Origin of the sequence: Paenibacillus sp. ClWae2A (genome assembly GCF_032452295.1) — a bacterium.
In the GTDB taxonomy this organism is placed as follows: Bacteria; Bacillota; Bacilli; order Paenibacillales; family Paenibacillaceae; genus Paenibacillus.
Genome location: NZ_JAULSQ010000007.1, coordinates 57672 through 114628, shown reverse-complemented (window position 1 = coordinate 114628; position 56957 = coordinate 57672). Strand labels below are relative to the sequence as shown.

General features: G+C 46.9%; 61 protein-coding genes, 1 tRNA gene and 1 riboswitch (2 of these 63 cut by a window edge). Of the genes, 47 read left to right on the top strand and 15 right to left on the bottom strand.

The genetic code is table 11. From position 1 onward, the window contains the following. Positions 1-72: the start of an urease subunit beta gene (locus tag QVE09_RS20315; RefSeq protein WP_315938247.1), read on the bottom strand. The gene continues 318 nt to the left of window position 1, outside the view; the window shows 72 of its 390 coding nt (coding positions 1-72); it begins with the start codon at positions 70-72; its stop codon lies beyond the left edge, outside the window. A 17-nt stretch (positions 73-89) separates the two neighbouring features. Beyond that, the gene (locus QVE09_RS20310) at positions 90-392 is read right to left on the bottom strand and encodes an urease subunit gamma (protein ID WP_253431836.1); all 303 of its coding nucleotides are present in this window, start codon (positions 390-392) and stop codon (positions 90-92) included. A gap of 261 nt (positions 393-653) precedes the next feature. On the opposite strand from QVE09_RS20310, the gene urtA reads away from it, so the two are divergent. The 5 genes from urtA to urtE all read left to right on the top strand — a co-directional run bounded on the left by urtA (position 654) and on the right by urtE (position 5551). Then, a complete protein-coding gene (gene urtA, locus QVE09_RS20305) occupies positions 654-1904 on the top strand; it encodes an urea ABC transporter substrate-binding protein (protein WP_315938246.1) in 1251 nt (416 codons plus the stop codon). 183 nt (positions 1905-2087) lie between these two features. Beyond that, the gene (urtB, locus tag QVE09_RS20300; protein ID WP_036610830.1) at positions 2088-2993 is read left to right on the top strand and encodes an urea ABC transporter permease subunit UrtB; all 906 of its coding nucleotides are present in this window, start codon (positions 2088-2090) and stop codon (positions 2991-2993) included. Positions 2994-3014: 21 nt separating this feature from the next. Further along, on the top strand, positions 3015-4106 hold the full coding sequence (gene urtC, locus QVE09_RS20295) for an urea ABC transporter permease subunit UrtC (RefSeq protein WP_315938245.1): 1092 nt from the start codon (positions 3015-3017) through the stop codon (positions 4104-4106). Next, positions 4069-4878, top strand: a complete 810-nt coding sequence (gene urtD, locus QVE09_RS20290; protein ID WP_315938244.1) for an urea ABC transporter ATP-binding protein UrtD — start codon at positions 4069-4071, stop codon at positions 4876-4878. The genes urtC and urtD overlap by 38 nt, the downstream gene beginning before the upstream one ends. Beyond that, a complete protein-coding gene (gene urtE, locus QVE09_RS20285; RefSeq protein ID WP_315938243.1) occupies positions 4856-5551 on the top strand; it encodes an urea ABC transporter ATP-binding subunit UrtE in 696 nt (231 codons plus the stop codon). Before urtD ends, urtE begins: the two co-directional genes overlap by 23 nt. A gap of 31 nt (positions 5552-5582) precedes the next feature. On the opposite strand, the gene QVE09_RS20280 is transcribed toward urtE, so the two are convergent. From QVE09_RS20280 to QVE09_RS20270, 3 genes are all read right to left on the bottom strand, one after another. Continuing rightward, positions 5583-6218, bottom strand: a complete 636-nt coding sequence (locus tag QVE09_RS20280; RefSeq protein WP_315938242.1) for a nitrogen regulation protein NR(II) — start codon at positions 6216-6218, stop codon at positions 5583-5585. 27 nt (positions 6219-6245) lie between these two features. After that, positions 6246-6449, bottom strand: coding sequence for a hypothetical protein (locus tag QVE09_RS20275; protein WP_017690011.1), 204 nt, complete (start codon positions 6447-6449; stop codon positions 6246-6248). A 266-nt stretch (positions 6450-6715) separates the two neighbouring features. Further along, complete coding sequence (locus tag QVE09_RS20270) at positions 6716-7417, bottom strand: urease accessory protein UreF (protein WP_315938241.1); 702 nt, start codon at positions 7415-7417, stop codon at positions 6716-6718. A 425-nt stretch (positions 7418-7842) separates the two neighbouring features. On the opposite strand from QVE09_RS20270, the gene QVE09_RS20265 reads away from it, so the two are divergent. Then, positions 7843-7925, top strand: a tRNA-Leu gene (locus QVE09_RS20265). Between the two features lie 148 nt (positions 7926-8073). Here the strand turns inward: QVE09_RS20265 and QVE09_RS20260 are convergent. Then, complete coding sequence (locus QVE09_RS20260) at positions 8074-8553, bottom strand: glutathione peroxidase (RefSeq protein WP_315938240.1); 480 nt, start codon at positions 8551-8553, stop codon at positions 8074-8076. 370 nt (positions 8554-8923) lie between these two features. Next, positions 8924-9099, top strand: a riboswitch (cyclic di-AMP (ydaO/yuaA leader). Positions 9100-9214: 115 nt separating this feature from the next. On the opposite strand from QVE09_RS20260, the gene QVE09_RS20255 reads away from it, so the two are divergent. Together QVE09_RS20255 and QVE09_RS20250 are read left to right on the top strand one after the other, a co-directional pair. Further along, positions 9215-9613 carry an HAD family hydrolase gene (locus QVE09_RS20255; protein ID WP_235193755.1) on the top strand — a complete coding sequence of 133 codons (399 nt, stop codon included), beginning with the start codon at positions 9215-9217 and terminating at the stop codon, positions 9611-9613. A 379-nt stretch (positions 9614-9992) separates the two neighbouring features. Next, positions 9993-10676: an HAD family hydrolase gene (locus tag QVE09_RS20250; RefSeq protein WP_315938239.1), complete on the top strand. Its 684-nt coding sequence runs from the start codon at positions 9993-9995 to the stop codon at positions 10674-10676. A gap of 137 nt (positions 10677-10813) precedes the next feature. On the opposite strand, the gene QVE09_RS20245 is transcribed toward QVE09_RS20250, so the two are convergent. After that, positions 10814-12109 carry an Nramp family divalent metal transporter gene (locus tag QVE09_RS20245; protein WP_315938391.1) on the bottom strand — a complete coding sequence of 432 codons (1296 nt, stop codon included), beginning with the start codon at positions 12107-12109 and terminating at the stop codon, positions 10814-10816. Positions 12110-12508: 399 nt separating this feature from the next. Here QVE09_RS20245 and QVE09_RS20240 point away from each other — a divergent pair, with 399 nt between their 5' ends. The 16 genes from QVE09_RS20240 to QVE09_RS20165 all read left to right on the top strand — a co-directional run bounded on the left by QVE09_RS20240 (position 12509) and on the right by QVE09_RS20165 (position 26718). Further along, positions 12509-12928 (top strand): organic hydroperoxide resistance protein, encoded by a 420-nt coding sequence (locus QVE09_RS20240; RefSeq protein ID WP_017690005.1) that lies wholly within the window; start codon positions 12509-12511, stop codon positions 12926-12928. A 211-nt stretch (positions 12929-13139) separates the two neighbouring features. Next, positions 13140-13385 carry a zinc ribbon domain-containing protein gene (locus QVE09_RS20235; protein WP_036610816.1) on the top strand — a complete coding sequence of 82 codons (246 nt, stop codon included), beginning with the start codon at positions 13140-13142 and terminating at the stop codon, positions 13383-13385. A gap of 99 nt (positions 13386-13484) precedes the next feature. Next, positions 13485-13763: a hypothetical protein gene (locus QVE09_RS20230; protein WP_315938238.1), complete on the top strand. Its 279-nt coding sequence runs from the start codon at positions 13485-13487 to the stop codon at positions 13761-13763. Between the two features lie 190 nt (positions 13764-13953). Then, positions 13954-14376, top strand: coding sequence for a thiol-disulfide oxidoreductase DCC family protein (locus QVE09_RS20225; RefSeq protein WP_315938237.1), 423 nt, complete (start codon positions 13954-13956; stop codon positions 14374-14376). A gap of 60 nt (positions 14377-14436) precedes the next feature. Continuing rightward, positions 14437-15300 (top strand): DUF6612 family protein, encoded by an 864-nt coding sequence (locus tag QVE09_RS20220; RefSeq protein WP_315938236.1) that lies wholly within the window; start codon positions 14437-14439, stop codon positions 15298-15300. Between the two features lie 144 nt (positions 15301-15444). Further along, positions 15445-15828 (top strand): VOC family protein, encoded by a 384-nt coding sequence (locus tag QVE09_RS20215; RefSeq protein ID WP_145146477.1) that lies wholly within the window; start codon positions 15445-15447, stop codon positions 15826-15828. Between the two features lie 161 nt (positions 15829-15989). Then, a complete protein-coding gene (locus tag QVE09_RS20210; RefSeq protein WP_315938235.1) occupies positions 15990-17207 on the top strand; it encodes a nucleotide-binding protein in 1218 nt (405 codons plus the stop codon). Beyond that, positions 17207-18508 carry a TadA family conjugal transfer-associated ATPase gene (locus tag QVE09_RS20205; RefSeq protein WP_397387076.1) on the top strand — a complete coding sequence of 434 codons (1302 nt, stop codon included), beginning with the start codon at positions 17207-17209 and terminating at the stop codon, positions 18506-18508. Before QVE09_RS20210 ends, QVE09_RS20205 begins: the two co-directional genes overlap by 1 nt. A gap of 40 nt (positions 18509-18548) precedes the next feature. After that, positions 18549-19292, top strand: a complete 744-nt coding sequence (locus tag QVE09_RS20200; RefSeq protein ID WP_315938390.1) for a type II secretion system F family protein — start codon at positions 18549-18551, stop codon at positions 19290-19292. A 12-nt stretch (positions 19293-19304) separates the two neighbouring features. Continuing rightward, positions 19305-20174, top strand: coding sequence for a type II secretion system F family protein (locus QVE09_RS20195; protein WP_315938233.1), 870 nt, complete (start codon positions 19305-19307; stop codon positions 20172-20174). An 11-nt stretch (positions 20175-20185) separates the two neighbouring features. Next, the gene (locus tag QVE09_RS20190) at positions 20186-20374 is read left to right on the top strand and encodes a Flp1 family type IVb pilin (protein WP_315938232.1); all 189 of its coding nucleotides are present in this window, start codon (positions 20186-20188) and stop codon (positions 20372-20374) included. Continuing rightward, on the top strand, positions 20340-21032 hold the full coding sequence (locus tag QVE09_RS20185) for a TadE/TadG family type IV pilus assembly protein (protein WP_315938231.1): 693 nt from the start codon (positions 20340-20342) through the stop codon (positions 21030-21032). The genes QVE09_RS20190 and QVE09_RS20185 overlap by 35 nt, the downstream gene beginning before the upstream one ends. Positions 21033-21123: 91 nt before the next feature. Beyond that, the gene (locus tag QVE09_RS20180) at positions 21124-23241 is read left to right on the top strand and encodes a hypothetical protein (RefSeq protein ID WP_315938230.1); all 2118 of its coding nucleotides are present in this window, start codon (positions 21124-21126) and stop codon (positions 23239-23241) included. 29 nt (positions 23242-23270) lie between these two features. Beyond that, positions 23271-24302 carry a pilus assembly protein gene (locus tag QVE09_RS20175; protein WP_397387075.1) on the top strand — a complete coding sequence of 344 codons (1032 nt, stop codon included), beginning with the start codon at positions 23271-23273 and terminating at the stop codon, positions 24300-24302. 11 nt (positions 24303-24313) lie between these two features. Continuing rightward, positions 24314-24829, top strand: a complete 516-nt coding sequence (locus tag QVE09_RS20170) for an A24 family peptidase (RefSeq protein WP_315938228.1) — start codon at positions 24314-24316, stop codon at positions 24827-24829. Between the two features lie 116 nt (positions 24830-24945). Then, positions 24946-26718, top strand: coding sequence for a DUF6382 domain-containing protein (locus QVE09_RS20165; RefSeq protein WP_315938227.1), 1773 nt, complete (start codon positions 24946-24948; stop codon positions 26716-26718). Between the two features lie 12 nt (positions 26719-26730). Here the strand turns inward: QVE09_RS20165 and QVE09_RS20160 are convergent, their stop codons facing one another. Together QVE09_RS20160 and QVE09_RS20155 are read right to left on the bottom strand one after the other, a co-directional pair. Then, the gene (locus tag QVE09_RS20160) at positions 26731-27642 is read right to left on the bottom strand and encodes a TIGR01777 family oxidoreductase (RefSeq protein WP_315938226.1); all 912 of its coding nucleotides are present in this window, start codon (positions 27640-27642) and stop codon (positions 26731-26733) included. Between the two features lie 159 nt (positions 27643-27801). Beyond that, positions 27802-28269, bottom strand: a complete 468-nt coding sequence (locus QVE09_RS20155) for a DUF2621 domain-containing protein (RefSeq protein ID WP_315938225.1) — start codon at positions 28267-28269, stop codon at positions 27802-27804. A gap of 169 nt (positions 28270-28438) precedes the next feature. Here QVE09_RS20155 and QVE09_RS20150 point away from each other — a divergent pair, with 169 nt between their 5' ends. Both QVE09_RS20150 and purU read left to right on the top strand, forming a co-directional pair. Further along, complete coding sequence (locus tag QVE09_RS20150) at positions 28439-29545, top strand: deoxyribonuclease IV (protein ID WP_315938224.1); 1107 nt, start codon at positions 28439-28441, stop codon at positions 29543-29545. 42 nt (positions 29546-29587) lie between these two features. Further along, positions 29588-30481: a formyltetrahydrofolate deformylase gene (gene purU / locus QVE09_RS20145; RefSeq protein WP_017689986.1), complete on the top strand. Its 894-nt coding sequence runs from the start codon at positions 29588-29590 to the stop codon at positions 30479-30481. A 74-nt stretch (positions 30482-30555) separates the two neighbouring features. Here purU and QVE09_RS20140 read toward each other — a convergent pair whose 3' ends face one another. Then, positions 30556-31035: a hypothetical protein gene (locus QVE09_RS20140; RefSeq protein WP_315938223.1), complete on the bottom strand. Its 480-nt coding sequence runs from the start codon at positions 31033-31035 to the stop codon at positions 30556-30558. Between the two features lie 434 nt (positions 31036-31469). On the opposite strand from QVE09_RS20140, the gene tkt reads away from it, so the two are divergent. The 5 genes from tkt to QVE09_RS20115 all read left to right on the top strand — a co-directional run bounded on the left by tkt (position 31470) and on the right by QVE09_RS20115 (position 36988). After that, positions 31470-33512: a transketolase gene (gene tkt, locus QVE09_RS20135; RefSeq protein WP_315938222.1), complete on the top strand. Its 2043-nt coding sequence runs from the start codon at positions 31470-31472 to the stop codon at positions 33510-33512. A gap of 149 nt (positions 33513-33661) precedes the next feature. Further along, on the top strand, positions 33662-33979 hold the full coding sequence (gene ppnP / locus QVE09_RS20130) for a pyrimidine/purine nucleoside phosphorylase (RefSeq protein ID WP_017689983.1): 318 nt from the start codon (positions 33662-33664) through the stop codon (positions 33977-33979). Between the two features lie 236 nt (positions 33980-34215). Then, positions 34216-35571: a glucose-6-phosphate isomerase gene (locus QVE09_RS20125; RefSeq protein ID WP_017689982.1), complete on the top strand. Its 1356-nt coding sequence runs from the start codon at positions 34216-34218 to the stop codon at positions 35569-35571. A 176-nt stretch (positions 35572-35747) separates the two neighbouring features. Next, on the top strand, positions 35748-36380 hold the full coding sequence (locus tag QVE09_RS20120) for a YigZ family protein (protein ID WP_036669098.1): 633 nt from the start codon (positions 35748-35750) through the stop codon (positions 36378-36380). 5 nt (positions 36381-36385) lie between these two features. Then, positions 36386-36988 carry a TetR/AcrR family transcriptional regulator gene (locus tag QVE09_RS20115; RefSeq protein WP_017689980.1) on the top strand — a complete coding sequence of 201 codons (603 nt, stop codon included), beginning with the start codon at positions 36386-36388 and terminating at the stop codon, positions 36986-36988. 190 nt (positions 36989-37178) lie between these two features. Here QVE09_RS20115 and QVE09_RS20110 read toward each other — a convergent pair whose 3' ends face one another. Beyond that, entirely contained in the window at positions 37179-37580 is a 402-nt protein-coding gene (locus QVE09_RS20110) for a secondary thiamine-phosphate synthase enzyme YjbQ (protein ID WP_076327247.1), read from the bottom strand. 494 nt (positions 37581-38074) lie between these two features. Between QVE09_RS20110 and cysT the strand changes: the two genes are divergently transcribed. The 11 genes from cysT to QVE09_RS20055 all read left to right on the top strand — a co-directional run bounded on the left by cysT (position 38075) and on the right by QVE09_RS20055 (position 47221). After that, a complete protein-coding gene (gene cysT, locus QVE09_RS20105) occupies positions 38075-38890 on the top strand; it encodes a sulfate ABC transporter permease subunit CysT (RefSeq protein WP_315938221.1) in 816 nt (271 codons plus the stop codon). After that, complete coding sequence (locus tag QVE09_RS20100; protein WP_315938220.1) at positions 38887-39684, top strand: sulfate ABC transporter permease subunit; 798 nt, start codon at positions 38887-38889, stop codon at positions 39682-39684. The genes cysT and QVE09_RS20100 overlap by 4 nt, the downstream gene beginning before the upstream one ends. 1 nt (position 39685) lies before the next feature. Continuing rightward, on the top strand, positions 39686-40750 hold the full coding sequence (locus QVE09_RS20095; RefSeq protein WP_036610770.1) for a sulfate/molybdate ABC transporter ATP-binding protein: 1065 nt from the start codon (positions 39686-39688) through the stop codon (positions 40748-40750). 25 nt (positions 40751-40775) lie between these two features. Further along, positions 40776-41840, top strand: a complete 1065-nt coding sequence (locus QVE09_RS20090) for a sulfate ABC transporter substrate-binding protein (RefSeq protein ID WP_315938219.1) — start codon at positions 40776-40778, stop codon at positions 41838-41840. 157 nt (positions 41841-41997) lie between these two features. Further along, on the top strand, positions 41998-42444 hold the full coding sequence (locus QVE09_RS20085) for a hypothetical protein (protein ID WP_315938218.1): 447 nt from the start codon (positions 41998-42000) through the stop codon (positions 42442-42444). Positions 42445-42726: 282 nt separating this feature from the next. Further along, positions 42727-43536, top strand: coding sequence for an MBL fold metallo-hydrolase (locus QVE09_RS20080; RefSeq protein ID WP_315938217.1), 810 nt, complete (start codon positions 42727-42729; stop codon positions 43534-43536). A 118-nt stretch (positions 43537-43654) separates the two neighbouring features. Next, complete coding sequence (locus QVE09_RS20075) at positions 43655-44527, top strand: RNA polymerase sigma factor (RefSeq protein ID WP_315938216.1); 873 nt, start codon at positions 43655-43657, stop codon at positions 44525-44527. A gap of 18 nt (positions 44528-44545) precedes the next feature. After that, the gene (gene clpP / locus QVE09_RS20070; protein ID WP_017689971.1) at positions 44546-45127 is read left to right on the top strand and encodes an ATP-dependent Clp endopeptidase proteolytic subunit ClpP; all 582 of its coding nucleotides are present in this window, start codon (positions 44546-44548) and stop codon (positions 45125-45127) included. A 228-nt stretch (positions 45128-45355) separates the two neighbouring features. After that, a complete protein-coding gene (locus QVE09_RS20065; RefSeq protein WP_315938389.1) occupies positions 45356-45730 on the top strand; it encodes a GntR family transcriptional regulator in 375 nt (124 codons plus the stop codon). 5 nt (positions 45731-45735) lie between these two features. After that, positions 45736-46602, top strand: a complete 867-nt coding sequence (locus QVE09_RS20060; protein WP_315938215.1) for an ABC transporter ATP-binding protein — start codon at positions 45736-45738, stop codon at positions 46600-46602. Then, complete coding sequence (locus QVE09_RS20055) at positions 46595-47221, top strand: ABC-2 transporter permease (RefSeq protein WP_315938214.1); 627 nt, start codon at positions 46595-46597, stop codon at positions 47219-47221. Before QVE09_RS20060 ends, QVE09_RS20055 begins: the two co-directional genes overlap by 8 nt. Before the next feature lie 134 nt (positions 47222-47355). Here QVE09_RS20055 and QVE09_RS20050 read toward each other — a convergent pair whose 3' ends face one another. Then, positions 47356-48777 (bottom strand): aminotransferase-like domain-containing protein, encoded by a 1422-nt coding sequence (locus tag QVE09_RS20050; RefSeq protein WP_315938213.1) that lies wholly within the window; start codon positions 48775-48777, stop codon positions 47356-47358. 120 nt (positions 48778-48897) lie between these two features. Between QVE09_RS20050 and QVE09_RS20045 the strand changes: the two genes are divergently transcribed. Next, positions 48898-49836, top strand: a complete 939-nt coding sequence (locus QVE09_RS20045; RefSeq protein WP_315938212.1) for a DMT family transporter — start codon at positions 48898-48900, stop codon at positions 49834-49836. Between the two features lie 64 nt (positions 49837-49900). Here the strand turns inward: QVE09_RS20045 and QVE09_RS20040 are convergent, their stop codons facing one another. After that, on the bottom strand, positions 49901-50470 hold the full coding sequence (locus QVE09_RS20040) for a TetR/AcrR family transcriptional regulator (RefSeq protein WP_315938211.1): 570 nt from the start codon (positions 50468-50470) through the stop codon (positions 49901-49903). Between the two features lie 156 nt (positions 50471-50626). Here QVE09_RS20040 and QVE09_RS20035 point away from each other — a divergent pair, with 156 nt between their 5' ends. Further along, entirely contained in the window at positions 50627-52153 is a 1527-nt protein-coding gene (locus QVE09_RS20035; RefSeq protein ID WP_315938210.1) for an NAD(P)/FAD-dependent oxidoreductase, read from the top strand. 328 nt (positions 52154-52481) lie between these two features. Here the strand turns inward: QVE09_RS20035 and QVE09_RS20030 are convergent, their stop codons facing one another. Further along, positions 52482-53285, bottom strand: coding sequence for a Cof-type HAD-IIB family hydrolase (locus QVE09_RS20030; protein WP_062833159.1), 804 nt, complete (start codon positions 53283-53285; stop codon positions 52482-52484). Between the two features lie 277 nt (positions 53286-53562). Continuing rightward, positions 53563-54567: a lipoate--protein ligase gene (lplA, locus tag QVE09_RS20025; protein ID WP_133386795.1), complete on the bottom strand. Its 1005-nt coding sequence runs from the start codon at positions 54565-54567 to the stop codon at positions 53563-53565. A 189-nt stretch (positions 54568-54756) separates the two neighbouring features. On the opposite strand from lplA, the gene cobD reads away from it, so the two are divergent. The 3 genes in view from cobD to cbiB are tightly spaced (at most 44 nt apart) and all read left to right on the top strand, a layout consistent with a single transcriptional unit that may run on beyond the window. Beyond that, positions 54757-55947: a threonine-phosphate decarboxylase CobD gene (cobD, locus tag QVE09_RS20020; RefSeq protein WP_315938209.1), complete on the top strand. Its 1191-nt coding sequence runs from the start codon at positions 54757-54759 to the stop codon at positions 55945-55947. Continuing rightward, positions 55944-56774, top strand: a complete 831-nt coding sequence (locus QVE09_RS20015) for an adenosylcobinamide amidohydrolase (protein ID WP_315938208.1) — start codon at positions 55944-55946, stop codon at positions 56772-56774. Before cobD ends, QVE09_RS20015 begins: the two co-directional genes overlap by 4 nt. A 44-nt stretch (positions 56775-56818) precedes the next feature. Continuing rightward, positions 56819-56957: the start of an adenosylcobinamide-phosphate synthase CbiB gene (gene cbiB, locus QVE09_RS20010; RefSeq protein ID WP_315938388.1), read on the top strand. Its footprint extends 842 nt past the window's final position; the window shows 139 of its 981 coding nt (coding positions 1-139); it begins with the start codon at positions 56819-56821; its stop codon lies beyond the right edge, outside the window.

Genomic DNA, 56957 nt, shown 5'->3' with positions numbered 1-56957 from the left:
GCGTACGGTTGAACGATCCGGATGACAGATGATGTCGTCATCTGGCTTCAAGCGATATTCACCAGGAATCATAGCTTCTCCTGCCTTTCTCAGCGTATAGGTTCATGTACGGTAACCAGTTTGGTACCGTCAGGAAATGTGGCTTCTACCTGTACTTCAGGGATCATATCGGGAACGCCATCCATACAGTCTTCGCGTGTCAGGATGGTGCCTCCGTGTCTCATTAAATCGGCAACACTCATTCCATCCCGGGCCCGTTCCATAAGTTCGGAGGTCAACAAAGCTATGGCTTCGGGAACATTCAACTTGAGTCCGCGTGCTCTTCGTTCACGGGCGAGATTAGCGGCCACGGTAATCAGGAGTTTTTCTTTTTCCTGTTCAGTCCAGTGCAAGGCAATCCGACCTTTCGCTTATAGTGTCTGATATGTTCATGAATCAAGTTATATGTTAAATATACTCACACAGGGTGATTTCTTTGTCAATAAGCTTCAAGGCTTATTAGCAGTATGCATGAAACAGGTAGGCATGAAATAAAATTATGTAAGCTATATTGACATGAAGAGTGTAACGCTCCATAATTTGGATCAACGAACATTTCGGGTGTAAATGACCTTAATGTTCGGCAATAGACTAAAAAAAGGGAGTGTAGGCTATTGAAGAAGAGGTCGGTCAAGTTATGGAGTATTTTGCTCGGTGCGGTCATTGTGATGACAGGATGTGTGGAGGGCACTGCGCCACCTGAAGCTTCAGGTTCTAGTGGTACAGGAGAGTCGGCTGCATCCGGGGAACCAATTAAAGTTGGCATTCTTCACTCCCTTAGCGGAACGATGGCGATCAGTGAGGTATCTGTTAAAGATGCCGAGATGCTTGCTATTGAAGAGATTAACGCCGCGGGCGGAGTTTTGGGTAAACAGATCGAGCCTGTAATTGAGGATGGCGCTTCGGATTGGCCTACTTTTGCGGAGAAGGCTGGGAAGTTACTGCAACAGGATAAGGTAGCTGCTGTATTTGGTGGATGGACCTCTGCGAGTCGGAAGGCTATGCTCCCGGTGTTTGAACAGAACAAAGGTCTGTTATTTTACCCGGTACAATATGAAGGATTGGAATCATCGCCAAATATTTTTTATACAGGAGCAACAACCAATCAGCAGATCGTTCCATCCGTAACCTGGTTACTGGAGAACAGGGGTAAGACGTTTTATCTGCTCGGTTCAGATTATGTATTTCCGAAAACGGCCAATCAGGTCATTAAGGCACAACTCGCAGCAGAGGGCGGCGAAGTGGTGGGTGAAGAATACACACCGCTGGGCCATACCGATTACAGTACCATCATAAGCAAAATCAAGGCTGCGAAGCCGGATATTGTATACAATACGCTGAACGGAGATAGCAATGTGGCCTTCTTCAAACAATTGAAGGATGCCGGAATCTCCTCGGATCAGATGACGACCCTGTCAGTAAGTGTGGCGGAGGAAGAAATCCGTGGTATTGGCGCAGACGTATTGAAGGGGCATCTGGCTTCGTGGAATTATTATCAGACAACGGATACACCTGAGAATGCAACATTTGTTGCCAAGTATAAAGAAAAATACGGTGCTGATCGAGTGACAGCTGATCCGATTGAAGCGGGATATGTGGCGGTTTATCTCTGGAAGGCGGCGGTGGAAAAAGCAGGATCAACCGACGTGGAGAAGGTGAAGGCAGCTGCCAAGGGTCTGGAGTTTGATGCCCCGGAAGGTAAGGTAACCGTGGATGGAGAGAATCAGCATATCTACAAAACCGTACGGATCGGTGAGGTGCAGGAAGATGGGCAGTTCAAGGAATTGTGGAATTCTGGTGCACCTGTCAAACCGGACCCTTATCTGAAAACGTATGAATGGGGAGCTTCCCTTAGTTCCAAATAACATAGAAACCTCGCAATAAACACAGGCAAATCGCTACAAAGCAGCCGAAACAGAAACGAGGGTGTGACAACACATCCTCTTACCGTATTGCGGTAAAGCGTTACTGTGATGTGAAATGTAGGGCTGGTGCTAATTGAAGTCATGTGAAATATCGAGAGTCACGGTATGGAGGAGGGGAACGCGATGGATATGTTTATCCTGCAGATGTTCAATGGTCTGAGTATCAGTTCAATTCTGTTGTTGATTGCATTGGGGCTTGCGGTAACGTTTGGGCTGATGAATGTCATCAATATGGCTCACGGTGAACTGATCATGATTGGTGCATATGCAACGTATGTAACACAAAATCTGTTTATGTCCTATGCTCCAGCGGCATGGTTTGGTGCCTACTTTGTTGTAGCTTTGCCGATTGCGTTCATAGTAGCTGCTCTGATTGGCTGGTTGCTTGAAGTGGTGCTGATCAGGCATCTATATGGCAGGCCGCTGGACAGTCTGCTTGCGACATGGGGTGTAGGCATGATGCTGCAACAACTTGCCCGTACGATATTTGGAGCGCCGAATGTGGGGGTTTCCAGTCCGGCTTGGCTCAATGGGGGATTGGCGATCTCGGATGGCATTGTATTTCCGTACAAGCGAATTTTCATTATTGCATTGGTTGCGGTTGTGCTGCTGTGCATGTATCTCTATATCTATCGAACCTCCTCCGGACGACGAATGAGGGCTGTGATGCAGAATCGGAGTATGGCAGGGTGCCTTGGAATTTCGACCCGGCGGGTGGATGGCATGACCTTTGCCATTGGTTCGGGCATTGCCGGAATTGCTGGCTGTGCATTAACGCTCATTGGCCCGATAGGTCCTTCACTTGGTACGTATTATATTGTGGATGCCTTCATGGTCGTTGTTCTGGGTGGGGTAGGGAAATTGGTCGGAACCGTGTGCGGTGCCCTGGGGATTGGTATGTTCAACACGCTGTTCGAAACCTATACCTCGGCCTCCATTGGCAAGGTGCTTGTGTTTGTATGTATCGTTGCTTTCCTGCAATGGAAACCACGCGGCTTGGTCGCGATGCGCACACGAAGTCTCGATTAACGTGAAAAAGGGGGTTAGTTTATGTCGGCATTACTCAAGACTGGCAGTCTGAAAATGAGGATTATCTGGGCGGTTGTACTCATCATGATGTGTCTTGCTCCACTGATCTCCACGGAGTTTCGTCTGAGTCTGTTAGCCAAGTTTTTGGCGCTGGCAATCCTGGCTATCGGTCTCGATCTGATCTGGGGATATGGAGGTGTGCTGAGTCTTGGGCATGGGGTGTTCTTTGGTCTGGGTGGGTACGCGATGGCGATGTATCTGAAGCTTCAGGCCAGTGGAGCAACGCTTCCTGACTTCATGGGATGGAGTGGTCTCAGTGGTCTGCCATGGTTCTGGGAACCGTTTCGCTCTTTCCCGGTGGCGCTGTTATTGGGGATAGCCCTTCCGGCATTGCTTGCCTTTGCCCTGGGGTGGTTTACGTTCCGTAACCGGATCACCGGTGTTTATTTTACCATCCTGACTCAAGCCTTGGTTCTCATCACGGTGACGTTATTTGTTGGTAAACAGGAATGGACGGGTGGAACAAATGGCATTACCGGATATAATTCAATCTTTGGTTTTACACTTCATTCCGCTGGAACAACAATTGTTCTCTACTATATAACGCTTGCTGTTCTGGTGATCGCGTATATGCTCTGTCGTCGAATGGTGAACAGTCGGTTCGGTCAAGTGCTCGAAGCTGCGCGTGATGGAGAGAATCGGGTGCGATTCCTCGGATATGATCCGGCAGGATATAAAACGCTGGCTTTTGCTTTTTCCGGTGCGCTTGCAGGTATCGCTGGCATGTTGTTTGTCCTTCAGGTCGGTATTATCTCGCCATCGATGATGGGGATTGTGCCTTCCATTGAGATGGTCTTGTGGGTTGCATTGGGTGGTCGCGGTACGCTTATTGGAGCGGTCATCGGAGCGGTGGTGCTGAATGCAGCTAAAACAGGCATAAGTGAGGCTTATCCCGAAGGGTGGCTGTTTGTCATTGGTGGGCTCTTTGTAACGGTAGTTTTGTTCATGCCAAACGGTATTGTAGGTGTATATCGTCATGTCGTTCGCTTGCTGAAGCGGAGAGGAGAGAGTGCGCATGTCCAAGTCACTCGGGAAAAACCTAAAGTCTACTGAGGAATCAGCGGTGTTGGTCGCAGAGGATATTACAGTGGCCTTTGGTGGGTTCGTTGCTGTTAAAGGCATGAATCTGAAGCTGCATGAACATGACTTGCATTTTCTGATCGGACCGAATGGTGCAGGGAAAACAACGATGCTGGATGTGATATGTGGTAAAACCAAACCCATGTCCGGCTCGGTGAAGATAGCGGATGGCACGGACTTGACGCGATTGAGGGAACATCAGATTGTTCGCAAAGGTGTGGGACGCAAATTCCAGGCGCCATCGATCTTTGCAGGTCTGACGGTGCAGGAGAATCTGACGCTGGCGGCGGAGACTCGTCGTTCCCCTTTGCAAGCCATTGGCATTCGGAGATATGGGAAAATGAGTGCTGCCATGGAGCGTGTTACCCTCCAGATTGGTCTGCAAGACCGCGTTGATGCTCGTGCAGGAGCGTTATCGCATGGGGAGAAGCAGTGGCTGGAGATCGGCATGTTGCTTCTGCAGGAGCCGCGTGTGTTGTTGTTGGACGAACCAGCTGCAGGCATGACGGATGAAGAAACACACAAGACCGGGCGACTTCTGCAAGAGATTGCGCGTGAACGCTCGGTTGTGGTGGTGGAGCATGATATGGAGTTTGTGAGAGAGTTCGCAGCCAAGGTAACGGTGATGCATGAAGGGAAACTGCTGAAGGAAGGTACGATGGCGGAGGTACAGGCAGACCTGAAAGTGGCAGAAGTGTATCTGGGCAAAAGGAGGGATGACCATGCTGTCGCTGCATCGAATTGAATCCGGCTACGGGGAAAGCAATGTGCTTCGTGGTGTGAACCTGGATGTACAGCCTGGACAGGTGGTGTGTCTGATGGGCCGTAACGGTGTAGGTAAAACAACGTTGATGAAAACATTAATGGGGCTGCTCAAAACACGCAAGGGCAGTATTCAGTGGCAAAACCAGGAGATATCCACCTTGGATACAGCCAAGCGGGCAAGGGCAGGGATTGGTTATGTACCGCAGGGGCGGGAAATTTTCCCGCAGCTGACGGTGAAAGAAAATTTATTGCTCGGTCTGGAGACAAGTGGCCCGGGAGTAAAAACGTTCCCGGAGGATGTACTGGCGATGTTTCCAGTGCTTGCTACGATGTATGGACGGCAGGGCGGGGATCTGAGTGGTGGACAGCAGCAACAGTTGGCATTCGCCCGGGCATTGGCTTCGCGTCCGGGGTTGTTGCTCCTTGATGAGCCGACAGAAGGCATCCAGCCTTCTATCGTGGAGGACATTCGGCAGGTTATTTTGCAGCTCAAGGCAAAGGGGAACCTCTCGGTTCTGCTGGTAGAGCAGAATATTGATTTTGTACGAAGTGCCGCAGATTACATCTACATCATGGACAAAGGAACCATAACCCTGCATGGGACACCGCAAGAACTGGATATGTCGCAGTTTGAACATCATCTCTCCGTGTAGTTGCAGTTAATGTGTCGTGTAGAGAAAGGTTTCAGGAACGCTTGTCCAGGATATTCGAGTATTTCGGATATAACCGCCGGATGCATTCCGGACAGATGTCATGGGTGAATTCGGCGTGGGTATGCTTCTCTAGATAACTCTCAACGGAGTTCCAGTGTTCCTCTTCGTCCTTGATTTGTTTGCAGACCGCGCAAATAGGCAGCAGTCCACGCAATGTACGCACTTCAGACAATGCTTTCTTTAATTGGTGTTCTGTCTTTTTCTGTTCGGTAATATCCATGTGTGCAATCAAAGCGAGATCGGTATCCAGCATTGAATTTGCATAAGATAGAGGAGTGAGTTCCACACGAAACCACCTCTCTTCGTTGTATACAGTATACACGCAGATGTCATATGTATGATTTCGATTAAAGGGTATTCCGCGTTCTTTCAAATTCTGTGCGACAAGTGCCATGTGTGCGTTCTTGCCACGTTTTGCCCAAGCTTCCGTCAGGTGCAGGTAATGTCTATGACTACTGTGTGTATCCGGGTTTGGTGAGCATTGACCGAGTCCCTGCTGCCAGGCACGGTTACAACTTTGGATAATCCAATTGTGATCAACGATGATGAGCTGGTGAAGTATGGACTGGAACGACAGCCTCTCCAGATCGGATGTAACATGTCTCATGGATGGGACCCTCCTTTGGCAGAAATCTTATCTCAGTTCATCTGGAATATCCAAAATATCAGCGACCAGGTGCCTGAATCGGGTTGCTTTGCGTGTGCCGTGAATAAGATTGGATAAACGATAGGGTGGGATGCCGTGCTGTTCACAAAAAGTCTTCTGGTCCACTTGAAGTTCGGTTAGCCGTCGTTTGATGGCCCATCCGAACGGAGTCACTGGTTTTTTCTTGTTCAAAAGGGTTCACCCCTGATTAGAATGTAGTATTCAGCCGCCCTTTCTTCATGTAAAATATATAGAAATGCGAGCTGTATGTTTCATTATATACGTAAATTCGTCATCTAACAATTAAAAAAGACGGAAAAAAGTGTATTTTGTGATGATAAATGGCGTAAATACGTAAATAAAACAAATAAAATGACAAAAAACACGTCGGCAATGAGGTTGCCGCGTGTTTTTTAGTTTGTCTGAATAAAGGGGAGCAGGTATGAGGAGGAAGAGGATTAGGCCCTGTAGGCATGAAGTCCAGCTCCAAGCATATGGAAACTGGGGAAAAATGATTTCATGGACATCGAGGTTGGCTGTGCCAGTCCATCCGCAGCCGAGGCGCTGACGGTCTTCCATTCATTCTCCAGATCTGTGGCCAGGCGGACCATCAGATCCTTGGTTGTATCGTTGTTCAGGGGAATGACTTTGGAGGCTTCGGTTATGCAGGCATTCATGGCTGAATGCAGGTAACCAAGGACCGCCTCCTCGACCGGGATGTCGAGGTGGTGGTTAATCCAGGCGTGAACAGTGGAGAGGCAGCCAACCGAATCGTATTTGGCAAAGATCTGTTCGAGCTGGCTGAATTCAATCCAGGGGTGCAGAGCGCGTGCAAGTCTGATCAATCGTTTACCCATGGCGGCAGCTTGTTCTCTGAGATCTCCAGGGGTTCGCTGAACATGGACGAGCTTGTCGATCAGAGCTATCCGCCATGTATCCTTGTGATCTGCTGCGGTATAGATGCCTTTGATGGCCATGCCTTCAAGACGAACGATGCTGGGATGCAACTGACAACGCATGAATGATTCGAGATCTTCAGCATTACGAATGGTACCCTCCTTCATATGGATATCCATGCCGAAGGAATGGGTGAACCCTCCAACCTGAATAGAGGAATCAAGCAGTTTAACATAATCGAGTAGCTTATTCCCACGGTTCACAATCATTCGCCTCCTGTGTTCGCTAAATGTCACTTTAAGTAACATTTATATTCCTTTTTGTTTGCTTTATGTTTGTAAATCCGAATTATATGATAGTTATCATCCCATAAATGTCCGCTTTTTGTCAATAGTGTGATTGAAATTCAATGGATTAAATCTGAAATTCAATATTTGTGTTATTTTATATAACTTGTTGCGTTATTTATGTGGAGAAGTGCAGGGAGGACTATATATAAATGAATCAACAAGATCGCTATAGCCGAAAAGAGGGGATCAAATCTAATGATATGCAGTTCATGGATAAACATGACGAGAATATGCGTTTTTTGAGGAAAATGCCTAGCTGAAAAAGAAGCATGAAAAAATACTTTACTTTTAGTTCTGAACCCGGTATAATCAATTCTGTTGCCGATTATTTACGACATGCGGTCGTGGTGGAATGGCAGACACGCTATCTTGAGGGGGTAGTGGGCGTATGCCCGTGGAGGTTCGAGTCCTCTCGACCGCATCATATGAACGATTAAGAAGAAGCTTTCCATTAATGGAAAGCTTCTTTTTTTGTCTTTTTGAACAGTCTGACATTAAGGTTTGAGAAAAAAGGCCATCCATTACCGGGGCAATGCTGCTCTACCTTCCGGCTGCGGGTGGCCAATGTATTATTTTTGCAGCAAATTCTTGATATCTTCTTCAATCTTGTCCGGTGTTGTTTTGGGAGCATAACGTTTAATGACCTGTCCGTTCTGATCCACAAGGAATTTGGTGAAATTCCATTTGATTGCTTTGGATCCGAGCAGGCCGGGTGCTTCTTTGCTAAGGTGCTGGAAGAGAGGGTGAGCGCTTGAGCCGTTCACATCAATTTTCTCAAACATGGGGAAGCTCACGCCATAATTCATCTGACAGAACTCGGCAATATCGTCGGAAGATCCTTTTTCCTGTGCAAACTGGTTACTTGGAAAACCAAGGACTTCAAAGGGTGCATCCTGGAACTTGTCTTGCAATTCTTGCAGACCTTTGAATTGAGGTGTAAGTCCGCATGAGCTTGCCGTATTCACAATCAGTAACACTTTGTCACGGTAGTCGGACATTTCAACTTCTTGACCGCGAAGGGTATTCACTTTGTAATCGTAGACTGTCATCTAAATCGCCTCCATGGTATCATCTGATATCTCTTATTATATTGGTTGCAATTAAATAATGCAAAACTAATATGGTGTTAAAAGAATCAAAACAGGCAAGTTGTGCAGAATACGTGAATGAATTGCGAAGGGAATTTCGTCAGAGTGAGAATTAGATAGATTTAAAGAGATGGATAGAGTATGACCTTATTGTAAGCGTTATTATATGTGAGTATTGCCGAAAATCTGTCGATTCGGTGATCTGTGCGGACTTTACACCGTCATGGCACGGGTGTATGATTCATAACGTAATTTCAATTTAAACTAAATTGTACCTGAAAAACGAAACAAACGATAATATCGCTCGATCTTATTTTAAGATATACGAACGATGTTTTAATCGCTGAGTTTCCATTCATTCATGAGTGGGAAACGGGGGAACCAACAGAATGCGCTGTCCAGGACAGTAGGCATTCATGGGGTGAATTTTCCGGTGACAGCCGGAAATAGGGCGACTCTCGCGCCCGAATCCGTCAGCTAACCTCGTAAGCGTTAAAGGGAGAGGCAACAAGCCGTACGCTGGTTCATGGCGTTTTCGCCATGGGTTCTTTAAGAAGCGTTCGGGAGGCCTTGGTCCCCCACGCTTCTTTTTTGTTGTCTTTTCACGCCAAGGGAGGAACGAATGATGGATACTGAGATGATCTTAGTGACTGCTCCAAATGAAGCAGGACGCAAATTTATCAAATTGCTGATGTACAAAAAAATGCCGTTTGCCGTTCTAACCAACAGTGCAGGGGAAGAGCGCAGACTCCGTAGAATCGGAGTAGAGCATGTCATTCGCATGAATACGGCTGCAGCTCAAAAATGGTTTTTGCCGCAGGGCAGCGTAGGCAACGTGTTTATTTTCGAGAACAGCCTGAATCTGACCTGTCGTTATTTACAGATCTGCCGTTCATGGACATCGAAATCCCTGTGCGTCATTACGGAGCAGAGTCATCCAAAGGGCATCTATCGGGGCATGGGCGCAGACCGGATTGTATATTCGCTCAATGGGGAAGTTGGCTTTCTCCTCAATGGTTAATGCCATAGCTTGTGATTGCTCAGGTGTGAGGTGCCTGTTATAATTGAATGTATCGATAAACGGAAGTTTGAGGAGACTCATGCAAGATGGTGAGTCTTCTTTTTTATGGTTTTAAAGGTAGTTCAAAAAGTCTGCTTTTGATTACGAAGGATGCCTAGCGGCATCATCAGCATCGAATATGAAATTCAGCCGAATAAGAATATGCTTACGAAGTATGTTTCCTTCGGAAACATTGTAGTTGCTCACGTAGTTTTCCCTACGCTCCGCTACTCCATTTCTAGCTTCATTCCATCTTCTCGGTACTGAAGACCAGACTTTTTGAACACGAACTTTTAGATTAGGATCAGGAATCACCTGTGGCTTACAAGGAGGAATTGGCGTGCCGGATGTAGGTGGATTGAAATGGTTGTTTTTTGATGTTGGAGATACACTGGTGGATGAATGGGAGCCGGTTGATGATATTATCGGACAGTTCGTCCGCGAAGCCTGTACTTTGGGGTATCCGGTGAAGATTGAGGCGGTACGTGAACTGTTCGCGAACTGTTACCAGAAATATGAGCAATGGCCTATGAGAGTGGCGATTCGCACATTCATTGAAGATGAGGGACACCAGAAACAGATTCAGGACAAGCTGAAGTTTCAAAAAGATCTTGAGCGTCCTTTTCCTTCAGCGGATTCTGTTCTTCAGCAGTTGTCACGGTATTATCGTATTGGTATTATTGCCAATCAGAGTCCTGGAACGGAAGAAAGACTGGAAAGCTACGGACTGCGGAAGTATGTTGATGTTCTGGCCTGCTCGGCTGAAGAAGGGGTGTCCAAGCCAGATCCCGAGTTATACGCTGTGGCCCTGAAACAGGCAGGCTGTGCGCCAGAGGAAGCCGTCATGGTCGGGGATCGGATCGATAATGACATTATTCCTGCTCGGAAGCTGGGCATGCGTACGATTCGAATTATGCAGGGTTACGGAAGATTCCAGCCAGAACTATCGGATGACCAACGTGCGGATTGGACTGTTGATTCATTGGATCAACTTCTGCCGTTACTGATACCAAATCAGGATTAGATGATTGTTTATTGGAGTTTAGAGTTTCACTATAAAAGGAAAAACGTTGCTGTACTGCAACAATAAAGGCTGATCAACTTGGGTATTAATTACCGGAGTTGATCAGCCTTTTTAGTATTTGGTCGATAAGAACGAGATTAGAATAACCGGATCGTCTGAATGATCAGATATACATTCAGCACAACAATAATCGCGGTAATGACCCATGAGATGATTTTGAGCCACAATTTGTTGGCGAATGCACCCATGCTTTTTTTATCACTCGTGAACATCACCAGGGGAATTACAGCAAAGGGTAATTGAAGCGACAGCACGACCTGGCTCAAAATGAGCAGTTCTTCTGTGCCGTGTTCTCCTGCAATCACTGTGACAATTACCGCCGGGATGATGGCGATCAGACGTGTGACCAGTCTGCGCAGCCATGCCGGAATTCGAATGTTCAGGAAACCTTCCATAACGATCTGCCCAGCGAGTGTACCTGTAAGGGTAGAGTTCTGACCTGAGGCTAACAGCGCCACACCGAACAGGATACTTGCAACGGTTGTACCCAATAGAGGTGTCAGCAGATGGTAGGCATCAGCGATCTCGGCAACCTGCGTCATGCCAGCACTGTGGAATACAGCAGCAGATACAATCAGGATAGCCGCATTGATGAACAGGGCCAGTGTCAACGCGATTGTAGAATCCATGGTCGAGTACCGAATGGCTTCTTTTTTGCCCTGTGGTGTCTGTTCGATCTGACGGGTCTGCACAATGGAAGAATGCAGGTACAGATTATGCGGCATCACGGTTGCTCCGATAATACCAATGGCGATATAGAGCATAGCAGGGTTTTGCAGAATCTCAACATTTGGTACAAAACCATGGAGAACACCACCCATATCCGGTTTTGCCAGGAACAGGTCAATCCCGAAGCAGAGGGCAATGGTCGCCATCAGCACAATGACGAGTGTTTCCAAGGCGCGGAAACCTTTGTTTTGCAGGACAAGAATCAGTAGCACATCAACTGCGGTGATGATAACGCCGTATAACATGGGGATGTTAAATAACAGCTTTAACGCGATGGCAGAACCTATGACCTCAGCCAGATCGGTAGCCGCAATGGCAAGCTCACACAGAATCCATAACATCATGACAACAGGCATGCTGAAGCGTTCGCGACAGGCTTGTGCAAGATCCCGTCCAGTGACGATGCCAAGTTTTCCAGCCAATGATTGCAATACAACGGCCATCAGGTTTGAGAGCAGGATAACGGATAACAAGGTATACCCGAACTGCGAGCCGCCTGCGATATCTGTTGCCCAGTTCCCGGGGTCCATGTAACCTACGGCAACGAGGTATCCTGGGCCTACAAAGGCGAGGAATTTCTTCCACCATGCAGCATTCTGTGGAACTTTCATGGAACTATGTGCTTCTCCAAGGGAAGGGGCCATGCCCGCAGTAGACAATGTTTCTCTTGAAGGAGCGTTGAACGGATTTTTTTTACTCATACGATAATCACCTGACTTTGAATTATTGATTTGGAAATATTGTTGCGGAACAAACCGCTCATGATATATCTAAATTTTTATGTTTATTGTTACATTGTACTCCTTCAATAATTTTTGTCTAGTGCAACTTTTATGTATTAACACAAAAAAATCGGTTCTAATTTGAAGATGCCCCTTCGTATGTTACCCAACCTTAGGGAAAATACAGCCGTGGCGTTGAAATGAATGAAAATAATAAAGTTGTAAAAGCTGATAAAGAAATAAAATGCGTTTCAAAATGAGCCAGAGGTTTAAATTGAAAGGAAGGCAGTAAAAACTATATGGATAAAGGAGAGATTCTTAATGGAAGCTTTATATACAGCAGTAGCGACAGTTAAAGGTGGACGTACAGGTTCGGTGACTTCTTCGGATGGCGTGCTCAAACATGATCTGAAAATGCCCAAAGAGCTTGGAGGTTCCGGTGGTGAAGGTACCAACCCTGAGCAGCTTTTTGCCGCTGGATATGGAGCATGTTATGAAAGTGCCCTTGCCAATGTAGCACGTAAAGCAGGTGTGAAATTGGAGAATGTGGTCGTTACAAGTAACGTATCCATTGGTAAAGACCCTGCGGATGACGGGTTCCAGCTGTCTGTTCGTCTGGACGTGAGTATGCCTGGTGTGGATCACAGTCAAGCAGAAGATCTGGCCCGCAAGGCACATGATTTCTGTCCATATTCCAAAGCAACACGTGGCAACATTGATGTTGTATTAAACGTAGTCTAAGATTTTACTCCCGGCAAGTAAAGGGAACAATATAGAGCAGGGTATCCCGGATACCTGATGTTCGACTACAAGGCCCTGCTGGCAATCGGCAGGGTTTTGTGTTGATCATAATATAATGACAGGATGCAGGAGATTAGATGCCAGATCGCGTACTATTTTACATAATTGCACTCCCACTTCATGCTACACATTCCATAAAGGGGGAACGAAGATGAGTATTGAAGAGATGATCGAGCGCCGATTTGTATGTACGAAATGCAGGGGGACGGATTGTAACATTAAGGAAGTTTCCATGTCAGGAGCAGGCCTGAGCAAGATGTTCGATATCCAACATAACCACTACTTGTTTGTGGCTTGTGCTTCCTGCGGCTATGTTGAAGTATTTGATCCGGATGTTTTGAAAGGTAAAAAACAAGGGCAGGTAGGGACGATTCTGGATATTCTGTTTGGCGGGTAGACATGCGCGAGTTGACATTGAACTGAATTTTCTTTAATATAACTTAGTACTGAGTAGTGTCATTGCATGAACCAAATTTGAATTAAACAGGTGATATCCATGTCTTATAGACCGCGTATTGCAGATTTAGAATTAGCTTATGGTAACAAGGAAGACGGATTGTACGAATTCAAAATGAATTTGGAAGACGGTACAAAATGCCGTGTATTCTACTCCCGTTCCCCGGAATGGAAGATGACCAATATCAGTCGTCTGCAGAAAACGCCTTGTCCAGTATGTCGCAAAGATTTCATTTGCAAATGTATGGACCAGTGGGCAAGTGACCTGCATCAACAAATGATCGATGACCAATGGATGGAAAAGGCAATTGCTGAGTAATTGCTGGACAGATACGAGCGTGGGCACAATGCCTGCGCTCTTTTTCTTTTATTTCCCATTAATGCGTGTTCAAAAAGAGCGGTTTGGGGACTTTTTGAACTACCTCTAGAAGAAGTGAATTTAGAATTAGTGAACAAGAAGGCCCAGATTGGGTAAGTTACTCTAACCGCAACAATAGGAGGCAGCGAATATGACAGCAAATCAAACGGATGTGCATCAGGGACATCCCATCGTACTGGTGGATGGCGTCTGTCACTTCTGCCAGGGCTTAACCAAATGGATTATCAAGCGTGACCCGGAAGGGAAATATCATTTTGCTTCGCTCCAATCAGATGTAGCCAAGGAATTGCTGGAGAAGGGCAATCTGTCGACAGACAGTATGGATACCTTTGTTCTGATTGAAAATGGAAAATACTATACACGTTCAACCGCCGCACTGCGATTGGCTAAAGGTCTGAAGTTTCCTTATCCGTTGTTATATGTGTTCATTATTGTGCCAAAATTTATTCGTAATGCAGTCTATAACTGGGTTGCCCGGAACCGTTATCGCTGGTTTGGTAAGGATGAAGCGTGCATGTTGCCTACACCGGAGATCAAAGATCGATTTTTATGATTAATAACGGAAATAATTGGGTAATGACTAAAATCATATCTATTTTGGGAGGACAAAGACTTGAAGAAGTGGACTACATTATTTATCGGGGCATTATTAGCAGTGAGCTTGGCAGCATGCAGTAACGATACAGATAATACGGCAACGCCGCCAGCGACTAACAACGAAACATCTAACGAGGGTAATACACCTGCGGAGCAGGAAACAAAGATCCCTACCTTGGACGAATTGATTACCAAAACCAATGCAGCAACCAAAGAAATGAAAAGCTTCACAACTGAAGCAAACATTGATCAGAATCTGAAACTGGATGCTGGTGAACAGTCCCAGGATCAACAGGTTAAAACATCGCTCAAGATGGATATTATCAAAGATCCAATGATGATCTATCAAGAGATGAAAATGGAAATGTCGGGACAGGAAGCTCAGAATGTAAAGCAGTATATCACGTCGGATAAAATCTACTCTCAAGTTGGGGATCAATGGGTTGCGATTCCTGAAGCTCAAACCAAGGAACTGATTGAGCAGATGAAAGCAAGCATGAATCCCGAAGGTGAATTGGAGCAATTCAAAAAGATTGAAGAAGATACTGAAGTGACCGAAGAAGGCGACAATTATGTGATTAACGCTGACGTATCCGGTGATAATGTGAAGGAACTGGCCAAAGCCGTGATGGAGCAGAACGGATCGGATGCCCAGATGCAAGCTATGCTTGATCAGATGAATATCACCAGCATGAAGATGAAATACATGATCAACAAAGAAACCTATTTGCCTGCAAGTACAGACGTAACCATGGTCATGGAGATGGAACAGAATGGACAGAAAATGACGATGGACATGAAGATGACCAGTACGTTCTCCAACCAGGATCAAGTGGAAGAGATCGAGATTCCACAAGAAGCATTGGATAGCGCAAAATAAAACAGGCACCTCTGAACTAGATCTGTGTGAGCCGAGAGGTTTACCGGATTAGAATCAGGGGTGTTTTTCTGTTTAGCGGAGATTATGGTCAGGGTTCAAGGTGTTATAGTATAGTCATATTGAAGTAGAGAGGGGAGATAAAAGATGATCGAATATGCACATATCCACCATGTTAGTCTGGCTGTACGTGATCTGGAAATCGCGAAAAAATTCTATTCGGGATTACTGGGAATGCAAGAGATTGAACGTCCGGCTTTTCGCTCCACAGGTACATGGTATGCCATCGGTAGCCAGCAGCTTCATCTATTACAGCACCCGGAGGGTCACACGTTACGTGAGGCTGGGATTGATACAACAGACGGCCACTTTGCGATCTGGGTGACCAGTTATTCAGGGACTATAGCTTGGTTGGAGCAGCAGGGAATTGAGTACGAAGCGAGACCTGATAGTGTGGCTGGATTCGCACAGATTTTTGTACTCGATCCTGACCGTAACATTATTGAGTTTGATTCACCATATCAATCTTGAGTATGAAGGGTTAGAATAAATCCCTTGCTCCCCCAGAAATTGTATGCTATATTATCCATACATTCATAGCACGTGACGGAAGCACCGTCCATATACTGCATATTCATGCGGTTATTGGACGGTGCTTTTTTTGTGCTTTTTGACAGGGAGGGAAGGAAAAATTGATTGTACTGAAAGTAGTTCTGGTTTCAAAAGATAGAGATTACATTAGCGCCTGGCTTGATTATGTACAGGGAAATTCGTCGGGTCTCCATGTGCGTTTCACGGCATTCTCCCAAAGGGATTCGTTCAGGGATCATATGAATGAGCAAGAAGGTCGGGAATTGCCAGATCTGGTTATTGCGGAACCAGACTTTCTGAATGACTGGCTGAATAACGGGGGAGAAGGATCAGGTGTACCTTGGCTAATGCTTAGTGAAGGGATGGAAGAGGTGGATGAGGCCAAGCGGCTGATGAAATACCAACCCTTACCCGCTTTACTGGAAGCTGTGATGCATGCTTGCCGGCAGCCACGCCGTAAGAAGATGCACCATCCGGGGCAAGAGACTCTCTCCATCGGTGTAGTATCCGCTTCGGGTGGAAGTGGCAAAACGGCAGTAGCCCTGCATATGGCGAAGCAACTGGGACTTGCAGGTTATGCTGTTCTCTATCTGAATCTGGAGACGCTGGACAGTACGCTCCCGTTTCTGGAAAAGGGACTAACTAGAAGTGGGCAGCGCCAACCAGATGCGGAGACGGGATTGTCGCGCCTGTTATACGATCTGAAGGTAGGCAGAAAGGAATCAGGCAAGCAGTTACAGATGCAATCGAAGGGCGTAGATGGATATGTGGTCCGGCATGAAGCGCTGAAATCCGATGTGTTCTGGCCATTATCAAATCGGAAAGAACTGTTGCAAATGAGTCGTGAGGATACGTCGAATCTGCTTCGTTACTTAACGGATTGCGGACAATATGACGTGCTGATTCTGGATGGGGATTCCGGTTGGGATGGGCGCAGTGAAGGGGTACTGGATGCGGCAGATGCATTTGTCTGGCTGGTTGAGGATGATATATCTGCCATGCATCGATGGGGACAATGGTTGCAGCATGCTGAGCGTACGAAGCCAGAGTTGTATGAAAGTATGCTGGACCGTTCACGCTTTGTAGTTAACAAATATCGGGACAATGTCGTCAATGTGCTCCCACGCCCTGATCTGCATCTGGATGCAGTGTTACCCTATATCCCTTCTTGGAAGCAACTCAGTCAGGAGGAAGTCATGCTTAGTTCTCCGATTTTCCAACGTGAAGTGAAGAGATTGTGTGCCATGCTGGTACAAGATGGCGAAGAAGAATTGAAGCAGACAGGACGAATTGAGAAGCAGGATCGGTGGGCACTATGATGGATTCAGCCAATCGAATACTGGATCGTGAAGAACAGTTTCAGATGATGCGCAGGGAGGTCAGGGCTGGACTCGATTTAACCTCTTCAGCAGGAGATGATGAACTGTGGCAGGGGATAGAACGCAAAGTTCTCACTGATCCAAAGCTGGATGATCTGACCTCAGGAGAGCGTCATACGCTGGTGCAGCGATTGTTTGACTCTTTTCGTGGATTGGATATTTTGCAGCCACTCGTGGATCATCCCGATATTACGGAGATTATGATCAATAGTCACAAGGAGATTTTTGTGGAGCAGGAAGGTGAGGTCAGCCAGATCACCCTTGAATTTGAGTCCAGGGAACGGCTTGAGGATATTATCCAGATGATCGTGTCCGGGGTAAACCGGATTGTGAATGAGTCTTCTCCAATCGTAGATGCCCGTTTAAAGGATGGTTCACGGGTCAACATCGTGTTGCCTCCTATTGCCTTGAAAGGCCCCACGATGACGATTCGTAAATTCCCCAGTGAACCGATGAAGATGGCCGATCTGATTGCAAAGGGAGCCCTGCATGAAGAAGCGGCAGAATTACTGCAGCAGTTGGTACGGAGCAAATACAACATCTTCATTGGAGGTGGGACCGGATCGGGAAAAACGACCTTTCTGAACGCATTATCCCAGTTTATCCCTGCCGATGAACGGATCATTACCATTGAGGATTCGGCTGAGCTACAGATTGTTACGGTACCGAATCTGGTATCACTGGAAACGCGGAATGCTAACACCGAAGGCAGGGGGCAAATATCTATTCGGGATCTGATCAAATCTTCCTTACGGATGCGTCCGAACCGGATTGTGATTGGTGAGGTAAGGGGCGCAGAAGCGCTGGATATGTTGCAGGCCATGAATACTGGCCATGATGGAAGCTTGTCAACTGGGCACGCAAACACGATCTCCGACATGATTAGCAGACTCGAAACGATGGTGCTGAGTGGTGCGGATCTTCCTATTGCGGTTGTAAGGCAGCAGATTAGTTCAGCAATCGATATTTTTGTACATCTATCCCGGCTGCGAGACCGCTCACGGCGGGTGACAGAGATCAGTGAAGTGATTGGCATGCAGGACGGTGAGGTTATGCTGAATCCACTGTTTCGTTTCCAGGAACAAGAAGAGCGTGAAGGCAAAATTATTGGCGGGTTAGTACAGGTTGGAAAGTTGAATCAGGTGGATAAAATTCAGATGGCTGGGCTTGGGGAATGGCTGGATGGATACATAGAACAATATAGTGTTGAAACAAATTCATCAGATAACAACGTGAATTAAAGTTATTGGAAGGTGATTACTGTTGGGTGAAGCCAGACAGATGTTGACGGATTACACCGTATATACGCTTTCTCGGAGACAACGAATGGTCTGTATGTTGATTAGTGGTCTGCTGTTTTTTGGCATCGGAATTCTGTTCTACCATCACTGGTTGGCTGGAGCAATCTTGGCTGCGGGTTGCATATGGGTACCAAAACATTGGAATAAAGTGCTGTTGGAACGAAAAAGAATGACACTCAGTTTACATTTTAAGCAAGCGTTATATGCATTATCTTCGGCACTGGCCGCAGGAAAATCGGTGGAAAATGGATTCAAGGAATCGGTAGAGGATCTGCGGATGTTGAACCCGGAAGCCGATACCGATCTGATTCGTGAGTTCACGATATTGCGTACACGGATGGAGTATGGACAACCAATTGAAGAGGCACTACAGGATTTTTCGGATCGGGCGCAGATTGAGGATATTACGAATTTTGCAGATGTGTTCATTACGTGCAAACGAACTGGCGGGGATCTGGTTGAGGTTGTGCGTCGTACCTCTGCGGTGATTGGTGAGAAGCTGGATATTCAGCAGGATATTATGGTCGCAGTATCGCAGAAAAAGTTTGAATCAAAGGTGATGTTTGCCGCTCCATTTATTTTTCTGATATTTCTCAATCTGACCGCCAAGGACTTTATGGAGCCGTTATATAGCGGGATGGGGTATCTCATCTCTAGTGGTGCCTTGGCAGTACTCGCCTGCTGTTATCTGTGGATTAATCGCATTATGGATATCAAAGTATAAGGAGCTGAAACGATGCTGCTTCCCGTTATAGTCGCAGGGATGCTCGGAGCGGGATGGCTGGTGCTGGATCGAACCCGGGGGCAGACCTACCGGCATCTGCGCAAGCTGGATATGGAAGGATTACGACTGAAAAAATTGCATGGCCCCTTCCTGTTTATATTGGACAAGTTCGAGATTGGACGCAGATTGCCAGTTCTCATGTTTCGAATGCAACATGCCATTCAGAAAATGTATGGCATACAGCACAGTGGAGAGAAAACGATGCTTTATTGCGCTGAGATGTTGACCTATACGTGGCTCATGCTGCTGGTGGGCTGCCTGTTATCACTTGTTGGAGATATGGGCATCGGAGGTATGGTAGGTGGACTCGCGTTAGGAATAGCTTTACCTTTTGCACTCTATAAAGACCTCAATACCAAGGTCCAGCGTAGAGATCAGGACATCCTTATGGAGCTGCCCGAGCTGCTGAACCGAATTGTTCTATTAGTGGGCGCAGGGGAGACCGTGCAACGTGCCATCGTTCACTGTGTGACAAGCCAGGGGGAACGGAATCATCCGTTGTACAACGAACTCAGAAAGACGGTGGGAGATTGGAATAATGGTTACTCGTTTCAACAATCATTTGAACAGTTCAGTCGCCGCTGCGGTGTACAGGAAGTGACGATTTTTACGACAACGGTGCTGCTGAATTTCCGGCGTGGGGGAGGTGACTTTGTATTGGCGCTGCGAGATCTGTCACATGTGTTGTGGGAGAAACGCAAGGCTGTCAGTCGGGCGAAGGGAGAACAGGCTTCTTCCAAACTGGTGTTTCCGATGGTACTGATCTTTTTTACGATTGTGGTCATGATCGGGGCACCTGCTTTTATGATGATGAATATGTAGGAGGAATTGGGATGATGGAAGTATTGAAGAACAAGGTAAGCGGATTCTGGGAGGAAGAGGACGGACTCGGCACGTTGGAGCTGATTCTGATTATCGGGGTTATTATCATTATTGCTTTGATTTTTAAAAACCAAATTAAGACGTTGGTAGAGAGACTGTTGAAGAATGTTAGCGATAAAAGTAATGAATTTTTCGAATAACAAGTTCAAAAAGGAAGAAGGGAGCTTCACCGTTGAAGCCTCCCTGATCTTCCCTGTCGTGCTGTTTATTCTTGTGTTATTGCTCTTTTTCACCATGTACATGTATCAAAAGACATTCTTGAATCAACATGCTTATGCAGCTTCGGAACGTGCAGCCTATAGCTGGGACAACAGCCACAAACAGGCGATGACGGGTGAATTTGTCGCTGGGGAACATGACAATCTGTACTGGAGACTGACGGATGATCGTATGCTAGGCGCGCTGTTTGGCTGGGCGGGAGCGGACAATCAGGTTAGCGTTGCTATACCTGCTGGTGAAGGTGGAAGTCTCTCGGAACAGAAGCTAGCACAAGCGGTGCAACAGATGCCCTCAGCCATGAAAGGAACGATTGAGTATCAGAATTCTTTGATTCAGCGGAAGATAACGACCAAGCTGGAGCAGGTAATTTCATTGCCTCTTCCTTCTTTTTTGTTCGATTCAGGTAACCGTGTCCTCACTCAAGGATCGTCCGCAGTTGTTGAACCGGTTGAATTCATTCGAACGGTAGATTTGGTCCGTTATTACGCAGCCAAGTTTAAAGGCAAGGGTGGTGCGGCGACCAGTACAGCGGCAGAGGCCGGACAGGTTGTGCAGCATTTTGGCAAAAGCAAAAAGTGAGAAAAGGAGGAGGGCGAAGCTGTTTAGAAAAAAAGACGGTGAGTCGGGAGCCGTAACCCTTTTTTTAATATTAATATTGGCCGGAGTTTATATGTTTGTCGCAATATTTATTGATTACGCTCGTATAGCGGCATTCAAGGTGCAGACCGAACGCATGACTCATGCTGCGATGAGATCGGTCATGTCAGCCTATGACACCTCACTACGGGAGTATGGTTTATTCGGGTATGGCGACAGCGGTGGCGATGCAATTATGGCTAAAGTGCTGAATGATAGCGTGAAGCCTTCAGCTGTAAAAGATGGATTCCCCATTCTGGATATCCAGTGGGATACTACTTCGATGAGTATGGAGCGTGAACTGGGCAGATACGAAATATTTAATCGCCAGATTCAGGAAGATATGAAGTATCGGGCTCCGGTTGATTTTACCCTTGAAGTGATCAATCGGTTCAAACCGATATCGGATGAGATGAAGGAAGCCGCGCACACGGTAGACTTGCTGAAAAAATTACAGAAGTTATATGACAAACGTGAAGAACTACTGGACGATGCCGTTGCCAACCAGACGGAATCCGCGGAGAAACTGAAGAACCTTCCTAAGTTAATCATGGACCCGCCTTCACAAGCCATCTATGAAGAAATGTTGGAAGAAACACCGGAGACAGCTGCCGAGGCAGCAGCACGTTATGCAGATTATCTTAACAAGAAACAGGCGGATGAGGGATTGCCGTTCAGAGAGCAACGATACATATTGGAACTGGCTCGTTATCGGACCGGTGTTAGTAATGTGGTGACAGGCATCAGCATGATCATGCAGCCCGCGTTACAGGCCCATCAAACGAAGTTGGAGGAAGCACAGTCCAAAATCGAAGAAGCACGCAAGATCAATGAGGAAATGAAACGTGTGATCGCGGAGGGGGAGAACCGTTCGCAGAATGCCAGCTATGACAACGTGGGCAACTCGAATCTGCCTGGAACGAGTCCTGCGTCTACAGGATCAGGCACTGAAGCCAAAAGTACACGTTCTCTTGCTTCGGAGCTTGTGAGGGCAGATAGCCTATTTGATCAATTGAAGGCACGGGTTGTTTCCCAGAATTCTGACTTCTCTAACGTCAGAAGAGACAACATGGAATTGAATACACAGCTTCGCAGTGTCACGGCCATGAGCGGTGTTCCGATTAAACCGGCGGTCAGACAGGCAAGTCAGGTTACGGAACGATATATGGACACCTATGTACGTAGCGGTCCTGCCAATCTCATCCTGCAAAGTAAGCAGCAGCTGGAGAGTGGTCGTGGGTCGGATGCTGAGCGCAAAGCAAATGATAAGGAATCCAAAGGGAAATTAAAGGAAGTCAAACGAATCTTGTCGCAGATTCAGAATGGAAGTTCGGGGTCCATGGACGCTTTCAAACAGTTGGAGGAATATTACAACGCTAATATTTCTTTTAACAAGGCTAGTCGTGAGGAAGCCAAAAAGGCAGAGATTGCTGGAGATCCCTATGACTCTGGTGGCGATGCCATGAAGGGAATGGACAGTTTGTTTGGCGGGATGTCCGGTCTGCTGGACAGTCTTGGCGACGAATTATTTCAGAATGAATATGCTTTAGCCTATTTCAACTCCATGGATTTTGGTCAGTTATTTACCTGGACTGAAGGTGGTGGAGATGCTGGTGATGTCTTCAAACTGGAGAATCAGGAACTGGAGTATATCGTCTACGGGTTTCATAATCCATCGGGTAACATCGCTGCGGCATATGCGGAGATATTTGGGATGCGGCTGGCTATTCGAACCGCAGAAGGGTTAATTGAGCACAGCAAGCTGGGGAATCCACTTTTGGTATTATCGGCAGCCATCTTATACGGAATTACAAACGCCATTGCCGATATGGTGAAACTCGCGAAAGAGGGCAGTGTGGAATTGTCCAAGTATGTCAAAGTCAAACTGACGTACAGGGACCATCTTCGATTGTTCCTCTTGATGCACAGTAACAATCAACGCAAAATGTCCAGAATGCTGGCGCTAATTCGATTGAATACGGGTGTGAACCCAGATGAGAAACAGACGTATGCTTCGGGTAACATGCGCAGCAGTATCAAGCTGTGGTTTTTACCAGGGGTGGTTAGAAGCATAGGTGCAGTTATGGGTAGTGCGGACCAGGTTGAAGATGGGCGATTTTTCATTGAGCGGAAGGCGGATTATTCCTATTGAATGATCAGGATCGTTTCGGTGGAGGGATTATGGACAAGCAGCAACAATATGAAAAAGAACGCGCACAATTGCAGATTCGTTTAACAAGAATAATCAGATTGCAACGTTTGAAGTCTTTAAATAAACAGATATGTTCTCCGAAAAAGGATCAGGGCAGCATGGTTCTGGAAGCTTCACTGGTTTTGCCTGTTTTTCTATTCTTTATTATGTTTCTCATCTTCATAGTGCAAATGACTCTAATCTCCACAGCGTTACAGAGCACAGCAGGGGAAGCGGTGAAGCAGTTATCAACGAAAATATATCCGGTTTCCCTTGCATTCACACCTTCTGATTCTGCAGGTGGTGAAGGTTCTGGAGGGGGGTGGAAGATACCGGAATTGTCTCTGACGGAATGGGCAGAAGGTTATGCTTCTTCTTTACCCGAGCCATTAAGTGATTGGGTACGTTCAGCTGCGGCCAGTGGTGAACAGCCACTACAGGAGATCAAAACATCCGTCTTGGAAACCGTACTTGATCCCACAGTAAAACCGCTGCTTCAACCATTTATCGAGCCAACTCTGCTGAATATGGAACGTGTTCATGTGAATGGTATTTCGATACCTGATCTCAAAAACAAAACCAATCCATATTTCCGACTTGAATTGAGTTATGAATTGCCGGTAAAAGTTCCCTTTCTCAGTAAACCGCTTCGGATTCAGGCTGCTGCGGCAGAACGGGTATGGATTGGAGATACCGGAGAAGGGTCAGATGGCAGTGCAGGAGACGGGGATTCTGCGGGTTCAGCAACGGTACTGTCGAAGCCTGACCCGGCTTACATAGGCAACAATGCAACGATTAAGGTGAAGGTAGAACCAGGAGCGACAGCCAACTTAACGATATTTTACAAGTCAGGTGAAAGTGTTGCGAAGCACATCGGTTGGGCCACCGCAGATGAGAATGGAATTATTGAATGGAACTGGTTTGTTGGTACTCGGACAACAGAAGGAACATGGAGTTTTGTTGTCGAGACAGGGGACGGTGCCAAGACGGAGACTACGTTTACGGTGGCCTCCAGAAAATAAGGAAGGGGATGATGGAGGTGGAGTGGCTCTACATTGCTTGTTGCATATACGTAATTGCAGCTTTTATTACAGATATTCGTTCCATGAAAATTCCAAATCGATTGACTTTACCCGTGACTGTTGCAGGTGTTCTGACCCATATCATATGGGGAGGTTGGGATGGTTTCTTGTTCTCAGTCGCTGGATTTGCAGCAGGTTTTGGTATTTTGTTTCTGATGTATGCTATTGGCGCAGTAGGGGCAGGAGATGTGAAATTGTTTGGTGGGATTGGCGCATGGACGGGACTTGCTTTTGGCATTCATGTCATTATTTACTCCGTTTTGTACGCGGGAGCCATTGGTTTAGTGATACTTCTATTCCGAAAGGACTCAGCGAAACGGATTCGGGGCATGGCAGGCAATCTTGCCGGATTCTTCATGCTCGGTTCCCTCAAGCTGTTTAACACAGAGAAGACATTGAAGTTTCCGTTTATGCTGGCAGTGTTACCTGGGTTTATCACGGTGCTTGTCTCAGGATTTTTCCCTTGAAAAAAGGAATCAAGAAATCTGGGGATAACAGCGATCGGAAGGTTGTTCCGTCATCGAAGTGCCCAGTGTAACATTCTTTAGTTGAACCTATATAGCAATGGAAAGAGAGGATTGGCATGTATGGATTAACGAGAGATTTTATTCGTAACGGCGGAGCGTTCATGGTTTTGGAGAAAGAAGACGGGTTACGAATCGAGGAATTGAGCCGGGTACAGATGGGGATGTTGTCCTCCAATCAGATTCCGCGACTTCTTCCTGTTCATATTCGGGAAGTCGATCGAAATGTAACTTTGCAGTACGACATATCAGGGTACAAGATGTTATCTCAGATGTTAAAGTCAAGCAAAATCAAATTGCGTGTTCTGTATGGTCTGTTGTTTCAACTAGCAGATGCCTTCACGGAATGCCGACAGTATATGTTGGAGCCACGTAAATTATTGATCCAGGAAGAGTACTTGTTCATCAACGGTTCATTCGAACAGGGTGAACTTGGGATGGTATATGTACCAATCATGGATACGGTTGAAGTTGATCCCACACCTCAGCAATTCCGTGAGCTGGTGATCGGATTGATGGCACATGTACAGGAACTGCAGGGAGAAGGGATTCAGCGTGTTCTGCAGTTATGTGACAACGAACGCTGGGATATCAGACAGTTACGAGAGCTTTTGCTGGAATTATATGCTGACGAGCAAGAGAATGGAGGAGGCGCAGCATTTCTCTCGTCAAGAAAGTCGGAAACACTCAATGATCCAAGAGGTGATCTTCATTCGTCGATTTCTGAGCGAGATAGCAGGCTAGCCACTGGTACTTCTCAGCCATATCAACCCGGTGCTCCCGTTCAAAATGCTCCTGTGGGGCCGCAACTAAATTTCCGTCAGCCGCAGAAAACAAGTGAATTCGAGGTTGAAGACATTCCGGTGAGATCTCGAACCTTTCCAGGCAGGCGCTCACCTGAGCAAGTTCCATTAGAGAGTTCAAACGGTATGGATAAGAAAGGAAGTAACTCGTATGATTCGCTAGAGCGTGTTGATATGGAAGTGGAGGAAAAGCCCGGATCTTCCAAAGTAACTTATATCATATTGGGCTGTATGGTTGCCATGGCATTGGTATGGAGATTTATTTACATGGAGCAACCGGGACAGACGCAGATGATCCTGTGCATGGTACTGAGCCTTGGCTTGTTTGGTGTAGCAGGATGGACGTGGAAGCGCAAGGAAAACCCTCAGAATAACGCAGAGAATAAGCGTTCTTTATCATTCAATTTAGGTAAGAACAAAGGCAAGCGAACGGAAGATGATGAGGAACAATTTCAGGAAAGTTGGCGCTGGAATACAGCTGAAAGGCCAGTGGAACGCATAAACCAAACGGTTGCATCCGCCTCAGAAGGTGGTAGCGAGCATTCCCGTTATCAAAGTCTGCATATGACACCTGAACACTCCGAACCACCCCTCGTTCAACGCCATGTGGAAACGGTAGCTTCAACTTCAGAGCTAATTCGACATGATGCAGTTGCGGAGGCAACCGTGAATTTGCAGAATCTGGCTAAAGGTAACTTTACAGGGGAAGGCCCAGTGATGGCGTCTTATTATCTTGAACGAAAATCTGGCACCGGAGACCAACATGAACGGATGGATGTGCAAGGAGCATCTTTTGTCATCGGAAGATCAGCAGACATGGTTCAGTGGGTGGACACAGCGACCGGCGTGTCCCGTGCTCATGTGGAATTGAGCCGGAACAAATCGGGCTATGTGATTAAGGATCTGGGTTCCGTCAATGGAACCATTCTTCAGGGCAATATTCTTGCTCCGTATAAGGAGTATCCATTGGCAGATGGAGACACATTTACACTTGCGGAATCAGTCTACACTTATCGGTCGGTTGGATAAGGCATAGTTCAATCAGTCAGATAAGCCGCGGTGCTTCAGATCTTCCAGTGCCTGGGTTAAGGTTGGGAAGGTGAACTGGAATCCGTGGTCGAGAGCTTTTTGCGGAATGACTCTCTGCCCTTGAAGCACGACAACGGATAGTTCTCCGACCAAGGTTTTAATCAGGAAGCTGGGTACGGGGAACCAGTGAGGGCGATGATACACTTTACCGACCGTACGACCGAATTCATCATTGGTAACAGGGTTCGGTGAGGAAGCATTGACCGGACCTGACACTTGTTTATTTTGAATGCTAAAATCAATAAGTCTTACGATATCCATAATGTGAATCCAGCTAGTCCATTGCTTGCCACTGCCGATCTTGCCACCAACACCCAGCATATAAGGGAGTTTCATCAATGGAAAAGCTCCTCTTTTATGTCCAAGCACCAGACTCACCCTGATTTTAACGAGTCTTACATTTTTGATTGCATCTGCAGCAACTTCCCATTGTTCCGAGACCCGGGAAGGGAAATTCATGGATTTTTGCGGACTGCTCTCGTCGAAGGTTTCATTAGGGGAGGTTCCATAGATGGCCATCGCAGAAGCCTGAACGACGACTTCCGGCTTTTGTTCCAGGGATTCCACCAATCGGGCTACCCGCGCTACGGTCGTGACTCTGGATTCAACAATCTCCAGCTTCGCCTTGGTTGTCCAGCGTTGATTCAGCGTTTCTCCGGCAAGGTTAACAAGAGCGTCCATACCTTCCAGCAAGTGAGGTTGTTCTTCGACTTGATCCCACGATATATATGAAAGATTTTTACTTGGATTATGCAAGTCAGGCAGTTTTCGTGTAATAACTTTCACATGGTGCCCGGCTTGCAGCCAGTAATCTACAAGTGCTCCCCCCACAAATCCGGTACCTCCACAAATGGCAATTTTCATATCAAACATCCTCTCTGTATTTTCACTGCGCTGATATATACCGTTGGATCGACAAACAGCCCCGTGCGGTAAGCAATGCCTGTTGGGAACGACTTACCTGACGGAGCATATCTGCATCTAATTAACCCAATCCATATGCCACTTAACTCATCTTTTATTTTATTTAATCAAATGTTGATAAGGGGAATAATCGATTTTGTTTTTCTCCAAAAATTTTACCAAAAACTTATTATCCCGCTTCGGTGTGGCAATAATGTATCCTTTGATGCAATGATCTCTCGATACTTCCGTGGCGTTGTCTTCGACTGCAATTTTACCAATCTCTGCAGCAATGGAATGTTTGGCGATGTCACGAAATGGCCCAGGTACAGGCTCCACGAGTTGATCCAAAAAAGCTTTGGCTTCATCAGTCCACAAGTGACGGCTGGCTTCAACCCAATAATTCTGCCAATCCAGTTTGGACTTTCCGTCTGCTTTTGGTAGCACTTTCAAAAACTTGCGCATCATGAAAAATCCACCGATACACATGCTGCCAAGCAATAAAAAAGTCCAGAATGCGATTGTATTCATAAACCAATTGCTGGGGGAACTGCTAGTCAGTATCATCGCGTAGGAGCCGAAAATCATTGCGGAGTCACCTCGGTTCATTGATTTTCACGGAAAGACGGATTCGCCTACCCATGTTCCACATAGTAGCTGTTAAAAATAGCCTCTATCCCGAATTATAGCGCATTTCTAGATTTATTTCGATAATCGCGTTAGAATAAGGGATAATTCAGATTAAGGGGGATCAATAATGCTGAAAATCGGCTCCCACGTGTCCTTTTCGGACAAGGGATTATTGAGTGCAACGAAGGAAGCGTCTTCGTACGGTTCCAGTTCGTTTATGATATATACGGGTGCACCACAGAATACACGTCGTAAGCCAATTGAATCCATGTATATTGAAGAAGGCAAACTTGCCATGCAAGAGGGTGGAATGGAAGATATCGTTGTCCATGCACCATACATTATTAATCTTGGCTCATACAAAGACAACACGTATAGACTTGCTGTAGATTTCCTTCAGGAAGAGATCCGTCGTACACATGCCATTGGTGTCAAAAACATCGTATTACATCCCGGCGCTTTTACAGATAAAGATGCCCACTATGGGATCGGACGGATCGCAGAAGGGTTGAATGAAGTGCTGGAGGGTGTGAAAGAGACGGATGTGAACATCGCTCTGGAGACCATGGCTGGCAAAGGTACGGAGATGGGGCGCAGTTTCGAAGAGATCGCCCAGATCATCGAGAAAGTAACGTATAACGAGCGCCTGACTGTGTGTATGGATACATGCCACATTCATGATGCCGGATACGATATTGTTAATGATATTGACGGTGTACTGGAACAATTCGATCGTACAGTAGGACTTGACCGTATTGCCGTAATGCATATTAATGATAGTAAGAATGCTGTGGGTGCGCACAAGGACCGTCATACACCAATTGGCTCTGGCTGGATCGGGTTTGAAGCGATTAACCGCATCGTTAACCATGAAAAGCTTCAAGGACGTCCGTTTATTCTGGAGACACCTTGGATTGGTAAAGAGGCCAAGACACAGCGTCCAATGTATGAGGTGGAGATTGCCCTGCTTCGTGGGGATGTTGCCGGTCGATTCGGCCAGGATTTCCTGACAGAAGTAGAACAGTTGCAACACTTTTTCAAAGGTAAAGAGATTGAGTCTCGTTCGTATATTCTGGATGTGTGGACGTTGCTCAAAAATGATGCCAAAGCCAAAAAGGCAGATCCGCGCGAACCGCTGGAACGCCTCTATGACATGGTGACTGAAGCTGCATTATTCCCGCATTTGAATGAAGAACAACTGAATCATCGCTTGATTGCATGGCTTGCGGGTTAATCCCGCAGGTCATGGCTTAATTGAAGGAGGAAGAATAACCCGATGGAGATCCACGCTAAACAAGTACGCCCTGATTCTAAAAACCGCGCCGATCGTGCGCGCATGCTCATTTCCTGTCCGGATGGTCCAGGAATTGTTGCTGCCGTATCTCACTTCTTGCACCAGCATGGTGCAAACATTGTGCAGTCGGACCAATACACAATGGACCCTGCTGGGGGCATGTTCTTTATGCGGATTGAGTTTGATCTTCCGCAATTGTTGGTCAATTTGCCGAAACTCGAAGCTGATTTTGCAGAAGTAGCAAGTCGTTTCCAGATGGAGTGGACGTTATCTGCGGTTAGCCGCAAGAAGAAACTGGCTATCTTTGTATCCAAAGAAGATCACTGTCTGGTTGAATTGTTGTGGCAATGGCAGGCAGGTGACCTGGATGCCGATATTGCTCTTGTGGTCAGCAACCATCTGGACATGAAGGACTATGTAGAATCATTTGGCATTCCATATCATCATATTCCGGTAACAGCAGATACGAAGAAAGAAGCGGAACAGCGCCAACTGGACGTCATCGGCAACGATGTGGATGTGATCATTTTGGCTCGTTACATGCAAATCATCTCCCCCATGTTCATTGAGCACTACCGTAATCGAATCATTAATATTCACCATTCGTTCCTGCCAGCCTTTGTGGGTGGTAAACCGTATGCGCAAGCGTACAACCGTGGTGTCAAAATTATCGGTGCGACAGCGCACTATGTTACGGAAGAATTGGATGGCGGCCCGATTATTGAACAGGATGTGCAGCGTGTAAGCCACGGGGACGATGTAACCGAGCTGAAGCGTATTGGACGTACCATTGAGCGTGTTGTGCTCGCACGTGCCGTGAAATGGCATGTCGAAGACCGTGTTCTTGTTCATGAAAATAAAACCGTTGTATTTTAAGCTCATGCTTTAATACTGTGCAAGGTTGATTCGGAACCACATAATAGACTAACAAAAAGGCGACCCCAATTCGTTTACGAAGCGGGAGTCGCTTTTTTTGCATTCATAATATACTTTCCGCACAAGCCAAGCATAATACCAAACAGCAGATGTCCTACAATCCAGTAGAGGATGGCGGACACATCGTACAGGTCTGGCACACGTGATGATAATTGAGAGAGTGGGATATAGAGCAGGGACGAAACTGCACCGAGCATAATTCCTTTGAACATAGGGCGGCCTGAATGCCTTACCCACCACAGATAGAAGATACCGATGACAACGGACACGATGAGATGCAGAGAAAATTCAATGATTTCGGGTAAGGTTGGAGGAAGACCAGGCACAAAATCAATATTCAGCAGCAGGGTATATACTTGTTCACCTGTGTAGGTCTGAATCATTTTAAGGAAAAACCCCAGGACAACCCCCGAGAGAATCCCCGTTAAAATACCGGATATCCAGGGTAATGAGTGTTTTACCGATGTTGATGAGTGAGCAGCAGGTTCTGACATGATCGAGACCTCCTATGATTGACGCGTGTACATCTGAAAAGTAAACCACAGCCCGACTTTCGAATCCATATTCAGGAACATTATATGTGAATTGAGGATGAATATCTAAAAAATGCATGTTTTTCAGGTAAAAGGTTATACTTCATGCGATGGATTTGCGAGGCTCCTTAAGTCTGCTTTTGGAATTTAGTACCTTGTACAGTACGATTTTTGCTTGATAGGCCAAGGAATATTCATCACAAACAACCGATTTTTCACGAACTTCTAAAAGAAGGTTATGGAAAAGCTTCACGCCAAGTGATACAATACAAAAGTGAATAAGTCAAAATGAAACACTCAAGCGGATTCACTTATTGTGAAATTCGGTTTGCTTGTATGATGAGAGGGATTCGCTTGCGCACCCGACTTATCTAAAGACATGAGGAGGACAAACCATGACTGACAAGAACGAAGCGATTCAAAAGGACGAGAACACTACAATCGACAACCTGTCGATTACTACCGTACGTACTTTGGCGATTGATGCAATTGAGAAGGCAAATTCCGGACACCCGGGTATGCCTATGGGCTCCGCTCCAATGGGGTACCAACTTTTTGCAAAAACGATGACTCATAACCCGGACCACCCAACTTGGGTTAACCGGGACCGTTTTGTCCTGTCTGCAGGACATGGCTCCATGTTGTTGTACAGCTTGCTGCACCTGAGCGGATATGATCTTCCAATGGAAGAACTGAAACAGTTCCGTCAATGGGGAAGCAAAACTCCGGGTCACCCGGAATTCGGACATACTGCAGGTGTTGATGCAACAACCGGCCCACTGGGTCAAGGTATTGCAATGGCTGTAGGTATGGCGATGGCTGAAGCTCAACTGGGCGCAACATACAATAAAGACAAATTCAACGTAGTTGACCACTACACTTACGCAATCTGTGGTGATGGTGACTTGATGGAAGGCGTATCTCATGAATCAGCTTCCCTGGCTGGACGTTTGCACTTGGGAAAACTGATCATGTTGTTCGACTCCAATGACATCACGTTGGATGGTAAATTGGATCTGTCTTCTTCCGAAAGCATCGCGAAGCGTTTTGAAGCTTATGGCTGGCAAGTGCTGCGCGTTGAAGATGGTAACGATCTGCCTGCAATCGAAAAAGCAATTCAGGAAGGTCAAGCAGATACACTGCGTCCTACACTGATCGAAGTTAAAACGGTTATCGGTTATGGTAGCCCGAACAAACAAGGTAAAGGCGGCCACGGCGGTACTCACGGATCTCCACTGGGTGCAGACGAAGCCAAATTGACTAAAGAGTATTACAAATGGGTTTACGAAGAAAACTTCCACGTACCAGCTGAAGTTCGCGATCACTTTGCACAAGTGAAAGATCGTGGTATCTCTGCTAACAAAGCTTGGGACGAGAAATTTGCCGAGTACAAAAAAGCTTTCCCTGAGCTGGCAGCTCAATTCGAAACAGCGATTAACGGTGACCTTCCACAAGGTTGGGACCGTGATCTTCCTAAATATGCAGCAACAGACAAAGCTCTTTCCACTCGTGTAGCATCCGGTAACGCTCTGAATGGTCTGGCGCACAACGTGCCACAACTGACAGGTGGATCTGCTGACTTGGAAAGCTCCACAATGACTCACTTGAACAACCTGGAGAACTTCACACCTGAAGATTACTCCGGCCGTAACATCTACTTCGGTATCCGTGAATTCGGTATGGCTGGAGCAATGAACGGTATGGCACTGCACAGCGGTGTGAAAGTATTCGGAGGTACGTTCTTCGTATTTACCGATTACCTGCGTCCGGCTGTTCGTCTGGCTGCCCTGATGGGATTGCCTGTAACGTATGTTCTGACTCACGACAGTATCGCTGTTGGTGAAGACGGTCCTACGCACGAACCGATCGAGCAATTGGCATCCCTGCGTATCATTCCTAACCTGACGGTTATTCGTCCAGCTGACGGTAATGAAACTTCGGCTGCTTGGGCTTATGCGCTTGAGAACAAGAGCAACCCGGTTGCACTCGTACTCACTCGTCAAAACCTGCCGATCCTGGAAGGTACGGTTGAAGGTTCACGTGAGAACGTGAAACGTGGTGCTTATGTTGTCTCTGATGCAAAAGATGGCAAAGCGGTAGCACAAATCATCGCTACAGGTTCTGAAGTGCAATTGGCTGTTAAAGCTCAAGCAGCACTTGCAGAACAAGGCATCCAAGTTCGCGTAATCAGCATGCCAAGTTGGGATCTGTTCGAGAAACAAGACAAAGCTTATAAAGAGTCCGTTCTTCTTCCGGATGTTAAAGCTCGTCTTGCAATTGAAATGGCTTATCCAATGGGCTGGGAGAAATATGTTGGAGATCAAGGTGACATTCTCGGAATTAGCACATTCGGTGCTTCCGCGCCTGGCGACCGAGTTATCCAAGAGTATGGCTTTACAGTGGATAACGTGGTTAGCCGCGTAAAAGCATTGCTGTAATAGCTTCATAAACGCTGCTATGGTTGGGAGAGCATCATGCTGTCCTGATCCATGGCAGTAAGTTATTTCCGCAGAGATGGGCGGTGACTCATGATCGCCCTGATCTGTTTTGCCTTTTGTTTTCATTAACTTCAGGGGAGCGGGTACGCATGTCACAATTCGATCAAGTCAGTGTAGTGAAAGAGGCCAACATTTATTATGATGGTCAGGTAACCAGCAGAACGGTTATTTTGGGGGATGGCAGCAAAGTGACTCTGGGCATCATGCTTCCAGGCAGTTATGAGTTCGGTACGGATTCTCGTGAAATTATGGAGATTCTGTCCGGAGATCTGAAAGTATTGCTTCCCGGAGAAGAAGAGTGGCAAGAGATTCAAGGTCAAGCTACGTTCCACGTGCCTGCCGAATCCAAATTTAAACTGGAGATACGCAGCGTTACTGACTACGTCTGCTCGTACCCGGCGGAATAACATAAGAAGGGTAAGCAGAACCGCAACCTGCGGATTCGGTTTACCCTTTTTGCTTCTTGAATTCTAACGACAAAGTTCGAGCTGCAAGCTTGTCAGCCCCGTGGATTTGAAGTATCCTTAAGGCAAGTTGTTTAGAATGGAATACGGACATAATATAAGAGGTTGTTCAAGAAGTCCGCTTTTGATTACAAAGTTTGAACACGCACTATAATCGAAATCAGGAGGTTTTTGAGATCATGGCTAAAAAAGTGACATTTGACTATAGCACGGCATTGCAATTTGTAAATCAGCACGAAGTGGACTATTTCGCAGAACCGATTCGTTTGGCTCACGAGCAGCTTCACAACGGAACAGGAACAGGCTCCGACTATCTGGGCTGGATTGACCTGCCAACAGCTTATGACAAAGAAGAGTTCGCACGCATTCAAAAAGCAGCTGCCAAAATCCAAAGCGACTCCGAAGTACTGATCGTTATCGGTATCGGTGGATCATACCTGGGTGCACGTGCAGCGATTGAAATGCTGACTCACTCTTTCTATAACAATCTGCCAAAAGACAAACGCAAAACGCCTGAAATCTATTTTGCAGGAAACAATATCAGTTCCACATATGTAACACATTTGCTGGATCTGGTTGAAGGCAAAGATTTCTCCGTTAACGTCATCTCCAAATCGGGTACAACAACAGAGCCGGCCATTGCTTTCCGTATCTTCCGTGCAGCACTGGAAGAGAAATATGGTAAGGAAGAAGCTCGCAAACGCATCTATGCTACAACAGACAAAGCACGTGGTGCATTGAAAGAACTGGCAAATGCAGAAGGATACGAATCTTTCATTATCCCGGATGATGTAGGTGGACGTTACTCCGTTCTGACGGCTGTAGGTTTGCTGCCAATCGCAGCAGCGGGTATCAGCATCGAAGAAATGATGCAAGGTGCGGCTGATGCATCCAAGGAATACAGCAACCCGAACGTAGCTGAGAATGAGGCATATCAATATGCTGCTGTTCGTAACGCATTGTATCGCAAAGGTAAAGGAACTGAGATTCTTGTAAACTATGAGCCATCCCTGCACTTCGTATCCGAGTGGTGGAAACAGTTATTCGGAGAGAGTGAAGGTAAAGACTACAAAGGGATCTATCCTGCGTCTGTTGATTTCTCTACAGACTTGCACTCCATGGGTCAATTCATTCAGGAAGGTAGCCGAAATATCTTCGAAACTGTTATTCAGGTTACTGAAGTTGCAGAGCATATCTCAATCAAATCCGATCCGGATGATCTGGATGGCCTGAACTTCCTTGAAGGTAAAACTATGGACTTTGTTAACAAAAAAGCGTTCCAGGGAACACTGCTTGCACATACAGATGGTCAAGTACCAAACCTGATTGTGAACATTCCAGATATGACTCCATATTCTTTCGGATATCTGGTATACTTCTTTGAAAAAGCATGCGGTATCAGTGGCTACCTGCTGGGCGTCAATCCATTTGACCAACCAGGCGTGGAAGCTTACAAGAAAAATATGTTCGCATTGCTGGGCAAACCAGGCTTTGAAGAAGAGAAAGCAGCGCTCGAAGCGAGACTTTCCGAATAATTCATCGGTCTGCTCATATAGTTGAATAAGGTAATGTAAATCTAACCGGGAATCACTGTTCAAGTAAGATGCAGGGGTTCCGGGTGTAGATAACCAGGGCAGTTCGTCCGCGTTCGCGCGGTGAACTGCTTTCTTGTAAAATGGACTCAGGAAAAGATCAGAAAGTTGGATTTGGGATGATTGAACGTTATCGCACGGTTCGAGGACCGGGCAATCTGGAAATTGTAATCAAGAAGTCGCGATTTATCGGTCATATTATGCCGGTCACGACAGAGGAAGAGGCTGTTGCTTTTATTGATGAGATCAAGAAAAAACATTGGAACGCGACTCATAATTGCTCTGCATACATGATTGGGGAGCGGGATGAGATCCAGAAGCAATCCGATGACGGGGAACCCAGCGGAACAGCAGGGAAACCCATTCTTGAAGTGATCAAAAATCAGAAATTAAAAAATGTGGCAATTGTGGTTACGCGATACTTCGGGGGAATTATGCTTGGAGCCGGTGGGTTAATTCGTGCTTATACGGATGGAGCTGTAGCAGCCATTGAAGCCGGAGAAGCCATTACCAACGTGCTGCATCGTGAAGTGTTTGTTGAACTGGATTATACGTGGCTGGGTAAAGTGGAAAATGAGTTAAGAAGCCGGGAAGTCCGTACAGGTGAAACTGGATTCACCGATAAGGTTACGTTGACTTGTCTTCCGCCGGATAGTGAAACCGAGGCATTTATAGCCTGGATCACGGATTTGACGCAAGGGCAATCCCGGATCACGGAGGGACAGCGGCTTTATTTTATTGAAGGGGAATAAAATATATGGCTAGAAGAGCAGTCGAACAGGAGTTGTCGAGGGAGCGGATACTGGAGGCGGCGAGGCACCTTTTTATTACCAAAGGATACCGCGCCATTTCGATGCGAAGCATCGGGCAGCATCTGGGCTATAGTCATGGGTCGCTGTATTATCACTTTAAGGAAAAGGCAGAGCTGTTCTATGCCATCGTGGTTGAAGATTTTAATCATCTGGGGCATTTGCTGCTGCAAGCCATGGTCAGGCCGGTTCGTGATGATGTGAGCAAGGTAGAGCACATTATGATGGAGTTTATTCGCTTTGGTCTGGAGAACCCATACCAATACGAAATCATGTTTATGATCAGGGACGAAGAACTGTTGTCTTATTGTCGTACCGAACAGGGACGCTGCTTCGAATTATTTGCATCGATTATAAGGCAGTATATGAATGAAGAGAACTGTACGGAAGAGGATATTCAAAGGGTACCGCGTACGCTATTTTTGGCTATGCACGGATTCATTTCTTATTACATTCAGGACCGTTTAACGTTTGTGGAGATTGAATCGTCTGCGCTGTCTCATGTCAAAGTGCTGTGCCGCAATCTGGGGCAGCAGCCTGGCGTCCAATAATGGCGCTATTGTTGCACCCCTACACTTCAGGGCGGTGATTTGTCATAACTTTAATTCTGTATAACGTTATCTCGCGAAAGTTAATATGCGCAGCAGACCAAGTCAGGCGGCTCCGACCCGAAATGAGGGTGGACCGCCTGTTTGTGTTTGCAAAAATGAATAAGTTGGTGGTAGGCCTGTTGCGCCGAATCTAACCTTCCATGATTTTGAGAAAATACTCCCGCTCACGTGGTCCATCGAATTCACAAAAGTAAATGCCTTGCCAGCGGCCAAGCAGCAGCCTGCCTTCGTGAATAATCACTGTCTGTGAGGGCCCTGTTGTAATGGATTTGAGGTGAGAGGCTGTATTGCCTTCGGCATGTCGATACTCGGGATGCTCCCAAGGGTACACTTCGTCCAGGCGCAACAAGACATCATGTTTTACATCCGGGTCTGCATTTTCGTTGATGGCAATACCTGCCGTCGTATGTGGACAGTAGATGAGCACCGTCCCATTCTGCACCCCGCTACTCTGGACAACCTGCTTCACGTCCCATGTGATATCTTTCATTTCATCTCGTGTGGAAGTGGATATATTCTTCGTATATAACATGTTAAATCACTCCTTAGGATCTCATTTCTTACCCTCGATTGTACCTTAACCACTACATACCAAACAAACCACATATGAAGACGGATATGTAAATCGCACAATAACGGAGAGGTCAGAAATAACCTGAAGAAGCGGAAGCTCTAAGCTTTCTGTAAGAAAGCTGCTTCGGAAGCATAAGCTTCGCCTTTATCACCGGATTTCCCCTTAAAAAAGGGGATCAAAGAAATCTGGGGATAACAGTGATCGGAAGGTTGTTCTGGCCGCGCAGTGTACAGTGCGATTTTTATTAATCGTTCTCATATGAGGCCCAATTATATTCAATAAAAGCATTGACGATTAGCACTGCAAACTGGTAAAGTATCAGAAAAGCAAAACCAAGTAGACTAATGGGAATAATATTAAAGTAATATCATCCAACTTAGGAAAAATGTCGTATTGAAGCCAGGAAGACTGCCGACCGGAGTTAAAGCCGGAGGCTGGGAGGGAACGCAGCAATGAATACCGTTCTTCGTCATAAGGGATGGACTTGGGGATTTCGCAGTACCGTATTGTTATATTTTATCGTACTTATTGTACTTCCAATCATCGGTGTGTACGTCAATTCCTTCTCCGAAGGATGGAGCAACTTTGTTCAGAGCATTATGGACCCCATCGCGTGGAAAGCCGTACTGCTCACCATTCGGCTGGCCGTCATTGCCACGCTGATTAATGTGGTTTTGGGCACGATGATCGCCTGGGTGTTAACAAGGTATCGCTTTGTGGGCCGATCGTTTCTTAACAGTCTGGTTGATCTCCCGTTTGCACTGCCAACAGCGGTGGGTGGCTTGATGATTATGCTGCTTTTGGGTCCGGTCAGTGCCATCGGGAAACTGGCAGAAACCATGGGATTTGAGATTGTGTTTCATCAGCCCGCCATTGTTATAGCGATGACCTTTGTCACGTTTCCGTTTGTTATCCGTGCAGTGCAGCCTTTGCTGGAAGAAATTGATCCTTCCGAGGAAGAGGCCTCGTACACGATGGGGGCATCCAAGGCTCGCACGTTCATGCAGGTTATTCTGCCGTCCATGGCACCTGGCATGATCAGTGGAGGGATGCTCGCTTTCTCCAGAGGACTGGCTGAATTCGGGGCTGTTGTGCTGGTGGCTGGTAACATTCCGGGCAGAACACTGACCGCTTCCGTATTTATTTACGGTGAGATTGAAAGTGATAATCCAACGGGAGCTGCTGCTGTATCCGTGTTGCTCCTGACGCTCTCCTTCCTGATCCTCTGGCTGATCAATCTGGTGCAGATGCGGGGGAGAAGACGATGAGACGACTGTTAATCGGACTGACGTTTGCGGTATTTATTGTACTGTTGATCATCCCGCTTGGACGCATTTTTATTGGCGCATTTGAAGACGGGGCAAGTGGATTCCTGAAAGGGCTGATGCGCCCTGAGGCGTTACACGCTTTGATGATGACCGGACTGGTTGTCCTGGTGGTCACCCTGTTAAATACATTGTTTGGCATCATGATGGCTCTGTATCTGGTTCGTGCCGGATGGCTGAGTGAACGGATAAAAGGGCTGCTGAACAGCATTGTAGACCTGCCTTATGCCGTATCTCCTGTCATTGGCGGTTTGATGATTGTGTTGATGTTGGGACCTAACAGCATTATGGGCGCTTTTTTTGAAGGGATTGGATTCAATGTGGTCTATGCCTTCCCGGGTATGGTGATCGCAACGTTATTTGTAACCTTTCCACTGATGGTCAGAGAGGTTATGCCTGTCCTGCAGGAACTCGGTTCCCAGCAAGAGGAGGCCGCATCTACACTTGGCGCCTACGGCTGGAGAACGTTCTGGAGTGTGACATGGCCTTCGATCCGCTGGGCAGTAGTGTATGGTCTAGTCTTGACGGTTGCGCGCTCGCTCGGGGAATTCGGTGCAGTGCTGGTCGTATCCGGTAATATTATGAATAAAACGCAGACCGCAACAACCCTGGTGTACCAGGATGTTGAGAATTTTAATGTGGCTGCCGCAAATGGTGTGGCATTGGTGCTGGTCACCTTCTCCGTCGGGCTGCTGCTCATGATGGAATGGGCCAAGAAGCGAAAGGAAGTGCATTGATATGCATGTAGAAGTCCGTGATCTGAACAAACATTTCGGTGATTTTCATGCGGTAAAAGATGTCTCATTCGATATTGCCAAAGGCCATCTGATCGGTCTGCTTGGACCCAGCGGAGGCGGGAAAACGTCCATTCTGCGGATGCTAGCGGGTCTGGAGAATCCGGGTTCCGGTGAGATTCGCTTTCACGGAAAAGTCGTGAACCATCTGCCTCCACAGGAGCGGGGCATCGGATTTGTATTCCAGAACTATGCCTTGTTCAAACATATGACGGTATTTGAGAATATCGCCTTTGGACTCAAGGTCAAGAAGACACCAAAAGCCCAGATCCGTGATCGGGTGATGGAACTTGTTGAACTGACCGGGTTAAAAGGTTTTGAACAGCGCTATCCGCATCAGTTATCTGGTGGGCAGCGTCAGCGTGTTGCTTTTGCCAGAGCACTCGCCCCGGAGCCACAGCTGTTATTGCTGGACGAACCGTTCGCGGCCATTGATGCGAAGATCCGTCAGGAACTGCGTTCATGGTTACGTGAGTTGATTGAACGGGTAGGGATTACTTCGATCTTTGTAACGCATGACCAGGATGAAGCGATTGAAGTGGCGGACGAAATTATGATTATCAGTCAGGGGCGTCTGGAACAGAAGGGCACACCTTGGGATATCTACAAAAACCCGCAGACACCATTTGTCGCTACATTTATCGGGGAGTCTACGGTTGTGGAGGATGCTTCCCAGCTGAAAGGATTCGAACATGCCGTCGAGGGTGAACATACCAAAGCGCTTATTCGACCGGAGTATATTGAGATCGGCTTGAAAAACGAGTTCACCATGCTGTCTGCAACGGAAAAAGGTACAGTCAAACATCTTCATTTCCGCGGCAGTGAATGGATGGTAGAGGTGGACGTACAGGGGCACAAGTTAATCACCTATCGTTCCCTGGAGAAAACGACATTGGAGATTGGTCAACAAATTCGAGTCCTTGTGCACCGTGCATACCTGTTCAATGACTCCAACAGTTGGGTGGTTGAGAACCGACTGAAGGAAGATCCGATGCCAGTGATGATTTAAATCAAGTGGAAGAAGGGGGCTGCCCATGCAGACGAGGAAGAAGAAAGTCATACTTTTATATGTTGCCCTCATGCTTCTGCTCGTCTGCATGACCGCTGGATGCAGCAAGCAGGAGGAGTCAAGCGAACAGAATGAGCCCGCTGGTAACGATTCATCCAATACGCTGGTGATTGGTGCTTATAGTGTAGCTAAAGATGCTGTAGGCGAATTGCTGCCCAAGTTCCAGGAGGAGTGGAAGGTAAAGACCGGACAGACGATTAACTTCCAGGAGTCCTACGAAGCTTCGGGTACACAGGCAAGAGCCATCGTTGGGGGATTCGAGGCTGATGTAGCCTTGCTCGCGATGGAGAGTGATATCGACAAGCTGGTCAAAGCCGATCTGGTTAGCTCCGATTGGAAACAGACCCCTAATGAGGGCATGATCACCCGTTCGATTGTTGTTCTGGGCACAAGAGCAGGCAACCCGCTCGGCATTCATGATTTTCAGGATTTAACCAAGCCGGGAGTGAAGGTACTCTACCCTAATCCAAAGACATCCGGGGGCGCACAATGGGATATTAATGCCATCTACGGTGCCGGATTGAAACTGTCGGAGGAGCAAGAGGGGAAGAAAGATCCTGCCGCAGCCAAGGCTTTTCTTGAACAGGTACATCGTAACGTTGAATCATTGGACAAGAGTGGGCGTTCTTCGATGGCGGCCTTCGAATATGGTGTCGGTGATGTAATCGTCACGTATGAAAATGAATTGCTTGCCCGGATCGCCAAAGGTGTAGATTATGACATCGTCATTCCGAAAAATACGATCCTAATTGAGAACCCGGCAGTTGTGGTGAATAAATATGCCGATAAACATGGGAACCGTGAACTGGCAGAAGCTTTTGTCGCCTATCTGCGTACACCAGAAGCACAGCGCATTTTTGCGAAGCATGGTTTTCGTTCAGTAGATCCGGATGTATTTGCACAGACGGAGTCGACATTCCCAACGCCTGAAGGATTATTTGATATCAACTATCTGGGTGGATGGGACGAGGTACGCAGTACGTTGTACTCCAAACGCGGCGTGTGGTATCAGGTGCTCGCTGGATTATGAGTATTGCTGATGTAATCGAATAGGTAACCGTACATGTGGATACTAAACCTTCATTTCAATGGAAGTAGAGATGGAGGTTTTTTACTGCCAAAAGGTTATAATAGAGGTATACTGAATCATGATTGTTACATAGTATCTGCAGGAAGGTGTGAGTTGAATGAGTTCAGAGATCAAATTATCCCAAAGTACAGCGATTCGACTGGAGCAGGCCCGCGGTAAGGGGATGCCTGAGGAAGAACTTTTGAAAGCTATTCAAGCGAAAGACGTTTCCGCTTTTGACGCCGTGTCTGAAGAGGAATACCGATATAATGAATTTTTCTCGTATGCGGACGAGCATGGTGAAAATCTGGAGGCAGCAGTGAAAGATGGGTACCGGATTACCTTTAACACGCGTGGTGGACTCGGAATCTGGTTGGAAAAGGCCTTTAAGGTGCAGCCGGAGAAAGACTTCACGGTGGGTGAAGGGATCGTCACTGGATTGCAGTTGAAACCAGAGCAGGCAGAGGTGCTGGCGAAACGGCTTGCATCGAACTGGGTCATTACAGAATCAAAGGATGTACCTGCGGGTCAGGAACTGACCTTGAAGCTACGGGCACTGGTTTAATTCTAGCGTTGGGTTAATGTGACTCGAATCAGTAGGTCATGGCCTGTGAAAAAGGTAAGGCCTGCTCTTCATGCGGGCGACCCGCTTATAAGGTTGCATCACATGCTGACGAACCATAAGCTCCCGAATGGAACGAAGCATGGAATTGAATTCTGACGGTGAACGGTCAGACCACAGACTATCCCAATTGCAGTGGAGAACTGCAGCGGGATGGTCTTTTTTTTGCAAAAACAGAGGTGGACGATTACAATCTACATATCATTAATTCAGGGGGAATGCGGATTGAATCAGCTAACATTTCTGGGCACTGGCGATGCGATGGGCGTTCCACGTGTGTATTGTGATTGCGACGTATGTACAGAGGCGAGGCTTACGGGAGAGAATAAACGGAAACGCTCTTCTGTTCTGATTGACGGTGGTGATGGGGATGGTACGAGTGAACAGTTCATGATTGACTGCGGACCAGACTGGAGATCACAGATGGAGGATCAGGGATTGCGTATGGTGCATACGCTGCTCATCACTCATGCCCATTTTGACCATATTGGCGGATTGCCCGAATGGGCGGATGCGTGTCGCTGGCTGGGCGTGAAAGGACGTTTATATGCACCGCGTGAAGTGATTGCCACCATTCAGGGACAGTTTCCCTGGTTGGGGCGTCATATGGACTTTCTCGAAACGGATGAAGGTATCGAACTCGGCGGCTGGAAGGTGCATTCCTGGAAAGTGTGCCATGGACATAACGGATATTCGTACGCATATCGGCTGGATCAAGGCGGGTATAGCTGGGCGTACTGTTCAGATGCCATTGACCTGAAGACATCCGAAAAAGAGCCGTTGCACGGACTGGATCTGCTGGTGCTTGGAACAAGCTTTGTGCATGAACTTGCGGAATTCTCAACACGTTCCGTGTACGATATGCGTGAGGCGCAGGAGCTGCTGCGGGAACTGAAGCCAGGTCATACCTATTTTACACATATGTCTCATGACGTTGATGTACGGCAGAATTATAATCTGGATCAAGGTATTACGATTGCCCTTACCGGGATGAAGTTGCCGCTTGGAACATTAAAGCTGGAAACGAATGCGTAACCCAATTTAACTAGCGTAATAAAAATAAATTCAGAAGAGCGTATCCTTTACAAGGGGTTCTTCGTTTACATAGTGTAAGTCAAAATCAATCAGGAACCAGCAAAGGGGGGCCCCCAAGATGGCCTTTGTGAAGTCCGTGGATTGCAGAATCAACAGACCACATGATGATGGTAAACAAGATAAATCCAATATTGAATCCGGTGGTAACGCTGGAACAAACCAATTGAACCGAAGCATTCATGCCGTATTACCCGATCTGATGGGTTCGTTGTATGCGTATTGTTTATCTCTGACGAAATCAGTTCCAGAGACGGAAGATCTGGTTCAGGAGACCTGTCTCAAAGTATTGTCGTCGAGTGTGGTTGGATCTTCCGGGATGAATAAAAATATAAACTGGGAAGCTTATCTGATCCGTATTGCACGCAACAGCTGGATTGATATCTTACGTCAGCGGGAGAGATTAGCATATAAACTGGATAGCTTGAAGCCGCTCCTGCACGAAATAGAGGAAGAAAGGCGATTCGAGGAATTGGAGTCTGCCGTTCAACTTCTTGTAGATAAGCTACCACCGTGGCAGAGAGTGATATATGTATTACGTGAATTAATGGGTTATAAGGCGGCAGAGACTGCGGAATTGTTGGATACGACAGAAGGCGCTGTGAAAGCAGCGTTAAGTCGTGCACGCTCTGCCATAGCTGAAGTGAGGCACAGGTTGGAACAATCGGACACAGAATTGCAGTATGAGAAAGGCGCAGTGGAGGACAATCGGGAGGAACTGCGCAGCTATCTGCTGGCATTTCGTAATGGGGATACAGCCCGAATTATTGATCTGTGCCTGAACCGGACCGATGATCCGATGGCTGTGGCGGGGACGATTTTGCAGCAGACTTTGCCGTCTCCATCCATGCAGCCAATGATGTACGGGTACTCTACTTCTGGTATGAACTCGATGTCATATGGAGGAGGGTACACGGTCAACATGGTTGCCTAAACCGAGGAGGCGACACACATGAATGTAGTGCCGTATGTAGTGGAACAAACAGCCCGTGGAGAGCGGAGTTATGATATTTATTCCCGTTTGCTCAAAGACCGGATCATTATGGTGTCCGGAGAGATTGAGGATCAGATGGCAAATGCCATTGTGGCCCAGTTATTGTTTTTGACTGCAGAGGACCCGGAGAAAGACATCCAGATGTACATCAACAGCCCTGGTGGGTCGGTGACTGCGGGATTTTCGATCTATGACACGATGCAATTCGTGAAGCCGGATATCTCCACGATCTGTACAGGTATGGCGGCGAGCTTTGGCACGATATTGCTGGTGGGTGGAACAAAAGGCAAGCGTATGGCGCTGCCGAACAGTGAGATCATGATCCATCAGCCACATGGCGGTACGCGGGGGCAGGCGTCGGATATGCTGATTCATGCTAACCGCATCATTCAGCATCGTCAGCGCCTTAACAAGCTGTTAGCCGACCATACAGGACAGTCGATTGAGCGGATTGAGAAGGACTCGGATCGAGACTATTTCCTGACCGCTGCTGAAGCAGTCGAATATGGATTGGTGGATAAGGTCATATCCAGCTCATAACAGTAGCCCGGAAGGTCATGTGACCTTCCGGGCTTGATTAACCAAGAGGACGAACAGGAAACTGACGTCCTCTTTTTTGTCGTCCAGATTAGCCAGTCCACGTCTATGAAATGAATCAGAATGAAAACAATCTAAAATAAAGATTGACCATTAGTAGGTATAGTGTATATATTATATATATACACTATACCTACTAAAAACTATTTAACATCAATGAGGTGAGGAAAGATTAACATTTTAATATCGAACGCATCGAGTGATCCGATTTATATGCAGATTTTAACTCAGATCAGACAGAGCATCTTGAGCGGAGAATTGGTTGCTGGAGATAGTCTTCCCTCCATTCGGCAACTCGCCAAGGATCTGCAAGTCAGTGTTATTACAACTAAACGTGTCTATGAAGAGCTGGAGAAGGAGAAACTGATCGATTCAGTTGTAGGCAAAGGGAGCTTTGTATCCGGGGCCAATCAAGACTTTATTCGAGAGCGGCGGATGAAACAATTGGAAGAGAAGATGCTTGAAGTGATTCGTGAGAGCAGAGAACTGGGCATGAGTTCACAGGATGTAATCCATCATCTTACATTCTTGGTTGAGGAGGAATAAGCATAATGAACGCTATCGAATTACGTAATGTAACCAAAACGTATCCCTTATTTAAAGTAGATAATGTATCTCTTGATGTGAAAAAAGGATATATCACGGGACTTATTGGTCCGAATGGGGCGGGAAAGAGTATTTTGATCAAAATGATCACGGGTCTGATCCATCCTGATAAGGGGAGCCTCAAGACATTGGGCAGCCAGATGCCCAATCAGGAAGTTGACATCAAGCAACGCCTTGGCATTGTGTCCGATGAATGCTTTTATTATGAGCATCTGACGATCCGAGAGATGACACGAATGATTGCTCCTTTTTACACCAAGTGGGACAATAAAGCGTTCAATGCTTACTTGGATCAGTTCGAACTATCTCCCAAAAAGAAGATCCAGGATCTGTCCAAAGGCATGAAGATAAAATTTTCTCTCGCCGTAGCCTTGTCGCATGAAGCGGATCTGCTGATTATGGATGAACCAACATCTGGGCTTGATCCTGTATTTAGGAGGGAACTGCTCGATCTGCTTGCGGATATGATACAGGACGAAACAAGGTCCATTATTTTCTCGACGCATATTACGACCGATCTGGAACGTATTGCAGACTACATTACGTTTATTCATCAAGGAAAACTGGTGTTTAATGAAGCCAAAGATGATGTGCTGGAAAGGTATACGATTGTAAAAGGGGATATGGATCTGCTTGATTCCGACATTCGGAAACATTTCATCGGAATACGCGAGACAGCCGTTGGCTTTGAAGCATTGTCGGATCGTAAGGCAGAGGCCGAACAGTTATTTGGCAGGCTTGCTCTTTTACAAAGACCTACGTTGGAAGACCTCATTTATTTTACGGCGAAGGGAGGACGCAAATATGCTTAACTTGCTTCGTAAAGATTTCATTGTACTGAAAAGTTCACTGTGGACGATTGGGTTATACCTGGTAGTATTCAGTCTCGCTTTTATACCAAAGAGTGAAATGTCAATGTATTTTGTAGGCATCTATACAGCCTTTGGTTCGGTCATGCTGGCGACCATGATTGATATCAAGAACCATAATCATAATTTTCTGGTCACACTCCCCGTTAGCCGCAAACAGATTGTGAAAGCCAAGTACCTCTCAGCCATAGTCTATACGTTATTCGGGGTGCTTGCATCGTACGGAATCCACCAGCTTGTGAACCTGAATTATCCTGAACTGAACAAGCCGAATTATTCACTTAGGGATATATTCATTTCCGTAGGCATGGTGCTTGCGTTAGTTTCCATATACATGCCTCTTTTCTACGGACTCAGCAAAAAAGGTGCTGGTATCATCAATGCGATATTTATGCTCTGCATGATTATATTGGCGCAACCCGTTGCTTACCTTATAAGTATGACCAACGAGAACGGTATGATTACCTCAACGACAATGGCATTGGTTTCCGTAGGCATTATAGTTTTGTTTTTGGTGTCCTATCTCATTACCATTCGCTTGTTTGCAAGAAAAGACCTTTAAGCACAGAGCGGGGTGCAGGTAGAGAATATAAAAAGTAAAGTCGCCATTAGGCGACTTTTTTTGATATGGCGAGACGAGTGGCGAATTACACTTGAAAGTTTTCGGAGTGGCTTCTGTTCTGGGAAATCCATACCTTACATTTCTTTGGCCAGCGTAATAAGCCTGCTCATGCCTTCCCGAATCTGCTGCTCATGTGCATAAGAGAAGGACAGGCGCAGCTTGCGACTGGCTGAATTATCTGAAGAATCAAATACGGTTCCGGGTACAAAGGCAACGGATTGTTCCATACATCGGTGAAGCAGTCTTCCGGTATCCACGTCCTTCGGAATCTCCACCCAAAAGTTGAGTCCGCCCTCCGGCCGGGTCCACGTCCAGTCCGTTTCCAGCAGACACTGTTCCATTACTTCCATCCGTAGCTGAATGGCGGTCCTCAGCTTGGATAGATGCTGATGCATGCGTTCTGACTGAAAATAACGGAGAAAAAGCTTCTGGTTCAGAAGGGGTGATCCGTTATCTGTCAGTGATTTTACAGCCTGTAGTCCTGGCATGAATCGTTGACGGCATATGATGGCTGCAATCCGTAGCCCTGGTGCAACATACTTGCTGTAACTACGGATGTACAGGGTGTGTCCAGTGGTGTCGTAGGTGAAAATGGGTGCAGGAGGTTTCTCCTTAAAATAAATATCATAGGTGCTATCGTCTTCGAGCAGAAAACAACCATACTGTTCTGCAAGTTCAGGTAACTGTTTGCGCTGTTCTACTGGAACATTAATGCCGGTTGGGTTCTGAAAGGTCGGTGTCATATAAAAGAGGCGTGGCTTCTCACTCTTCATCAGATGTTCAATCTGCTCCAGATCATACCCGTCCGAGTGAATATCCGTAAAGATCAGACGAGCACCTTGTTTACGGAAAATCTCCATTGCTGGTCCATACGTAGGCCGTTCCATCAACACCCGATCCCCGGGTTTGACCAGCGTCCGCGAGATGACGTCAATCGCTTGCTGGGCCCCCGAAGTAATGAGCACTTCGTCTGCTGAGAGATAGAAGCGTTCTTTTTTCGTCAGATGGCTTGCCAGCGCACTTCGCAATTCCAGATCACCCTGAATTGTGGAATACGTTCCGAGCAAACGGGGATATTGATCTAGCAGATCACGCATTAGTTCACCCCAATAACGGTTAGGCAACAGAGAGGGATCGATTAACGATTTGGAAAACTGGTATTCTGCTTCTAGAGATTGTACCCGCGCTAGTGAATCCCAATGCAGCCAAGCAGACACAGCGGGATCATCCGCCTGATCTGTTACAGAGAAAGGGGTAGCCGGACTGACATAATAGCCGGACTTGTCCTTCACATAAACATTCCCACGTTCTTTTAACTCCTGATAGGCTTTGAAAACGGTCAGACGATGTACGCCGAGTAGCTCGGACAGGCTTCGTACAGATGGCAGTTTTTCATGTTCTGCCCACTCTCCTGCTTCTATACGTACAATGAGATAATGGATGACTTGCTCATATAATTTCAGGCTGTTATCTGTCATCATCATAGTTCTGCCCACCCGGCTCACACTCCTTTTGAACTCTATTGTAACAGCTAATGGGAGAAAACTGTTCTGTTTTGTTCATTCTGTTCTGTAGACCATGAGATATGATGGAGAACAGATAAAGGAGTGGTTATCATGGTGGGGATTGCATTTACGGTTATGTGTCTTATTTTCGGTACAACATTTCTGGCTATTAAAATTGGAGTTGAAGCAGGCATGCCGCCTTTTCTGTCAGCCGGATTGCGATTTGTAATCGCGGGAGCGCTGATGTTTACATGGATGTGGATGAAGGGCAAAGTGAGCTTGTCGCTCTTGTTCCGCAAGGAGATGCTGTTGACGGGAGCGGGTCTGACCTTCGGCACCTTTGCCACATTATATTGGGCTGAACAACATGTGAGCTCGGGTGTGGGTGCCATTTTGTCAGCGACAGGGCCGCTGATGATTATGTTGATGCAGACGGCGCTGTTACGGCAAAAAACATCTGCCCGTATGATTACAGGCTGCCTGATCGGGTTCACCGGTGTGGTTCTGGTTGTACTGCCAGGTGTATCGCTTGGTGCGGGTTCCCTGTTCATGTGGGGCTGTATTGCGGTACTGGTGGGGGAAGTCTGTTATTCGGCAGGGACGTTGTACTCCAAAAAGGTCATTCATCAGTTCAAGGAGGCTAGTCCTGTAGCGATCAATGCGGTGCAGATGATGTATGGGGGATTGCTGTTATCCCTGCTCTCGGCCGGAACGGAATCGTGGAATGTGTCTGCTCTGGACTGGGTGCCTGCCGTCTCGTCGGTGATCTATCTGACTGTCATTGGCTCCATGGTGGGGCATAGTCTGTTCTATTGGATTATGTCGCGTACTAATCCGTTATTCCCGGCAACCTGGTTATACATTTCACCACCCATTGCTGTAGGTCTTGGTGCTGTTGTCTATGGTGAGCATGTCAGCTGGGTTACATGGATCGGTGTGGTGCTGGTCGTTTCAGGTCTGCTGGCGATGAATGAGAAGGTGAGCAACTGGTTGAAGAAAGGAAAGCGTGCGAGGGTGACAGTGCAGGCTTCCGAATCGGTTTTAAAATAGGTAAAGTTTGAAGGTATGCAGCTCAAGCTATAAATCAGCCCTTGATTTTAGGTTGAGCTGTTTGTTATTCCAACATGATGTTCTCGTTAACCAGTAGGTAGTAATATTCATCCATCTGTTCTGCCGTAACATTTTCTTCGAAATGTTGTATCCACCACGTCACAAGTAAACGAATCACCCCCGAGTGAAACTCGGCTACCAGTTCTATGGGAAGTGAAAATTGTTTACCTCTTCTCTTCAATTCCAGAAAATCTCGTCTGAATATCTCTCCGATATAATGTATGAAAAAGTTGTTAAACCCCTCATCCTTCTGTTGGTTCTGCACGATGGTCTCCAGTACATTTCCAAACAGAATTTTAGATACGCTTTGCAAAGGCTGCTGTAGCCGCTCTTCTACATTCATTTGTAAATAATCCCGCAGGACCCAAGTTAGGGTGGAGGACAGTAGAGCAAATTTATCCTTGAAATGTTTGTAAAACGTTGTTCGGTGAACCATAGCTTTGTCACATAATTCATTAATTGTGATGTTGCTGAATAGCTGACCTTTCTCACACAACAGATCGAGAAGCGCCATCGTTAACAATTTATGAGTTCGGGTAACTCTCAAATCCACCTTTTTACCAACCATTTTCATCTACATCATTTCCTTATTGTAGTTTAGCTATATAGTATCCTGATATTGATCCTTACTTGATATGAGATTCCAAGTGTATATTGGTATTATAAGTAATTTTTTGATAGTGCTACAAGTGTAGATAAAATATGATGGATTAGAGAGGATGAAGCGGCGATGCCCGACATGAAAAAAGCTGTGGTAATTGGGGCAGGTATTGCAGGATTAATCACTGCACGGATGTTATCTGATTATTATGATGAGGTATGTATCATTGAGCGAGATGAATTGCCTTCTGAGCCGGCGAATCGGCAGGGTGTGCCTCAATCCTTTCATCCACATCGTGTATTACCGCGCGGCGGACTCATTCTGGAACAGTACTTTCCCGGATACAATGACGAATTGGTCGCGCTTGGTGCCATTCCTTCACATGAAGAGAAGTTTATGATTGCCAATCGCTACGGTACATTAGTCAATAAGGCGAATGCTGATTCCTCATTTAAAATTGCATCGAGCAGCAGAGCCCTGCTGGAATGGGTACTGCGTCAGCGAGTCCAGAACATAGATCATATAAGTTTCTTAACGAGTACGGAAGTTACCGGGTTAATGGCATCAGAAGATCAGCGTTCCATTACAGGTGTGTATACCAAAGAAAGAGGCCGGGATAACCGGGAAGAAATGCTTGCGGCAGATATGGTTATTGATGCTGCGGGACGTTCTTCCAAATTGATCAGATGGCTCGATAAGATCGGGTTGTCCGTGCCTGAGCCGGAAGTGCTGAAGGTGTCTCTTGGTTACAGCACCCGCTATTATAAGATACCGTCCTCTATTCAAAATGACTGGGGAACGGTGATAACAGAGTCCGATCCTGTGCAAGGAATTCGTGCAGGCATGTTGTGGCGCATTGAAAATGATATCGCTGGACTATTACTGTTCAACGCAGGAGGAGATGAATATCCTTCAACCCATCCGGATGAGTTCCAAGAGCAAATCAAACATCTGTATGCTTCGGATGAAATCGTAGCGTTGGCAGACCAGCTGGAGCCTTTTCAAGGGCCGCGGGGATACCGTATTTCCGAGTCGGTCCGTCAACATTTTGAACTGATGGAGAATTGGCCCTCCGGATTACTCGTCCTTGGCGATGCATTTTGCAGCTTCGATCCGATCCATGGCCAAGGCATGACGGTCGCTGCAATTGAAGCCGAGACCATAGGAAAATGTTTGGATGAGCAGCGAATGCATCCTGAGCCGCAGTTTGAGCGCCAAGTGTTGCTTCGTATGCAGCAGGCGATTGAACCGGCCTGGTGGCTTAGTTCTGTGGCCGATCTGCGTTGGAAAGGGGTAGAACATGTTGGGCCTTCCCGAATGAAAGGGGTTGCGTTTGCTCAGAAGTATATAAACTTGTTTACTAAGCAGGCAATGAAAAAGGCGAGTCAGGAAAATAATAAACATCTCTTTTTTACCCAGTTCCTAATGAATGCTCTAATCCTTCCTCCAAGTGAATACTTTAAAGGTGAAATCCTGAACATGATCCTGAACGACAATGGTTCCGAAGAAGAAATGGAGTTAAGAGCAGAGCTTGGTGTCCAAGATCCGGAGCTATTCCAGCAAAGAATAGATGAGATCATTCCGTCATTTCAACTGGAATTTGATGGGCAAATCAAGAAACTGCTGGAGTCTTTTCAGCATGCCATGAGCAAGTAAAACAATGAATCGTGGTGCGTGAAAGTAGGCAAAACATGAAACGCATAATTTTAAATTTCATAGCTAGCATTATAATCTCAATCATTGTATTTTTTATTGTTTTGTTTTTTGTCGATGTCCCAGATACAAATCGTGTCATCTTATCTATGGCGATTACGATTTCACTACAATTATCCTTAATCACGGCATTATTACTTTCAAAACATAAAAAATAACAGAGAAATATACCTACTATAATCATTCATACAGAAAAATGAAAATGTCTTTAAAATCAAAAAAACAGCCCTGTACAGCGAAATTCGCCGACCGGGCTGTTTGTTGACCTTATTTACTCTGCGTTCAGCACAAACTTCTCGATAACCTCTTTTACGCCGTCTTCGTTATTACTTGCCGTAATGTAGTCCGCCAGCTCTTTCAGCGCAGGGATAGCATTCCCCATCGCTACACCAAGACCAGCAACTTCGAGCATCTCATGGTCGTTCCAGGAGTCGCCGATGGCAATACACTCGCTGAGCTGGTGACCGAAATGGTCAGCCAGGAAGGTCAGGGCGTGGCCTTTAGTTCCTTCATTGTGCATGATCTCCAGGAAGTAAGGTTTGGACTTCGTGATATGGACTTGAGGTCCGAGCAATTCACGCAGGTCAACGGCAACCTTATCCAAGTAGTCTGGCTCATCGATAATAAGCAACTTCGGAGTTTTTTGTTCGATGACTTTGATGAAATCAGATTCGATATAATATTGGGTACCGTTTAATTTGGCATAATCACGCAACTTGTCGTTTTCCTCACGGGCATACAACTTGTCGTCAATGTATGTTTGAAGGTGGAGATTGTTTTCAAGGCAGTAATCATACAGTTTACGGGAAGCTTCCTGTGGGACGTAACGCTCATAAAGTACTTTTTCGTCCAGCAGGTTTTTCACCAATGCGCCCTGATACGTAATGATGGGCACGTTAAGTCCGGTTTGACGAGCAAGCGCTTGTGCGGAAGCATAAGCACGTCCAGTCGCCAGCGTTACAGTTACCCCATGGGCAACCGCTTGTTCCAGTGCAGTCTGTGTAGCAGGGGTTACTTCCTTGTTGTCGTTGATCAGTGTGTCATCAATGTCGATTGCGATTAATTTGTAGGTCATCTGTATTTCTCTCCTTTTTTATCTGTATCTATATTAACGAACGAAAAATAAGTTTTACACGAGGCCACTCCGAATACAGATTCATCTTTCGATCGCTGTTATCCCCGGATTTTTGATTCCATTCCCCAAGGGGAAATCCGTTGATAAGCGTATGCTTCCGATGTAGCTTTTTTTCAAAAAGCTTTAAGCGAACGCTTCGCTTCTCCCGATAAATTCTGTCTTCTCCGTTAACGTGTAATCTTAGACTTCGTTCTAAAACTATACTTACATCTAAATTTTATTCTTCTAGAAAAACAAGGCCGATAAAGTCTTCCAGCTCAAGGTTGCCGAAATAGTGTTTTACATCCAGACCTTCCAGAGCTGTACGTACCTCGGATTCCTCATAACGCTTGCCGCGCAGCATATTTTCGATATCCGCCACATCACCTACACCGAAGAAGTCGCCAAAGATTTTGATATCTTCGATGCGTCCATCCTTGATGTTCATGCGCAGATCGATGATGCCAACAGGGAATTTGCGAGTGTGCTTCACATTGCTTTCCGGAGACAAGCCATAGTTCCAGTCCCAGTTGTTATAACGCTCAGCGGAGATTTCTTTGATTTTGTCCCAGTCTTTGTCAGTGAGCGTGTACTGTGGAACGTCCTTAGGCTCCATCCGGAAAATGTGACGTAACAGCTCATCGCGAAACTGCTCAATCGTCAGGTTGGTGTCAATCAGATCTCGTATGTTGGCGACCCGGCTGCGCACGGACTTGGTGCTCTTGGATTTGAACTTCTCGGGATTGACGTTCAGGGAAGCCTGAACATGCTCCAAATTCAGATCAAACATCAATGTGCCATGACTGAACATGCGCCCACGTGTGGAAAACTGGGCGTTGCCCGAAATTTTCTTTTCGCCGACTTGCAGATCATTACGCCCGGTCAACTCGGCATTTACACCAAGCTCGTGCAAAGCTTCAACCACAGGCTGGGTAAACTTGCGGAAATTATGGAAGGATTGACCGTCATCCGCTGTAATAAAACTGAAATTCAGATTGCCCAGATCGTGATATACCGCTCCGCCTCCCGAAAGGCGACGAACCACCTGCACACCGTTATCCTGAACGTACTCGATATTAATTTCCTCAATCGTATTTTGATGTTTACCGATGATAATCGACGGACGGTTGATGTAGAACAGCAGATAGCTGTCATCCTCCATCGGTAGATGCTTCAGAATGTACTCCTCAATGGCAAGGTTTACAGAAGGATCTGTAATGCCCTGATTGTCAACAAACAGCATGGTCATTCCTCCATTAATGTATGTGAGGGATTGCTAGTCCCTTATGTAGTGAACCTTGGATATCAAAAGGAACCGAAATTCCTCTTCTATTGTAAACGAATTATGGTTGGGACACAAAGAAAACAGGATTGACCCACACCTCCCGTGCCATCCATAATAAAAAGGACATACAGAAAGGATGACGGAAGAATGACCGGTTATATCGAAGTGTTCGGACATGGCGGGGATGTGGAGACGGCTGCGTCACGATTTGGGAGGGATGCCGCTGATTTTCTGGATTTCAGTGCCAACATTAATCCGCTTGGTCCGCCCAGAGGGGTGCTGGAAGCTATACAGCAAGGATTACAGTCGGTGATTCGGTATCCCGATCCGGGGCATCGGGGATTCAAAGCACTGCTGAGCGAGCGTCTCGGTGTGATGCAGGAGCAGATTTCCGTGGGCAACGGTGCAGCCGAAAGTATGGCGCTCATTCTGCTGGGGCTTGCCCCGCGCAAGGTTGGTACGGTGGAACCGGGATTCTCGGAGTACCGGGCGTTGGCACGACAATTCGGGGCTGAGGTTATACATACGGAGGGCAGAGAAGAGTTGGCATGGCGAGCGGAACCCGAGGACATCGAGCAGCTTATGGAAAAGGTAGATCTATTCTTCCTCGGCCAACCCAACAATCCAAACGGTGTACAATATCCGCTTGAGGTACTGCAAAGGCTTGCCCGCAAAGCGGAAGAAACGGGAACCGTACTTGTCATTGACGAGGCCTTTATGGATTTTATTCCGGTAGCCCGGCGCCAGTCTCTGGCATCACATCTGAATGACTATTCTAATGTGATCATCATTCGCTCGATGACGAAGTTTTACGCCATTCCGGGCTTGCGTCTCGGATATGCTTTGGGCCGTGCGGAATACATTCAGGCGATGACGAAGAAACAGGTGACCTGGAGTGTCAACGGTCTGGCGCTTATGGCAGGTGAAGCCTGTCTGCGCAGCGGAGAACGGTACGAACAGGAGACCATATCACAGATCGCGCGGGAACGGGGGCGTCTAATGGAAGGACTAAAGGCGTACGGATGTGCGGTGACACCGGGAGAGGCGAATTTTATTTTGGTACGTGTGCCGGCCCCTTGGACAGCAGCATCAATGCAGGAGGCACTGGGCCGAAGGGGTATTCTGATTCGCAGCTGTGCCATGTATCCGGGGCTTGACGAATGGCATGTACGTTTCGCGGTCAAGGATGCAGACGCCAATGCTACATTACTCGAAGTGCTGGGCAGCGTGCTCGAAAGCAAGGGATATCCAAATGTCGATCAGTCCTCCATTCATGAATCAAGTCAGCAGGAGCAGACGAAAGATTCGGAACAGGCACAGGGAGGGAGGCGGTCGTGACACTCCCGTTTTATAACTACTTTGCGAATGGTGAAACAGGCGAGAATGAATATGCTTCCTCTTCCTGGCCCGGACTGAACATATCCGCACATGAACGACATATCAAAGCTCAGAGCCCAAGGGCTGCCCAAGCGTTGTCGAGTGCGGTATATGGCGGTGGGATGATAGAACTGGATCGAATATTTAACATCTATGTGGACAGGCATTACCGCTGTGATGATCCGCCGCGTGATATCGAACAAGCGCTGAATGAATGGCATGAGCCGGGGGATCAATGTGCCGGATTATTGACGGCCGTAAGGCTGGAGCATACCTCCATTCAGGAATATACAAGTGATGAATTTGGTCTTCTATGCTGCACCACTGCGGGTGTATCGAATGCAGCACGCGCGGGGTCGGAGAGAACGGTATTTGATACGGCGGGAAATAAGACGATGTCTTCCGGCAGGGAGCGCTCTGCTCCTTCAGCACGGAATCTAACGATGCCCCCCTATGTCCCGGGTACAATTAACATCATGCTCTGGTTGAATGGGCGCATGACCACCGGGGCGATGGTGAATGCGGTACAGACATTGGTGGAAGCCAAAGCGGCAGCGCTGGCGGATGCGGGTATTCTGGATTCGGAGAACGGGTTGCCCGCCACCGGCACCACAACCGATGCCATTGTGTTGGCGGTACGTCAGGCAGTGGAGGAACCTCATCCGATAATCACTTATGCCGGGACAGCGACTACGGTCGGGGCGGCGATTGGCAGATTGGTATACGACACGGTGACAGAGAGCCTTCGGGCAGGACTGTTATGGAAAGAGGGGATCAGGCACAAATGACTTTTGAGCTGGAACATCTATGGAACTGGCCGTTCTGGACAGGCATGGCAGGAGCCTGGATTATTATACTGGCGTACCTGTTGGACCGATGTATCGGAGATCCACGCTGGATTCCCCACCCGGTGATTGGCATGGGCAAAGGCATCTCGGCGTTGGAGCGTGTCATTCGCTCGCGTGTGCGTA

Coding starts and splice junctions, on each gene's coding strand:
- QVE09_RS20085 (WP_315938218.1), top strand. CDS start 41,998: ATGAGTTCAGAGATCAAATTATCCCAAAGTACAGCGATTCGACTGGAG.
- QVE09_RS20180 (WP_315938230.1), top strand. CDS start 21,124: ATGTTTGTCGCAATATTTATTGATTACGCTCGTATAGCGGCATTCAAG.
- QVE09_RS20125 (WP_017689982.1), top strand. CDS start 34,216: ATGGCTAAAAAAGTGACATTTGACTATAGCACGGCATTGCAATTTGTA.
- QVE09_RS20115 (WP_017689980.1), top strand. CDS start 36,386: ATGGCTAGAAGAGCAGTCGAACAGGAGTTGTCGAGGGAGCGGATACTG.
- QVE09_RS20120 (WP_036669098.1), top strand. CDS start 35,748: ATGATTGAACGTTATCGCACGGTTCGAGGACCGGGCAATCTGGAAATT.
- QVE09_RS20170 (WP_315938228.1), top strand. CDS start 24,314: ATGGAGGTGGAGTGGCTCTACATTGCTTGTTGCATATACGTAATTGCA.
- urtB (WP_036610830.1), top strand. CDS start 2,088: ATGGATATGTTTATCCTGCAGATGTTCAATGGTCTGAGTATCAGTTCA.
- QVE09_RS20185 (WP_315938231.1), top strand. CDS start 20,340: ATGTTAGCGATAAAAGTAATGAATTTTTCGAATAACAAGTTCAAAAAG.
- urtD (WP_315938244.1), top strand. CDS start 4,069: ATGTCCAAGTCACTCGGGAAAAACCTAAAGTCTACTGAGGAATCAGCG.
- QVE09_RS20030 (WP_062833159.1), bottom strand. CDS start 53,285: ATGACCTACAAATTAATCGCAATCGACATTGATGACACACTGATCAAC.
- QVE09_RS20060 (WP_315938215.1), top strand. CDS start 45,736: ATGAACGCTATCGAATTACGTAATGTAACCAAAACGTATCCCTTATTT.
- cobD (WP_315938209.1), top strand. CDS start 54,757: ATGACCGGTTATATCGAAGTGTTCGGACATGGCGGGGATGTGGAGACG.
- QVE09_RS20215 (WP_145146477.1), top strand. CDS start 15,445: ATGATCGAATATGCACATATCCACCATGTTAGTCTGGCTGTACGTGAT.
- QVE09_RS20035 (WP_315938210.1), top strand. CDS start 50,627: ATGCCCGACATGAAAAAAGCTGTGGTAATTGGGGCAGGTATTGCAGGA.
- QVE09_RS20200 (WP_315938390.1), top strand. CDS start 18,549: ATGTTGACGGATTACACCGTATATACGCTTTCTCGGAGACAACGAATG.
- lplA (WP_133386795.1), bottom strand. CDS start 54,567: ATGCTGTTTGTTGACAATCAGGGCATTACAGATCCTTCTGTAAACCTT.
- QVE09_RS20240 (WP_017690005.1), top strand. CDS start 12,509: ATGGAAGCTTTATATACAGCAGTAGCGACAGTTAAAGGTGGACGTACA.
- QVE09_RS20040 (WP_315938211.1), bottom strand. CDS start 50,470: ATGAAAATGGTTGGTAAAAAGGTGGATTTGAGAGTTACCCGAACTCAT.
- QVE09_RS20055 (WP_315938214.1), top strand. CDS start 46,595: ATGCTTAACTTGCTTCGTAAAGATTTCATTGTACTGAAAAGTTCACTG.
- QVE09_RS20150 (WP_315938224.1), top strand. CDS start 28,439: ATGCTGAAAATCGGCTCCCACGTGTCCTTTTCGGACAAGGGATTATTG.
- ppnP (WP_017689983.1), top strand. CDS start 33,662: ATGTCACAATTCGATCAAGTCAGTGTAGTGAAAGAGGCCAACATTTAT.
- urtC (WP_315938245.1), top strand. CDS start 3,015: ATGTCGGCATTACTCAAGACTGGCAGTCTGAAAATGAGGATTATCTGG.
- QVE09_RS20140 (WP_315938223.1), bottom strand. CDS start 31,035: ATGTCAGAACCTGCTGCTCACTCATCAACATCGGTAAAACACTCATTA.
- clpP (WP_017689971.1), top strand. CDS start 44,546: ATGAATGTAGTGCCGTATGTAGTGGAACAAACAGCCCGTGGAGAGCGG.
- QVE09_RS20160 (WP_315938226.1), bottom strand. CDS start 27,642: ATGAAAATTGCCATTTGTGGAGGTACCGGATTTGTGGGGGGAGCACTT.
- QVE09_RS20245 (WP_315938391.1), bottom strand. CDS start 12,109: ATGGCCCCTTCCCTTGGAGAAGCACATAGTTCCATGAAAGTTCCACAG.
- QVE09_RS20235 (WP_036610816.1), top strand. CDS start 13,140: ATGAGTATTGAAGAGATGATCGAGCGCCGATTTGTATGTACGAAATGC.
- QVE09_RS20190 (WP_315938232.1), top strand. CDS start 20,186: ATGATGGAAGTATTGAAGAACAAGGTAAGCGGATTCTGGGAGGAAGAG.
- QVE09_RS20260 (WP_315938240.1), bottom strand. CDS start 8,553: ATGACAGTCTACGATTACAAAGTGAATACCCTTCGCGGTCAAGAAGTT.
- QVE09_RS20095 (WP_036610770.1), top strand. CDS start 39,686: ATGCATGTAGAAGTCCGTGATCTGAACAAACATTTCGGTGATTTTCAT.
- QVE09_RS20100 (WP_315938220.1), top strand. CDS start 38,887: ATGAGACGACTGTTAATCGGACTGACGTTTGCGGTATTTATTGTACTG.
- QVE09_RS20165 (WP_315938227.1), top strand. CDS start 24,946: ATGTATGGATTAACGAGAGATTTTATTCGTAACGGCGGAGCGTTCATG.
- QVE09_RS20255 (WP_235193755.1), top strand. CDS start 9,215: ATGATGGATACTGAGATGATCTTAGTGACTGCTCCAAATGAAGCAGGA.
- cysT (WP_315938221.1), top strand. CDS start 38,075: ATGAATACCGTTCTTCGTCATAAGGGATGGACTTGGGGATTTCGCAGT.
- QVE09_RS20195 (WP_315938233.1), top strand. CDS start 19,305: ATGCTGCTTCCCGTTATAGTCGCAGGGATGCTCGGAGCGGGATGGCTG.
- QVE09_RS20230 (WP_315938238.1), top strand. CDS start 13,485: ATGTCTTATAGACCGCGTATTGCAGATTTAGAATTAGCTTATGGTAAC.
- QVE09_RS20045 (WP_315938212.1), top strand. CDS start 48,898: ATGGTGGGGATTGCATTTACGGTTATGTGTCTTATTTTCGGTACAACA.
- QVE09_RS20090 (WP_315938219.1), top strand. CDS start 40,776: ATGCAGACGAGGAAGAAGAAAGTCATACTTTTATATGTTGCCCTCATG.
- QVE09_RS20205 (WP_397387076.1), top strand. CDS start 17,207: ATGGATTCAGCCAATCGAATACTGGATCGTGAAGAACAGTTTCAGATG.
- urtE (WP_315938243.1), top strand. CDS start 4,856: ATGCTGTCGCTGCATCGAATTGAATCCGGCTACGGGGAAAGCAATGTG.
- tkt (WP_315938222.1), top strand. CDS start 31,470: ATGACTGACAAGAACGAAGCGATTCAAAAGGACGAGAACACTACAATC.
- QVE09_RS20280 (WP_315938242.1), bottom strand. CDS start 6,218: ATGAGACATGTTACATCCGATCTGGAGAGGCTGTCGTTCCAGTCCATA.
- QVE09_RS20225 (WP_315938237.1), top strand. CDS start 13,954: ATGACAGCAAATCAAACGGATGTGCATCAGGGACATCCCATCGTACTG.
- QVE09_RS20075 (WP_315938216.1), top strand. CDS start 43,655: ATGGCCTTTGTGAAGTCCGTGGATTGCAGAATCAACAGACCACATGAT.
- QVE09_RS20110 (WP_076327247.1), bottom strand. CDS start 37,580: ATGTTATATACGAAGAATATATCCACTTCCACACGAGATGAAATGAAA.
- QVE09_RS20155 (WP_315938225.1), bottom strand. CDS start 28,269: ATGATTTTCGGCTCCTACGCGATGATACTGACTAGCAGTTCCCCCAGC.
- purU (WP_017689986.1), top strand. CDS start 29,588: ATGGAGATCCACGCTAAACAAGTACGCCCTGATTCTAAAAACCGCGCC.
- QVE09_RS20175 (WP_397387075.1), top strand. CDS start 23,271: ATGGACAAGCAGCAACAATATGAAAAAGAACGCGCACAATTGCAGATT.